The sequence below is a fragment of the Bifidobacterium primatium genome, from assembly GCF_002802875.1.
GTDB classification, from domain to species: Bacteria; Actinomycetota; Actinomycetes; order Actinomycetales; family Bifidobacteriaceae; genus Galliscardovia; species Galliscardovia primatium.
This window is the reverse complement of record NZ_PEBI01000002.1, coordinates 460974-518644: the sequence shown is the minus strand read 5'-3', so window position 1 is coordinate 518644 and position 57671 is coordinate 460974. Positions and strand designations below refer to the sequence as shown.

General features: G+C 63.2%; 33 protein-coding genes (1 of these 33 only partly in view). 13 read left to right on the top strand and 20 right to left on the bottom strand.

What is annotated here, in order from left to right; all coding sequences use genetic code 11:
* From pepN to CS006_RS05855, 8 genes are all read right to left on the bottom strand, one after another.
* Nucleotides 1-1534 carry the 5' portion of an aminopeptidase N gene (gene pepN, locus CS006_RS05890; RefSeq protein WP_100510851.1) on the bottom strand. 1064 nt of this gene lie to the left of the window's left edge, so the window shows 1534 of its 2598 coding nt (coding positions 1-1534); its start codon is at nt 1532-1534; its stop codon lies beyond the left edge, outside the window.
* Between the two features lie 87 nt (nt 1535-1621).
* Nucleotides 1622-3421, bottom strand: a complete 1800-nt coding sequence (locus tag CS006_RS05885) for a ribonuclease J (RefSeq protein WP_100510849.1) — start codon at nt 3419-3421, stop codon at nt 1622-1624.
* A 57-nt stretch (nt 3422-3478) separates the two neighbouring features.
* On the bottom strand, nt 3479-4384 hold the full coding sequence (gene dapA, locus CS006_RS05880) for a 4-hydroxy-tetrahydrodipicolinate synthase (RefSeq protein ID WP_100510847.1): 906 nt from the start codon (nt 4382-4384) through the stop codon (nt 3479-3481).
* Between the two features lie 203 nt (nt 4385-4587).
* Nucleotides 4588-5334 carry a 4-hydroxy-tetrahydrodipicolinate reductase gene (gene dapB, locus CS006_RS05875; protein WP_100510845.1) on the bottom strand — a complete coding sequence of 249 codons (747 nt, stop codon included), beginning with the start codon at nt 5332-5334 and terminating at the stop codon, nt 4588-4590.
* Between the two features lie 73 nt (nt 5335-5407).
* The gene (locus CS006_RS05870; RefSeq protein WP_165777269.1) at nt 5408-6742 is read right to left on the bottom strand and encodes an MFS transporter; all 1335 of its coding nucleotides are present in this window, start codon (nt 6740-6742) and stop codon (nt 5408-5410) included.
* A 182-nt stretch (nt 6743-6924) separates the two neighbouring features.
* Nucleotides 6925-8271 (bottom strand): MFS transporter, encoded by a 1347-nt coding sequence (locus CS006_RS05865; RefSeq protein WP_100510841.1) that lies wholly within the window; start codon nt 8269-8271, stop codon nt 6925-6927.
* Between the two features lie 139 nt (nt 8272-8410).
* Entirely contained in the window at nt 8411-12622 is a 4212-nt protein-coding gene (locus CS006_RS05860; RefSeq protein WP_100510840.1) for a UvrD-helicase domain-containing protein, read from the bottom strand.
* Nucleotides 12619-17298: a PD-(D/E)XK nuclease family protein gene (locus tag CS006_RS05855; protein ID WP_100510839.1), complete on the bottom strand. Its 4680-nt coding sequence runs from the start codon at nt 17296-17298 to the stop codon at nt 12619-12621. The genes CS006_RS05860 and CS006_RS05855 overlap by 4 nt, the downstream gene beginning before the upstream one ends.
* A gap of 145 nt (nt 17299-17443) precedes the next feature.
* Between CS006_RS05855 and CS006_RS10855 the strand changes: the two genes are divergently transcribed.
* Complete coding sequence (locus tag CS006_RS10855) at nt 17444-18490, top strand: Ltp family lipoprotein (protein WP_207760009.1); 1047 nt, start codon at nt 17444-17446, stop codon at nt 18488-18490.
* A gap of 553 nt (nt 18491-19043) precedes the next feature.
* Here CS006_RS10855 and CS006_RS10685 read toward each other — a convergent pair.
* The 3 genes from CS006_RS10685 to CS006_RS05840 all read right to left on the bottom strand — a co-directional run bounded on the left by CS006_RS10685 (nt 19044) and on the right by CS006_RS05840 (nt 22163).
* A complete protein-coding gene (locus CS006_RS10685; protein WP_133119538.1) occupies nt 19044-19295 on the bottom strand; it encodes a hypothetical protein in 252 nt (83 codons plus the stop codon).
* A 611-nt stretch (nt 19296-19906) separates the two neighbouring features.
* Nucleotides 19907-20926, bottom strand: a complete 1020-nt coding sequence (locus tag CS006_RS05845; RefSeq protein WP_100510837.1) for a serine hydrolase — start codon at nt 20924-20926, stop codon at nt 19907-19909.
* A 19-nt stretch (nt 20927-20945) separates the two neighbouring features.
* Nucleotides 20946-22163 carry a zinc ribbon domain-containing protein gene (locus CS006_RS05840; RefSeq protein WP_165777268.1) on the bottom strand — a complete coding sequence of 406 codons (1218 nt, stop codon included), beginning with the start codon at nt 22161-22163 and terminating at the stop codon, nt 20946-20948.
* Between the two features lie 188 nt (nt 22164-22351).
* Here CS006_RS05840 and CS006_RS05835 point away from each other — a divergent pair, with 188 nt between their 5' ends.
* Together CS006_RS05835 and CS006_RS05830 are read left to right on the top strand one after the other, a co-directional pair.
* Nucleotides 22352-22711: a type II toxin-antitoxin system RelE/ParE family toxin gene (locus CS006_RS05835; RefSeq protein ID WP_100510921.1), complete on the top strand. Its 360-nt coding sequence runs from the start codon at nt 22352-22354 to the stop codon at nt 22709-22711.
* Nucleotides 22708-22995, top strand: coding sequence for a helix-turn-helix domain-containing protein (locus CS006_RS05830; protein ID WP_243386778.1), 288 nt, complete (start codon nt 22708-22710; stop codon nt 22993-22995). Before CS006_RS05835 ends, CS006_RS05830 begins: the two co-directional genes overlap by 4 nt.
* A gap of 68 nt (nt 22996-23063) precedes the next feature.
* On the opposite strand, the gene CS006_RS10680 is transcribed toward CS006_RS05830, so the two are convergent.
* The 3 genes from CS006_RS10680 to CS006_RS05815 all read right to left on the bottom strand — a co-directional run bounded on the left by CS006_RS10680 (nt 23064) and on the right by CS006_RS05815 (nt 26967).
* On the bottom strand, nt 23064-24563 hold the full coding sequence (locus tag CS006_RS10680) for a zinc ribbon domain-containing protein (RefSeq protein ID WP_133119537.1): 1500 nt from the start codon (nt 24561-24563) through the stop codon (nt 23064-23066).
* A 99-nt stretch (nt 24564-24662) separates the two neighbouring features.
* Nucleotides 24663-25922, bottom strand: coding sequence for a zinc-ribbon domain-containing protein (locus CS006_RS05820; protein ID WP_100510834.1), 1260 nt, complete (start codon nt 25920-25922; stop codon nt 24663-24665).
* A gap of 28 nt (nt 25923-25950) precedes the next feature.
* Nucleotides 25951-26967, bottom strand: coding sequence for a zinc ribbon domain-containing protein (locus CS006_RS05815; protein ID WP_100510833.1), 1017 nt, complete (start codon nt 26965-26967; stop codon nt 25951-25953).
* Between the two features lie 150 nt (nt 26968-27117).
* Here CS006_RS05815 and CS006_RS05810 point away from each other — a divergent pair, with 150 nt between their 5' ends.
* The 7 genes from CS006_RS05810 (at nt 27118) to CS006_RS05780 (ending at nt 41482) form a co-directional block, all read left to right on the top strand.
* A complete protein-coding gene (locus CS006_RS05810; protein WP_100510832.1) occupies nt 27118-28524 on the top strand; it encodes a serine/threonine-protein kinase in 1407 nt (468 codons plus the stop codon).
* Nucleotides 28525-28748: 224 nt separating this feature from the next.
* Nucleotides 28749-34595, top strand: a complete 5847-nt coding sequence (locus tag CS006_RS05805; RefSeq protein ID WP_100510831.1) for an Ig-like domain-containing protein — start codon at nt 28749-28751, stop codon at nt 34593-34595.
* 27 nt (nt 34596-34622) lie between these two features.
* Nucleotides 34623-36044, top strand: coding sequence for an AAA family ATPase (locus CS006_RS05800; protein ID WP_100510830.1), 1422 nt, complete (start codon nt 34623-34625; stop codon nt 36042-36044).
* 34 nt (nt 36045-36078) lie between these two features.
* Nucleotides 36079-37329, top strand: a complete 1251-nt coding sequence (locus tag CS006_RS05795; protein ID WP_100510829.1) for a DUF58 domain-containing protein — start codon at nt 36079-36081, stop codon at nt 37327-37329.
* Entirely contained in the window at nt 37326-39926 is a 2601-nt protein-coding gene (locus CS006_RS05790; protein ID WP_100510828.1) for a transglutaminase-like domain-containing protein, read from the top strand. The genes CS006_RS05795 and CS006_RS05790 overlap by 4 nt, the downstream gene beginning before the upstream one ends.
* 1 nt (nt 39927) lies before the next feature.
* Nucleotides 39928-40905: a PP2C family protein-serine/threonine phosphatase gene (locus tag CS006_RS05785; protein ID WP_100510827.1), complete on the top strand. Its 978-nt coding sequence runs from the start codon at nt 39928-39930 to the stop codon at nt 40903-40905.
* Nucleotides 40906-40912: 7 nt separating this feature from the next.
* Nucleotides 40913-41482: a variant leucine-rich repeat-containing protein gene (locus CS006_RS05780; protein WP_100510826.1), complete on the top strand. Its 570-nt coding sequence runs from the start codon at nt 40913-40915 to the stop codon at nt 41480-41482.
* A 28-nt stretch (nt 41483-41510) separates the two neighbouring features.
* Here the strand turns inward: CS006_RS05780 and CS006_RS05775 are convergent, their stop codons facing one another.
* Complete coding sequence (locus CS006_RS05775; protein ID WP_100510824.1) at nt 41511-42080, bottom strand: FHA domain-containing protein; 570 nt, start codon at nt 42078-42080, stop codon at nt 41511-41513.
* Nucleotides 42081-42223: 143 nt separating this feature from the next.
* Here CS006_RS05775 and CS006_RS05770 point away from each other — a divergent pair, with 143 nt between their 5' ends.
* Nucleotides 42224-43534, top strand: a complete 1311-nt coding sequence (locus CS006_RS05770; protein WP_100510823.1) for a putative ABC transporter permease — start codon at nt 42224-42226, stop codon at nt 43532-43534.
* Nucleotides 43535-43679: 145 nt separating this feature from the next.
* Here the strand turns inward: CS006_RS05770 and CS006_RS05765 are convergent, their stop codons facing one another.
* The 3 genes from CS006_RS05765 to CS006_RS10675 all read right to left on the bottom strand — a co-directional run bounded on the left by CS006_RS05765 (nt 43680) and on the right by CS006_RS10675 (nt 52137).
* Nucleotides 43680-47813, bottom strand: coding sequence for a DNA-directed RNA polymerase subunit beta' (locus CS006_RS05765; RefSeq protein ID WP_100510822.1), 4134 nt, complete (start codon nt 47811-47813; stop codon nt 43680-43682).
* Nucleotides 47814-47955: 142 nt separating this feature from the next.
* Nucleotides 47956-51582, bottom strand: coding sequence for a DNA-directed RNA polymerase subunit beta (gene rpoB / locus CS006_RS05760; protein ID WP_100510821.1), 3627 nt, complete (start codon nt 51580-51582; stop codon nt 47956-47958).
* Nucleotides 51583-51918: 336 nt separating this feature from the next.
* On the bottom strand, nt 51919-52137 hold the full coding sequence (locus tag CS006_RS10675) for a hypothetical protein (protein ID WP_133119536.1): 219 nt from the start codon (nt 52135-52137) through the stop codon (nt 51919-51921).
* A gap of 45 nt (nt 52138-52182) precedes the next feature.
* Between CS006_RS10675 and CS006_RS05755 the strand changes: the two genes are divergently transcribed.
* Entirely contained in the window at nt 52183-53217 is a 1035-nt protein-coding gene (locus CS006_RS05755; protein WP_100510820.1) for an exonuclease domain-containing protein, read from the top strand.
* Nucleotides 53218-53312: 95 nt separating this feature from the next.
* Here CS006_RS05755 and CS006_RS05750 read toward each other — a convergent pair whose 3' ends face one another.
* The gene (locus CS006_RS05750; protein ID WP_100510819.1) at nt 53313-54158 is read right to left on the bottom strand and encodes an HAD family hydrolase; all 846 of its coding nucleotides are present in this window, start codon (nt 54156-54158) and stop codon (nt 53313-53315) included.
* A 799-nt stretch (nt 54159-54957) separates the two neighbouring features.
* On the opposite strand from CS006_RS05750, the gene CS006_RS05745 reads away from it, so the two are divergent.
* Nucleotides 54958-57231, top strand: a complete 2274-nt coding sequence (locus tag CS006_RS05745; protein WP_100510818.1) for a pentapeptide repeat-containing protein — start codon at nt 54958-54960, stop codon at nt 57229-57231.
* Between the two features lie 192 nt (nt 57232-57423).
* Here CS006_RS05745 and CS006_RS05740 read toward each other — a convergent pair.
* The coding region (locus CS006_RS05740; protein ID WP_279324823.1) for a phosphoribosylaminoimidazolesuccinocarboxamide synthase at nt 57424-57671 on the bottom strand (248 nt) is incomplete at its 5' end.

Sequence of the window (57671 nt, the reverse complement as noted above, 5' to 3'; positions counted from 1 at the left end):
CGGCGTCGTCGAGGTCGTAGAAGCCGACGGCGAGTCGGTGCACGCGCAGCACGGGGTATTCCTCCGGTGCGCTCTGGCGCAGTGCGAGACGTTCGATGGTGCCGTCGGCGGCGGTCTCCAGTTCGGTGGCGATGGTGTTGATGCCGGCGGATTCGAGCCACTGGCCGCTCCATGCCTTCAGGTCGCGGCCGCTGGTCTTCTCGAGTTCGCCGAGCAGGTCGGCGAGCGTGGCGTTGCCGTAGGAGTGGCCGGTCAGGTAGTTGTGGATGCCTTCGAAGAACCTCTCGCGACCCACGTAGAACACGAGCTGCTTGAGCACGGAGGCGCCCTTGGCATAGGTGATGCCATCGAAGTTCACGTAGGTGTCGTTGAGGTCGTTGATGGGCGCGACGATCGGATGCGTGGTGGGCAGCTGGTCCTGGCGCAGCGCCCAGCTCTTCTCGCCGGCGCAGAACGTGGCCCAGTCGTTGGACCAGTCGGTCGCCTCGGCGGTGGCGAGCGTGGACATGAATTCGGCGAACGACTCGTTGAGCCACAGGTCGTTCCACCACTTCATGGTCACGAGGTCGCCGAACCACATGTGGGCGAGCTCGTGCAGGATGGTCTCCACGCGGCGGTTGGCGAGCGCGTCGGTCACCTTGGATTCGAACACGTAGGAGTCGCGGATGGTGACGGTGCCGATGTTCTCCATGGCGCCTGCGTTGTATTCGGGCACGAACAGCTGGTCGTACTTGGCGTACGGGTAGGGCACCTTCCACTGATCGTTGTAGAAGGCGAAGCCCTTCTTGGTGATGTCGAACAGGTAGTCGACGTCCTTGGCCATGGCGTCCTTGAGGGCCTGGCGGCAGTAGATGCCCATGGGCACGGTGCGGCCGTCCTCGTTGGCGTATTCGGTGTGCCAGCTGGCGTAGGGGCCGGCGACGAGGGCGGTGAGGTAGGAGCTCATGACGGGCGTGGTGTCGAACGTCCAGCGGCGGGCGGTTTCGGCGGGCTTGTCGCCGAGCGTGCCCGGCTCGGTCGTCACGTCGACGTCCTCGACGTCCCCGACGGTGCCGATGGAGATGACGTCCCAGGACTTCGGTGCGGTGACGGCGAAGTCGAACGTGGCCTTGATGTCGGGCTGGTCGAAGACGGCGTAGACGCGGCGGGCGTCCGGCACCTCGAACTGCGTGTAGAGGTAGACGTTGCCGTCGGAGGGGTCGACGCTGCGGTGCAGGCCCTCGCCGGTGGTCGAATAGTCGCACAGGGCGGTCACGGAGACGGTGTTGTGCTCCTTGAGACCATCCAGCGCGATGCGCGAGTCGGCGTATGCGGCGGTGTCGACGGGTTCGCCGTTGACGACGATCGACGAGACGGAGTCGGCGATCAGGTCAAGGAACGTGGACGAACCGGCCTTGGCGTCGAATTCGACGGTCGTGACCGATCCGAAGGTCTTCGGCCCCTTCGTCAGATCGAGTTCGACGGTGTATTTCGCGTTCGAGACGACGCCGGCGCGTTCGGCGGCTTCGACCTTGGTGAGATTTGCTCCCGGCATGTGCTACCCCTTCCGTATTTGGCTATACACATAGGCTCCCCTCCGTGAGGGAGGGGAGCCTTCTTCAGACCTGTCGGCCTGTCGATTTCAGTTTTCGAGGTCCTGGGCGATGTCGGCCACGACGGGCACGATCATCGGACGACGATGCAGCTTGCGGGCGACCCAGCTGCCCAGCGTGCGGCGCATGATCTGCTGCAGCTGGTGCGTGTTCTTCGTGCCCTGCATCATGGCGTCCTCGAGGTTCTGCACGATCTGCGAGCGCACGTGCTCGAACTCGCTTTCGTCCTCGGCCACGGCGTTGAGATAGATCTTCGGGCCGCTGACGACCTCGCGGGCCTCGGTGTCGACCACCACGAAGCTGGAGACGAAGCCCTCGGTGCCGAGGATGCGACGCTTCTCGAGCTCCTCGTCGGTCAGCTCGCCGACGGAGTCGCCGTCCACGTACACGTAGTTACAGGGGACGGAGCCGACGATGGCGGCCTGACCGTGGTAGAGGTCGACCACGTCGCCGTCCTCGGCGAGGACCACGTTCTTCGGGTCGACGCCGGTCTTGACGGCCAGCAGGCCGTTGGCCACGAGATGGCGGTTCTCGCCGTGGATCGGCATGGCGCACTTGGGCTTGACGATGTTGTACATGTACAGCAGCTCGCCCTCGTTGCAGTGGCCGGAGACGTGCACGGCGGCGTTGTCGCGGTTGACGACGCGGGCGCCCATCTGCACGAGCTTGTTGATGACCTTGTACACGCCGTGCTCGTTGCCTGGAATCAGGGAGCTGGCGAGGATGACGGTGTCGAACTCGTTGACCTTGATGTACGGGTGGTTGCCGTCGGCGATGCGGCCGAGCGCGGCCATCGGCTCGCCCTGCGAACCGGTGCACATGAAGACGAGCTTGTCGTCCTGCACGTCGTTGGCCTGCTTGAGGTCGATGACGGTGTCCTCGGGGATGTGCAGGTAGCCGAGATCGGAGGCGATGCCCATGTTGCGCACCATCGAACGGCCGACGAACACGACCTTGCGGCCGTACTTGTGGGCGGCGTCGACGACCTGCTGCACGCGGTGCACGTGGCTGGAGAAGCTGGCGACGATGATCTTGCGGCTGGCTTCGGCGAACACGCGGTCGAGGGCCGGGCCGATGGACGTCTCCGGCTTGACGAAGCCGGGCACCTCGGCGTTGGTGGAGTCCATCATGAGCAGATCGATGCCCTGTTCGCCGAGCTTGCCGAATTCGACGAGGTCGGTGATGCGGTGGTCGAGCGGCAGCTGGTCGAGCTTGATGTCGCCCGTGTCGATGAGGCTGCCGGCCGGAGTCTTCACCATGACGGCGAGTGCGTCGGGGATGGAGTGGGTGACGGTCACGAACTCGAGGTTGAAGGGACCGACCTTGAGTCGGTCACGGCCTTCGACCTCCACCGTGGTGGGGTTCTGGTGATGCTCCTTGCACTTGGCTTCGACGAAGCCGAGCGTGAGCCTGGAGCCGATGAGCGGGATGTCGGGGCGCAGCTTGAGCAGGTAGGGCACGCCGCCGATGTGGTCCTCGTGGCCGTGGGTGAGTACCAGGGCCTCGACCTTGTCGAGACGGTCCTTGATGTAGCTGAAATCGGGGAGGATGAGGTCGACGCCCGGCTGCTCCTCCTCGGGGAAGAGCACGCCGCAGTCGATGAGCAGAAGGTGACCGTTGTATTCGATCACGTTCATGTTGCGTCCGATTTCACCGAGGCCGCCGAGCGGGGTGATGCGCATCGAGCCCTTGCGGTACTTCGGCGGGGCTACGAGCTTCTTCTCCTGCGGCTGGCTGTTCTGGGACGCGCCGCGGCGACCGCCGCGGCGGGAGCCTCCCCTGCGGGAGGAGCGAGAGCTGGAATTCTTTTTCTTGGTTTCGTTTGCCATTCTCTTTGTTTTCTTGTTTTCTTGCCTTCGCCTCTGCGAAGACGACGCTGATTGGGTCTAGAGCAGACCCGCGGCGCGAATGCCGGCCTCGGCCTTGGCCAGTTGGTCGGCGTTCGGCCCGATGTTGGGCAGGCGCATCGTGGTGTCGGGGATGTATCCCTTGATCTTGCATGCGGCCTTGGCCATGACGGCCTGGTAGCCGTCGCCGTTCAGGGAGTGCACGAGCGGTGCCAGCTGGTTGGCGAGACGACGCGCGGTGGCGATGTCGCCGGAGTCGAACGCTTCGACGAGCCGGCGCATCGGGTTGGCGGCGGCATGCGCGATGACGGAGATGATGCCGACGGCGCCGATGGACAGGAAGGGGAGGAACAGACCGTCGTCGCCGGAATACCAGGCGAGGCCGGTGCGCTGCTGCTTCTCCACGGCGGCGGCGAGGTCGCCGGTGGCGTCCTTGACGGCCTTGACGTGGTCGAGTTCGGCCAGACGGTCGTAGGTTTCGATGGAGACCTTGAGTCCGGTGCGGCCGGGCACGTCGTAGACGATGATCGGCTTCTCGGCCACCTCGTTCACGGCCTTGTAGTGGCCGACGATGCCTTCCTGGCTCGGACGCGAGTAGTACGGCATGACGACGAGCACCGCGTCGGCGCCCGCCTCCTGGGTCTGCTCCACCATGCGGACGGTGTGGGCGGTGTCGTTGGAGCCCGCGCCGGAGATCACCGGCACGTCCACGACCTCCTTGACGGCCTTGACCAGGGCGACCTTCTCGTCCATGTGGGTCACGGGGGATTCGCCCGTGGTGCCGTTGACCACAAGGCCATCGGCACCGTCGGCGACCAGATGCCTGGCCAGGGCCTGCGCGGCCTCGTAGTCCACGCTGCCATCGGCGGTCATCGGGGTGACCATTGCGGGAAGGATGCGCCCGAACGGGGCCGGATCAAGGAGATGCATAGTACCGTCACTCATACTGCTCAACTTAGCTACCGCCGAAGACGAGAGGAAGCCCTTCCGCCGATTCCTTCCGAATGGCGAACACGTGCGGACGACGCTCCCAAAGCTCCCAAAGCCCGGTCGGGGAATAACGCGTGCGACGTCAAGGCGCAGGAAACGAAGGCGCATGCAATACGTCGAGTTTCCTGCAACGCAGACAACGCTCCGTTATTCCCCGACTACAGGGAGAGGAAGTTGTCGAGTCCGATGGTCAGTCCCGGGTGGCTGCTCACGTTGCGGACGGCAAGCAGGACGCCGGGCATGAAGGAGCCGCGGTCGAAGCAGTCGGAGCGGATGACGAGCTGTTCGCCGGGGTTGCCGAGCAGCACCTCCTCGTGGGCGTTGAGGCCGCGCAGGCGCACGGCGTGCACGTGGATGCCGTCGACGACCTGGCCTCGGGAGCCGCCGTCGGTTTCGGTGGCGTCGGGCACGGGGGCGAGGCCGGCGGCCTTGCGTGCCTCGGCGATGGTGTGGGCGGTGTGGATGGCGGTGCCGCTGGGGGCGTCGACCTTGTTCGGATGGTGCATCTCGACGACTTCGGCGGATTCGAAGTACTTGGCGGCGATGCCGGCGAAGTAGTCGGTGAGCACGGCGGAGATGGCGAAGTTCGGGGCGATGAACACGGCCTGGTCTTCGCGCGGGGCTGAGGCGAGGGCGGTGCGCACCTGGTCGAGTTTCTCGTCGGTCCAGCCGGTGGTGCCGACGACCACGTCGACGCCCTGGCCGATCAGCGTGAGCACGTTGTCGAGCGAGACGGACGGGACGGTGAACTCGACGACGACGTCGGTGTTCTCCGGGGTGATGCGTGTCAGGTCGTCGCCGGCGTCGAGGGCGAGCGCGAGTTCGGTGTCTGCGGCGTCGTTGACGGCGCCCACGACGTTGCCTCCCATGCGGCCCTTCGCGCCGACCACGGAAACCTTGATCATGGTTGCTCCTTTATATAGGGTTCTGTTTTTCGTTCTGGATACAAGTATGGACGAAGACCGCGATCAACCACGATCAGTCGCGGTGGAAGCGTTGGCGTAGGACGCTCATGGTACGCGGCAGCATGATGCTGAAGGCGATGAGTCCCAGCGCCCACAGCGGGTATTGGATGAGCACGGCGATACGCATCACATGGTCGGTGTACAGGCTCGGGTCGGTGGCGCCCTGTGCGTCGAGCATGAGTCCGACGCCGAGGAACACGATGGCGGATGAGAGGAAGCCGCCGGTGTTGGCGAATCCGGTGGCGGCGCCGAGGTTCTCCGGCCGGTTGGTGTCGCGCGCGAAGTCGAAGGCGATGTTCGAGGCGGGGCCGCCGCTGGAGATGGCGAGCAGCAGCATCCACATGAACCATGCGGGATGCGGTCCGGGGGTGAGCAGCAGTATGGTCCAGCAGACGATCTGCGCGCCGACGGTGACGTAGACGATGGCGGCGCGGCCGTGGATGGGGTGGAGTCCGGCGACACGGCCCATGATGAGCGCCCATGCCACGTTGATGACCATGCCGATGGCGAGATAGGCGCTGGCCTGCGCCTTGGACCAGTGTTCCACGGCGAGGAGGAACGGGAATCCCCACAGCTGGTTCATCATGTTGATGGAGAACCATGTGGTGGCGTGCACCCAGAATCCGCAGAACGTGCCGGGGGTCTTCAGCGCGGCCTTCAGGCCGTCGAACGCCGCCTTCATGCCGCCTTCGGGACGTTCGTGCCGGTGACCGCGTTGCCGAGGGTCGTCGCGCACGCCGAGCAGGACGCATGAGGCGATGCAGACGCCCACGCCGGTCAGGGAGAGGAACGAGACCTGCCAGTCCGTCAGGTCCAGCAGCCAGACGAACGGGTAGATGGAGATGATCTGGCCGATGCCGCCGAGCATGGAGGTCAGCTGATTCATCAGCGGTATTCGCGAGAACGGGAACCATGCGGAGACGAGCCGTATGACGGAGATGAACGTCATGGCGTCACCCATGCCGACGATGCCGCGACCTACGATGGCCATCGAGGTGACGGGCGCGACGGCCATCAGCATCTGTCCGGCCGCCATGAGGAATCCTCCCGTGGCGATGAGCTTGCGCGCGCCGAACCGGTCGAGTAGCACGCCGGCCGGTATCTGCATGATCGCGTAGACGAACAGCTGCAGGTAGAGGAACATCGACAGCGCCGTGCTTGTGGTGTGGAAATGTTCGGCCGCGACGATGCCCGTCGCCGACATCGACGAGCGGCAGGTGACGGCGAACACATAGCCGGCCATGGCCACCGCCCACGTGGCGTACGCCTTCGCCCCTCCCCTGCGTTTCTCGGGCCGTTCCGAAATCCCGCGCGCAACGACGCGTTCCTCTCCCCTACGCTGATCCATACCGCCCATCGTACGCACGCCGGCATATCGACTCCCACGATTACTCACCGAATCCGACGCGAGCATGGTCGCTCACCGATTCCCGCCACGACACGCCGGCGAAACCGTCCGTTTGCGGCGGGAAACAGTGAGCGACCGGACAAACGGCGGAATCGGTGAGCAACGTGGCAGGAGGCTCCGCGTCACCGGCGGCGACGACGGGCGAGGAGCCAGGCGAGGGCGGCGAGGGGGACGGAGCAGGCGGTGGCGGCGAACGGAATCCACATGCCGGCGTGGGTTCCGTAGGCGTCGAGCACGATGCCGGCGACCGATGAGCCGAGCGAGACGCCGACCGAGTTGCCGGTGGCGAGCCAGGAGAGTCCCTCCGTGAGCGATTCGTCGGGCACGATGTCCTTGACGATGAGGTTGCCGGTGGCGAACGTGGGCGCCACGAACAGGCCGGCGAACACCTCGAGGATGCCGAGCACGACGAGGCTGTCGGCGCTCATGCGGAAGCCCACGTACCATACGGAGAGCGCGGCGAGCAACACGACCATGTGGCTCCAGTGGGAGCCTTTGAGCTTGAGCGAGCCGAACACGAGTGCGCCGACGAGCGATCCGACGGCGAACAGGGCGAGCTGCAGGCCGACGATCTTCTCGATTCCCATGGATTTGGTGATGGCCGTTACCGACACGTCGAATGCGGAGAAGCTCATGTTGAACGCCACGAACACGACGACCAGCAGGGCGATGCCCGGATAGACCAGCGCACTGCGTACATGGCCGCGTGCACGTATCCTACGGGTGCCGGCGCCTTCACGCACGTTGCCGTCTCCGCCGACCACGCTGCCGGATCCGTCGGATGCGACGTCTGCGACGGTGGCGATCACCGGCGGCTGCGTGGATTTCAGCGAGAAGAACACCATGCCGCCTCCGAGCGCGCACAGCGCCGGCATGACCAGCTGAGAGACGGGATGCACGGAGGTGGCGAGGAACGCGGCGAGGATCGGTCCAAGCACGAAGACCGTCTCGTCGACGGCGGATTCGAACGCGTAGGCGGCGTTGAGCAGCGTATCGTCCCTTTCCCCGCGCAGCGCCCATGCCCAGCGGGTTCGTACGAGCGCACCGAATGCGAACTGGGTGATGCCCATGAGCACCGCCAGCACGAACAACGCGGGGATGGGTATGCGAAGCAGGGCGCCGAGCGCGAACGACAGCATGGCGACGACCTGCAGCACCAGTGCCACGCGACCGACCCTGCGCTGGCCGAACCGGTCGAACAGACGCGCGTAGAACGGCGTGACCACGGCGGCGGACAGCACGTAGACGGCGCTCATCACGCCCGCCGTGGTCCAGTTGTCGTAGATGTGGTTGAGGGCCAGCACGATGCCCAGGCCCATCATCGAGATGGGCAGTCGCGCCACGGCGGCCGCAGCGGAGAAGGCCTTGGCTCCGGGTGTTCGGAAGATGGTCCTGTATGGGGATTCGCGACGTCTGCCCGGTGTTCGGCGGATGGTCTGGCGCGATGCGTTCGGATGCGAATTCGACATTCGGTATCGTTTCCTCGGACTCGATAATACGGGTGGGGCGCCATCGAACCAGCCGCCCCGCGTCCAATCCGATGGGCAGGGATTCCGCCACGCCCACGTCGTTCCGTGGCCGCGGCGGGCGGCCTGGCTTCCGCTCGCGTTAATCGTTATCCGACTGCGGGGGCAAACCGCCGTCAAGCTCACTGATGATCTCGGCCTCGCTTCTGGGCAGGGCATGCAGTTCGCGTTCCGCTTCGTCGTCAACGCTCAGGTAGTACAGCGTGGCGTCGATGCTTGCCAACGGTACCCCTTCGATTCGCGACAACAGTAGCCGATACAGGTCGAGCTGGGCAAGTTTGCCGTTGATGTCCTGCGTGTCGTGCGGCTTGCGTCCGGTCTTCCAGTCGACGACCGTGAAACGCTTGCCCGGATCGTCGGGGTCGAGGCCTCCGCGGAACACGGCGTCGAGCTTGCCGTCGACGATCCGCGTCGTGCCTGAGCCGTCCTTCACGGCGACGACGATGGAGCGTTCCGCCCAGACCGCACGGCGGGCGGCCCATCGCGAATCGGCGAGGCGGCGCTGCCATGTCAGCAGCCGCTTGTCGACGGACGGGGCCGTAACGCCGCCGTCAGGCCCGGCGGGCGTCCCGTCGTCGGATGCCGCATCTTGCACAAGCCCGCGTTCCCGGCGTCGAAGATCGTCCACCATGGCCGCGCGCGATCCGACGGCCATGTCGCCGGATGCCGTCATGGCGTCGCCGCCGTTCGGGCAGATGAAGCGCGCCGCCCAGTCATGGAATACCGTGCCGGCCTGCGCACTCGGCGAGGCGACGCGCGGAATCGGCCGGACGATGCCGGCCCACAGCCGGCGCTCGGTCTCCGAACCGCCGTCGTCCAGCGCGGAGGCACGCGTCTGGATGGCCGTGACGTTCTGACGTCCGGCCATCAGGATGCGCTCGCCTTTGGCGCGCAGCGCGGCGACGTCGTCCGGACGGGCCGACGCATCGTCTTCGCCGGCGCCTGCGGACGACGACAGCAGTCCGGCCTCCGCCAGTCTTCTGGCGTAATCGAACAGCGTCGGACCATCCGTGGAGCCGGACACGACGCCGTCAGGCCCCTCGGCCGCGGACCGGCCGCCGTGGCCATCGTCGGCCATACGCCGCCGGACGGCCTGCGCGCTGCGGCGCATCGCATCGGCCACCGTGGATTCCAGCGGACGAGGCCAGGGATGCTCCGGCTCGCCGTCGATGCCGTCGCGGGGGTCGAGCCATGCACCGCCGACGACGACGTTCTCATACTCCTGTGCGCGCTCGCCGACGAACAGTCCGGCGACGGACTGCGTCAGCGCCGACGGAACCGACGTCCCGCCCTCGGCCGCGGAACCGACGTTCATGGGCTTGTGGACGGCCTGACCGTGTGCGGCGAACGCCTCGTGCACCTCCATCCAGAAGTTCGATGCGGCACGTTCGACGTCCAGCGGCTTGGCGTCGTCGGCCGGCAGCGGCGACGTGTCGCCGTCGGCACTGAACGTGAGCATGGCATCGTACCGGGCGCGGGTCAATGCCACATACATCAGACGACGTTCATCGGCATGGAGACGCCGGCCGTACTCCTCCTCCTGGCTGAGGAAGCGTCCTTCGGCATCGGACGGCGCGGCATCCGCCGATCCGGCTGCCGCCGCCGAAGCGATCGCCTCGCCATCGGCGACGAACGCCTCGGCGGCGATGGCCTCCGCCGTGGCCAGACCGTCAAGCCCCGCGACCGGATCGGATTCCACGTCGGCGTCGTGGGGGAAGCGCGGCAGGATGCCGGAATCCACACGGATCGGCACCGGGACGGCGGTCGGGTTCACCAGCCATGTGCGTGCGGTCTCGCGGTATTCCGGCGGCTCCCAGACACCGTCCCTCACTCCCCCGATATGCTCGTCGTCGGGTTTGACGCTCAGGTGATCGCCCTGCGAGCTGGGGAATCCGCGCTTCTTCAGCCCGACCACGGCGACGGCGTCCCATTCGAGACCCTTCGACTGGTGGATGGTCATCAGCGTGACGTCGGCCTTGCCCGAGCTGACGCCCTGCGAGGCCTCGGGCACCGAGCCCAGCGCGTCGACCCAGGAGACGAAGCCTCGCAGCGACGGCGACGTGCCGTCGGGCAGCTCCTGCAGATACGTGTTGGCCAGGTCGATGACGGCGTCGATGGAGACACGCGCATCGGTGGGCGTTCGCCGGTCGGACGCGTCGGCCATGGATTGCGCGACCACGCAGTCGATGTCGAGCCCCAACGCCTCGACGGCCACGCGGATGACGTCGACGAGAGGGCGATGCGCCGCCGCCTCCACGGCCCGCAGCATATGGGAGACCCCGGCCAGCAGCCGCACTCCCCCATCGGATATCGACCGTCCGGGCTGCGCCCCCGATACCGCGGAATCCACAGCAGACCGCAGCATGCGCTCCACATGCTCGCCCATCAGCACGTCGGCCAGGAATACGCCGTTGGGCACGACGTCACGGTGGGCGGCGACGATGCCGCCCCACTCGCGGCGAGGCTCATCGCCCGACGCCAGACCGGCCTCGACGAGCGCACGATACCGGTACTCCAGATTCCGCTGGTCGGCCATGGCCGCGACGGCCTTCAGATCGTCGGCGCTGAGGCCGAAACGCGGCGTGGCCATGAGCCGCATGAGCGCACCGGTGTCGGTGTGATCGGCGACCGCATGCAGCAACGCCAGCAGATCGCGCACCTCCGGACGCTCCAGCAACGCCGAATATCCCACGACCTCGCAGGTGAGGCCGGCGTCCTCCAAGGCGTCGCGATATGCGGGCAGCGCGGTCTTGGACCGGAACAGCACCGCCACATGCGTGCCGCCACGGCGCTCGCCGGTTTCGGCGTCGACGCCGTACAACGCGATGGCCTTCCTGGCGAACCGCACCACGGCGTCGATCTCCTGACCGAGGTTCGTGTACCCCTGCACACCGAGCGTACCCTGTGGCGCCTGCTCCATGGGATTCAGCGCGGCGACGTCCACCTCGCGCATCAGCGAGCTGCCGGGACGTCGTGGAATCCGGCGCAGCGGTATGGTCAGGTCGTTGGCGGCCTCGAGCACGATGCGCGAATTGCGTCGGGTCTGCGACAACGCATACGGACGATCATGCGCGTCCATGCCGAAATCATGCTGGAACATGCGGAAGGCGCCGGGACTGGCTCCTCGCCACGCATAGATGGACTGGAACGGATCGCCCACGGCGTTGACCGCGGTATGCGCCGAAGCCCCACGATTCCGGGCCTCGCCAGGTTCCACGTGGAACAACGCGGCCAGCAGCGTGGCCTGCGTGGTGGAGGTGTCCTGGTACTCGTCCAGGAACACATGCGAGTATCGACGACGGTATTCCTCGCCGATCGACGGGAACCGTCGCACCAGCTGGAACGCGGCGATGGTGAAGTCGCTGAACTCGGCCATGTTGGCGCGACGCTTCGCCTCGTGGAACTCCTCGGCGAGCGTGAGCAGCAGTTCACGACGCCGCGTCGACGACAGCAGCCTGCCGCAGGAGAAGACCGCATGACGATGAATCTCCTCGCGCCGCTTCGCCTCGAACGCCGCAAGTTTCTCCGCATAAGAGTCGTCCGTGTCCTTCTTCAGGCGTTTCGGCGGCTTGCTGAACTTCGGCTCCGTCGTCGCGACGGTCTCGTCGCCCATGGCCGCCGTCAGCCGTTCGATGAACGCGGCATCCCATCGGCGTACACGTTCCACGGCGTCGTGGAACGTCATGACGTCGCCGCCGATCATCGCATCGGATATCGCGTGGGACAACGCCATCAGCTGGCCGGTCAGCGTGGAGAAGGCGCCGAGGTCGGACTCGCCGTCGTCCGGCGTCGGCGCGGAATCCCCGTCGGCACCGGCATCATCGTCGTTGCCGTCAGCGAACAGCAGCGTCATGTGCCGGCCGACCACGTCGCCGGCCAGCTGGAACGCGCCGGCGTCGCTCAACGGCTGCGTGTTCTGGTCCATGCCGACAAGCAGGCCGTATTGACGCACGATGGATTGGAAGAACGCGTCGTAGGTGAAGATGTCGGGCTTCAGGAACGCACGGTCGGGATCGACGGCGGCCGCAGCATCGACGTTCCCGTCGGCGTCTCCGTCGGACGACGCCGACAATACGGCGGCCGACACTCGCGACAGCAGTTCGGACGCCGCCTTGCGGGTGAACGTCAGACCGAGTATGCGTTCGGCCGGCACACCCCGTTCGATCAATGAAATGATGCGCCGGGTCATGGTATAGGTCTTGCCGGAGCCGGCGCCGGCCACCACCAGCACATTGTCGCGCGCGGGCGCGTTGATGACCGCGGCCTGTTCCGCGGTGTCGGTGAACGTCGTCATGAGCGGACCTCCAGTACGGATGTGATGTCGTCGGCGCAGGCCGGGCAGCTGTCCTTATGCCAGCAGCCGTCGACGTGCGCGGGATCGGGATGCGCCACCAGCCGCTGCGATTCGACGGCTCCGGCGGCATAGAACACGCGGGCAATCATGGTCAGCGCCCACAGCGTCTGCGTGCCGCGCTCGCCGAGCAGACGCCTCCATGCGGCCTCGCCGACGTCGTCGGGCCGCATGGCCGGCAGTTCGGGGTCGTCGAACAATCGGGACAGCATGCCGACGCGATTGCGCGGCAGGAATCCGTCGGCATTGAGATGGCCGTCGCGGAACAGCGCGGGCTGATGGCAGCCCTCCGGACCGTAGAAATTCGACGGCGAGGCATTGTCCGCCACAAAGAACAGCCCGGATTGGGCGATGTCCACGTCCGCGACGCCGGATCCCGTGCCGCCGCCCCGTCGCGCCTGTTCGTCGAACAGCAGGCCGAGCTGATAGCACACGAGCTGCAGGTCGCTGAACCCCTGCTTGGCGGTTCGGGTGCGGCCGGTCTTGTAGTCGATGAGGCGAATCTGCCTGTGGCCATCCTCGGTCCGACGTACTTCCATACGGTCCATGCGGCCGGAGATGCGGATGCCGATGTCCGGCCGCATGCCCTGCGGCCATTCGCCGACGAGTGCGCCCATGATGGCGTAGAGTTCGTCGGCATCGACCGGCTCGCGGTCGGGGACGGCGTTGTATGCGCGGACGATGTCGTCGAGTCCGAACCGGGCGACGAACGGTTTCTCGCATTCGGCGGCCACAAGCGTGCCGACCGGTATGGCGGTCTTCTTCGTCGCCGCATAGACGGAGTCGTTGCTGTCGACGAAGTATTCGGCGATATGACGCAGCAGTCCGGTGGCGGAACGGTCCTTGCGCAGGGCGGCGTAGCGTTCGGCCACGCTTGCGGCGTCGTCGGGGTCGACGCGCAGCTCCTGGTAGATCTCGACCATGCGGTCGGTTATGCGTTGCACCGCGTCGTCGCGCATCATGCCGTCCCATTGTTCGGGCAGGTCGAGATGTTCGGCGCTGGCCCGTTCGGCGACCGCGTGGATGATGGTGCCGAATCCGGAGGCCACGCCGGAGGGGCGGGGGCCGGCGAACCGGTTGTCCATAAGCCAGCAGACGGGGCAGTTCCAGATGCCGTCCACGGCGGACGGCGACAGCGTGACCACGGTGGTCTTCCCGTCGTCGTCGGAGAACCGTTCCCGCTCCTTCGCCGGCACGCCGGTCGGCAGGGACTCCATGGCGAATACGGCGGCGTTCGGGGAGCCGACGGACGCGGCGTCCGCATCGTTCGTCGCGGCATCATCCGATATGTAATCGTTCTCGGACGGAACGCCCTGCGACGCCGTGTGCAGGAACGGCCAGTGCGCGGGATCGGCCTCGCTCTCGCCGTGTTCGGCGAGATAGGCCAGCGTGCGTGCGGCATCTGCGGCATCGGTACTGTCGGCGGCATCAAAACCGTCGGCTTCGGCGTTCCGATAGTATCGGGCCAGCGTCGCGCGCGCCGCGGCGACGATGCCGCGCGCACTGAATTCAAGCCCGGAGAACGCGCCCTCTTGGCCGACCTCGACGTATTCGGGCTCTTCGGTGCGGCGGAACCGTTCCGGCATGAATCCGTAGAGGAAATCCGACGGCGTATGGTCATCGTCCGCGACCGCGCTGACGTATGCTCGCCCGTCCGCGCGGGTCAGCGCGACGAGCAGGCTCTTCTTCTCCGTATACAGCACGGAGGCCAGACGCTCCGAACGGCCGGAGGCGATGTCGCCTCCGCCGATGGTGCCGATGCGTCCGTGCAGCATGACGTCGGCGAGGTCCTCGGTGCCGAACATGGTGTTTCGCGCGGCGAGATTCGGCCAGACGCCCTGTTGGATGGCCGGCAGCCAGACCAGCCTCCAATGCCGGCCGATGGCTCCGGCCGGCGTGGTCAGGGTCACCGCCTGCTCGACCGGTCCGACATGCGCCAGGGAGTCGGCCTCGATCTCCAGATTGCGCACCTGGTCGATGAACGCCATGATGTCCCGCTTGGCGCCGGACGATTCGCTGAATTGGAAGAGCCTCATGGCTGCGTCGAGCCTGTCGTTGGCGGCACGGCCGTTTTCGGTGTTCTCCAATGCCTCGCGCTGCCAGCGTTCGGCCACTGCGCTGGTCTGCCACGCCTGCCACAGCACGTATTGCGACTCTCTCACCGGCATCGTGCGCATGGATTCGGCCAGTTCGCCTATCATCCCCCATGCGCGGGCGAATGCCGCGGCCTCCGGATCGGTGTGGCCGCCGCGGCCGCCGAGCACGGCATGCACCGACCGCAGTACCTGGTCCGCGCCGACGCCACCCTGCGCAAGCAGCAACAGCATGGCGTCGGCGTTGAACTGCATGGCGTCGGTTGGAGTGTCGTCGTTGAACACGGAGTCATCGACCACGATGCCGGTGTCGTTCCGCTCATCGGAACGCGCCGACGATAATGCGTCGGACAGCGCACGCCACTGCGTCATCATGGAAAGCAGCGCAGCGTTCCCGTCGGATGCCATATCGTCGGATGCCTTATCGTCGGCCGCAGAAGTGGCGGCAGCGGATGCGGGAGCGTCGGTCGCAGGGCCGACAACGCGCGACAGCGATTCCAGCGAGCGCAGGGCCGAGGCTATGGCGTCCACGCGCATCGGCCGGCTGCCGTTCCCCCGCTGCACGGCGATCAATGGACTGGTGAGCAGCGTGCGCATGCGGGAGCGTACCAGCGCCGCCAGCACGCGCGGACCGGACATCCCGCCGGCGACCATCCGGCCGGCGAGACCTTCGTTGCGCAGTCGCGCCAGTTCGATCATGGAGAACAGGCCCTGCACGAACGGCTCCTCCTTGAGGGGACGCGTGACCGTGGAGTATCGCACGGGCACGCCTTCGCGCCGCAGCCGTTCGCCGAACACACGTACGGTGGCGTTGTCGTGGGCGATGACCGCCATGTCGTTCCACGAACGGCCTTCGACCATGTGGGCGCGTTTCACATGCCATACGACGTCGTCGAGTTCCTCGCCGGCGCTGCGGTACAACGAGCCATGGATGGTGCCGTCTTTCGAAAGCTCCCGGGTCTCGTCGCTTGCGACGACCGGCATCGCGCCGCGATACTGCGGCGTCTTGCCGAGTCGGCGTGCGACGGGCCGCGGATTCGCCTCCACGGAGAGAATGCCCAATGATATGCGCGAGGCCACCAGGTCGAGATACGAGGGTGCGGCGGGGATGGTCGTTGCGTCGGTTTGACGCACGGCATCGTCATGCCCGTTGACTGCGATGTTTCCCCGCATATGCGGGGATTCGCCGACATCATAGACTTGCCTGTCTTCGGCTTGGTTCCGCAGTGTGACGGCGAGCGCGCCGAGTCGGCCGAGATTACGGTCGTCGATGGTGCCGGCGGCATCGTCATCGCCGGCAGCCATGGCGTGCGGGGCCGGTTGTACCGCGCGGAGGAACAGGAATTCCGGATACGAGCCGCGGAATCCCTGCACGGCTTCGTCGGGGTTGCCGACGAGCACGAGCTTGCAGCCGCGTCGTTCCAGCGTTTGCAGGAACGCCATGGCGGCGAGGGTCATGTCCTGTGCGTCGTCGACGATGACGGCACGCGGCAGGTCCGCAGCATCGGTGTCGGCAGCCGCCCTTGCTCCGGCGGCGAGCAGTTGCGAGGCGTCGAGACGGTATTCGTCAGGGTAGGCGTCCAGAACAGCGGCCTGGTATTCGCGACGCAGCGCGAAGGCGAGACGCCATTGCGCGGCGAGGCGTTCGCCGGCCACGCCGGCCTCGCCCTGTTCGTCGGCGAGGGTCTCGATGATGGCGTCCTCCCTGTCGGGGGTCACGCCGAGTTCGTTCATGCGGGCCAGCATGTCGCGCAGCTGATTGACGAACGCATCGCTGATGCCGCGAATCAGCAGGGCGTCGGTCGTGTCGGTGCGCTGCGGGCCGTCAGTCTGTCCGTCCGCCAGTGCTCGTCCGTTCGGCGTCGTCTTCCCGTTCATCGACGATTGTCCGCTCGATATTGACCTCGATATTGACGGCATTGACTGCCTGTCCGATGCCGGCCTTGTATCGGCGTCCGCGGCGACGAGGCCGGCCCAGTGCGATTCGGCGAAGTATGCGCCGAGCAGCCGGCATGTGGCGCATTGGTCGCCGGCCTGCACATGCGCCACATGCACGGCGAGCACGGAACGCAGCAGCGAATCCTGTTCGGCGCCGTTGAGCAGTCGCGGCGCGGATTCGTCGGCATGCGAACGGGCCGCCGAAATCATGCGGAACGCGAGCGCGGACAGGGTGGTGACGGGTCGTGCCTGCGAGGTCGCGCCGATGTGCTCGATCACCTTGTTGCCCAGATCGTCGGCGGCGACTCGTCCCGAAACGGTCATCACCGCGGCATCATCGCCGTATTCGTCCAGCGCGGCCAGCAATGCGACGAATGCGAAATCGGTCTTGCCGCTGCGCGGTGCGCCGGCGACCAGCAGCGTATTGGTGATCTGTGCGGCGTCGTCATCGCGGAACGTTCGCTGTCCATCGTCGGAGGGCGTCCCGCCTCCATCGGCCCCGATGCCGTCGGCCGGACGCCCGAGCATGCCGATATACAGGCGCTTCGCCAGTTGCAGCGCCTCATCCCTGGTGCATTCCATCGTCATACCCACCACGATACCGTTCGTATGACAATAACCGTCGAAGAGCTTAAACAAGAACCATGCATTTCGATATCATTGAGGCCAGGTGCATCGTGTCGCCTCATAGTTGAGTCGACAGTAGGCATCTTGGAAGAAAGAGGAAAGAAGCATGTCACGACCAATCGCCGCGCAAGGCAATAATGCATCGATCATTTTCGATGGTAGAGAGTTCACCATTCTCCGCGGTTCCGCAGTGTCAAAAGTATCTATCGGCACTGTTCAGAACGCCGAAATCATTCCTTCTCGACCAGACCACGATGGCGCGCTCATCATCAAGGTCGCCGGGCAGAAGATTCCGACAAATATTGAAGAAGCAGTTTCCGACCCCCACTGCATCTTGTTCCGACATGAGCAGAGCGGCGATATACAACGTTTTGTCAACGAAGTAGAACCGTCAATCATTCCCGCGAAGCAGACATCCAATGCCAACGCATCATTATCCAACGCGAAAAAATACATCGTACCTATCGTCATTATCACCGTTATGGTCTTCGGCATTCTCTCCATTGTGTACGGAGCCGTAAGCGGCGGAGACGATACGGAATCCGCATCAAGCAGCCAAGAATCCTCCCCTCTATACAGTGAGACGCCCACGGTCACCGACACACCAACTCACGAGAGGACGGCAACCGGCATTACCGCCACCTACCTAGGCCCTCTAATCAACGGAACCGAAATCAACAGCCAAAACACCGGAATCGAAGTAAAAGTTCAATACGACGACGGAACCGATGAGACCGTCAGCGGATGGACGGTCGTGAATCCCGGTAAAGTCACCTATCAAAAGGAGACCACCTTCACCATCGACTATCAGGGACAGCGCACACAGCTCAAACTTACCGGGGAACCACCATACGAATATCAGAATGCACTGACCCAGGCACAGCAGTATTCGGACAATATGTATATGTCAAAAGCCGGTATCTACCAACAGCTCACCAGCGAATACGGCGGCAAATTCGATAATGATGCCGCACAATACGCCATCGACCACGTCAAGGCCGATTGGAATAAGAACGCCCTCAAAACAGCGGAAAACTACCAAAAGCAGATGTCACTCTCTCGAGAGGAAATTCGCAGCCAGCTTACTTCCCCATATGGCGAGCAGTTCACTCAGTCGGAAGCCGATTACGCAGTAGCACATCTTCCACAGTGAGATTCCTGACTCAGACATATGACTTTGCAGAGTTTTGCAACTTGACGATTGCAGCCGTCGGAACAAAATCTTCTTTGCAGTTACCGTAATTACTCTTTGTCTCGCTACCAATAGTGGTCGTCACGCCCAGCCGGAACACGACGGCCACTATTCATTAATTCTCGGATACCACTAGATGGACATAACCATTACTGGTAATCGTCCACTCATATGTCGTTTTCCCCTGAGTGACCTTACCGGTGTCCTGATCAGCGTCGGGTCCTCCATTCGGATAGTGCTCCAATATGCATTGCCCCTTTTTGTTTTTCAAATCCGAGTCCCATACCGAATATGCGAAATCAATATCACCTTCATGATTCACACTGATTTCGCAATCATCTGCTATCTGCTGAACAGAAGCACCTCGGTTCAGAATAAAAGAGACAGCAAGTGCGACGACCACAATTATCGCAAGCACTGACGCCACTGCAGAGATTGCAAGGACCCTCGTTTTCCTTGATAAGAGAGCCCATCGATATTTAAGAGAAATCCCCTTCATAATGCGCCACCAATCTCACTGTCCGGCATCCGGCACCAGAGATGTCCGAAAAGCGGAACTTCCGTTGGATTGAATCCTTTGATTGCTTTCCTCCCACGGAGGCAAGGACGGATCTTTTGCACGAGCATCCTCATAACGTTGTCTTTCCGAGAACAGCAACGACTCGTTGATGCCATTTTTAATCGCATTTTTCAGAACAAAATAGCTAATACAAATGCCCAGAGCTGCAATCAGGACGTAAAGCAACACCACAATAACCGAACCCACAGGCCCCTCTCCTTACGGTCTTACATATACTTCGCAACTACGCGAAGTACCGAACATGTCAAACGTACCAATAGGGGGGGGGCAAATCGATATGACGGACCGTGGTTCCACTCCATAAAAACATCTATGCCTCTATTCCAGAAGTCGGCCCCGCTGAAACCAGCGATTCCTAAATCAGGCCATGTAAACCGCGACGTTTTACCTACGGGGGACAGTAATGCTCAGTGACGGCAATCACCCCGCCCAAACGACAGTCACATCAAGGCCTCTTAAATACCATAACAACGATGGAGTGCGGCGCATTTTAAGGAATTTGCGGCGTAGTCCATCGAAAATCAGAAAGCGCGTTTTCAAGAACGTTGGAATCACGCGGTTCTTGAATTGCCTTCGCTTGAAACGCGATGGATTGCGCCGCATTCACAGCGAAAAGCAACGCAGTCCATCAAATCACGGCAGAAATTGATGGACTGCGTTGCATATGGCGTTGAAATGCGTTGTGGTCCTTCGAATCCCGATTGATTCGATGGACCACAAGGTAAATATGGCGATTATGCGCCCGCGTCCAGAACCATGGGGTCATGCAACCCGTCGGACGCCGCCTGTCACGCGAACTAGTGCAGCGTGTCCCAGACGGTGGTGGAGATGGCGGCGATCTGCGTCTGGGCGGTGCCGTTCTCCACGTTCTGGGTCATCACGGTGAGCACGTAGTCGCCGCTGTGATCGTCGGCCGTGCCGTACACGATCGCGGAATCGTTCTCGGTGCCGATGATCTCGCCGGTCTTGTTGGCGACCTTCGTGCCCTGCGGCAGGCCGGCGGGAATCTTCGCGCGACGCTGCTGTTGCAGCAGCAGGTTCAGCATCTTCTCGCTCGTCTGCTTCGAGACCAGCTGGCCGCGATACACCTTGGCCATGAACTTGCCGGAGTCGGATACGGACGTCTGTTTGAGGCTGGAATCGTGGGTGCCGGAATCGTAGAGCAGGTCCTTCATCCGCGTTTCGTTGAAGCCGTTGGCCTTCGCCACCTGATTGACCACGTCGAGTCCGGCGTTGGTATCGCCGTTGCCGAGCAGGTTGACCAGCGTGTTGGTGGCCTGGTTCGAGCTGACGGTGATCATCTGCGTGAGCAGATCGTTGGTGGCCATGTCCTCCTGCATCCTGCCCTCGTCGATTCTCGTGTAGACGGCGAGCATCACGTACAGTTTGATGACCGATGCGGACGGCTGCACATGATTGTCGATGGAGGTCGAGGCGCCGGTTTTCAGGTCCTCCACATACACCGACCAGGTGCCGGGATAGCCGGCGATCTGCGAGGTCAGTTTCGTATTGAGCGAGTCAAGCTGGTTCTGCTTCGACCGCTTGGCCGCCTCGCCGGGGTCGACGGTGGGAACGGCCTTCTTCGTGGCGCCCGCGGACGCCGCAGATGACTTCGATGACGATGCGACCGACGAGGATGCCGACGACGCATTCGTGACCGCGTTATGCCTTCGCACCGAGATCACGGCGACGCAGGCCAGCAGGGCCATGACGACAACGACGATGACGATCGCCGCCAGTCCGCCGCGGCGCGGCGAGCCGGCGTGGGCGCCGTGCCCGCCGCTGTGCTGCGGCGTATCGGAACCATTCACTGCCATATTCGTGTTTTCGCTCCGACTACTTGAGCAGTTCGGCGTTGACTTCGGCGAGGATGTCGTTGGCCATCTGCACGGCGACGCTGCGGCCCTGGTTCTGGGTCATCACGGCCACGCCGACGGCGCCCTTCGACGACTTCATGACGATGAAGAAGTTGTAGGCGTTCTTGATGCCCTGTCCGCGGTGGCCGTTGATGGATGTGCCGGCCGGCGCCGAGACGCCCTCGGAGGCGAGGCTGTATGCCATGAGGCCGGTGCCGCCGGCCTGTTCGGTGGCGACGAGCATCTTGGCGGCGTCGGCGGCGGAGGTGTAGTTCTCATAGCCGGCCGACGAGGCGGAGACGTCGCCGAAGTCGCGCTCGAAGTCGGTGTTGGTGTAGCCCTGGCTGGACAGCCAGCTGTTGAGCGACGAACGGCCGCCCATGGCGCTGATGGCGCTGTTGCCGTATTCGTTGCTCATGGTCTTCATCATGGCGTCGGCGTAGCTGGCGGCCGTGGAGTTGCCGGTGCCGTGCGCTTCGAGATACACCGGCAGATAGAGGCCGGAGGCCACGTACTTGCTGTTCGCCTGCTGCGAGTAGTAGGCCTGCGCGCCGTTGACCGGTACGACGGCGACGGCCGAGTTCGAGGCGGAGTACTTGTTGACGATGGCGTCGAGCTTGGCGGAATCCAGAGCGGGGGCGGCCTTGGTGGTGGCGGTCTGGCTCGGCGTCGGGCTGGACGAGGATTTCGTCGGCGTGGGCGTCGCGGTCTTGGTGACGGTGGCGGTGGCCGTCGGCTCGTTGCCCTGGTCGCCGTCGTTGGAGAATGCGCCCGCGTTGTAGGCGTAGACGATGCCGCCGCAGATGAGCAGCGCCGCGACGATGACGGCGGCGATGATGATCAGCGGCAGGTTTTTCTTCTTCGGACCGTTGCCGCCGTCAGCTCCCGGCGCGGCCGGCTGACCGGGCTGAGGCTGGGACTGGGGAGCGACGGAACCGGCTGCGGGCACGGTCTGTCGGGGCTGCGGCGCGACCGGCGTCATGCTGACGGTCGGCGCCGCCTGCGCGGGCGCCTCTTCGGGCATGTCGATGGCCGGCAGTGACTGCGGGTCGTCGCTGCCGCGGATGATGGTCTCCCCCAGCGCCGGGTCACCGGCAAGGGCGTCGCCCGGTTCGGTGTCGTCGACCGGCTGGCCGCAGTTCGTGCAGAAACTGGCCTCCTCGTCGAGTTGCTCGCCGCAGTTCGTGCAGAATTTCATCGTCGTCCTCTTCTTTATCCTCATAACGATTTCACGTCGTATCAGTTCTCCATAAGGAGAATCAACCATTCATCAGACTACCCAATAGACTGTCCCGAACCGCTAACATTCCAATACTCAACCGCCAATATGCAAATAAAGCATATGCCCAGACTGGGTTTGTAGCATATATGATACAATCCAGATGTATGAGCTGTCTGTCATTTGAAATATACGAGTCCCCCGATGGCGACTGCCCCTTTGAGGACTGGTATGCAACGCTGCCGACAAAAGACGCTCATAAACTCGACGCCATCATCGATCGGGTGCAGGAATATGGAATTCCCATCGCTCTGAAGATGCAATGGGTCAAAAAGCTTGACGACGAAATATGGGAGATCCGATCGAAATTTTCCAGCAATATTCAACGCGCCTGTTATTTCCGAATTCAGGGAACCAGCTATCTCATAACCCATGGGTTCACCAAGAAAACCCAAAAGACCCCGAAATCGGAAATCGAACGAGCCCACGCCATCAAAGACCTTTATGACAAAGAACCGAAAGGATGACCACCATGCCGACCCGCAGTTTTAACAACCATCTTGCACATGTACGACTGGAATCGGAGGCCGCCAAGGAAATCGACGAGGAGACCCGACGCCTTGACGCCGCCGTCGCACTTATGCAGGCGCGAGAGAACGCCGGCCTGACGCAGGACGAGCTGGCCGAAAAGAGCCATATTTCCCGCACGACCATCAATCGTATTGAAAACGGGCGAATCAGCCCGTCTTTCCGTACCCTGGAGGCTCTTGCCCAGGCAATGGGCAAGAAACTCACAATCGCCTTCAGCTGACGAAACCATAAATGCAACCGCAAGCTAAATGCACCGAGCACAGCATCACGAAGCATTCTCCGTAATTTTTATGAGAGATTTCTTTCCCCTGATTTCAAAGGATGCACATCCATATCAACGGATATGACTACTGATGACGGTCCCACAATATTCATTACTTTCCCTTCCTTTGGCTTTTCATCATTACTATTTAACGGTTGTATGCACACTCGGGCAGCAGCAGACAACCTTCGCCAATAGTATGACCGAGCAGTCTGCACAACCACCGTACAGACGATTACAATAATTACTAGCCCTAGAGCTTCCCAGAAGCGTGTTGCCTGATTATTCAGTTGCTGCTCCACTTTGTCGACCGCATCCTCGATAACCTTTCGGGTATTCAAATTCAGCCCACTCTTATCGACTTGTTCCAGCACCATTTTAGTAAGCGAATCCTTTACAAATCCGCTGTCATCCATGCCAGTAAAATCTTTTGCTGTGCTCCACGTTGCCGCAAGAGTGCCAACTCCTGCGATAATAGACGGAATTTTATAATCCTGATAATCAGCGACCTTTTTTATCAGGAAAAGTTTGATATCTTCAGACCACTGATTTGCTTTCTCAAAACCACTTGTGTCGCCTATTTCCTGAATATGTTCATTGGGAAAATGATTCTTCACTAATGTTCTGCGCCACCATAACATGCACCAATAATCAAGTTGCTTTTCCACCCACGGAAAAGTATCCAAATCACTAAAAATAAGAAAAATAGAAATCCACAAAACAGCAAGAATCGCGAAAGATAAAAGATAAGTAGCGGCATTGCCAACTTTAGATGAATCAGGGAAAAGAACAATTACTCCTATCACCAATAAAAATAACGACATACCCAAATGAAAGCAAAGTCTTCTCGCAGCTCTTATGTTTGCTTGAGTGTAGAGGAAAAACAGAAAAGCACCAATAATAACGATTATGCCGCTAGAAATAGTTTTCTGATGTTCAATATCCGCATTTTGAGAGTTAGAGGGCCAAAGCATCCCCAGCAATATATTAGATAGCATGAGACCCATGAAAATCGCACCAAAGAAAGTAATTCCTTTGCCCCAACGGCAACGTTCAGTGTGCCAAATATTCGTTATACTTTTTTCATCCCCTTCTTTAAAACCATGATGATTCTTGTCTTTAAGTGCTTTCTCTACGGCTTCCCGAATTTTGCTCGTATCTTGAAAAAAGGGAACCAGAGCAGCTGCTAAGAGACTAGCCACAATAATTTCTACTATCAGTAGAACCGGAAAAATCCATTGACTTCCCGTAACGATAGGTGTTTCCCCCGAAATAAAGCTTTTGTAAAACGACTCAGCGAATGAGCAAAGCAGCACTAACACTATGATGAAAAACATCCACCATAAACACTTCGTTTCTTTGCCAACCCAAAAAACTTGTTTTCCTAATGATGCTAATGACTTAGTAGTATTCCGCAAAGCACAAAAAACGTTCGGCATCTTCAGCCGCCGACGAATCGGATAGCAATAATCGCAAAACTTACTTTCGCCCGTTATTGAAACGCCGCAGTTCGTACAGAATTTCATCGTCGCCCTCTTCTCGTCCTCATTCGGTTGTTCGTCGTGGTTGTTTGCGGGGCATGCGAAGGTCGCCGGCCTCGCCGGCGACCCCGCCTATGGCGCCGATCACCAACCGCCGTCGGAATCCTCGTCTGTGTTGGGGATGTCGACCGTCAGCTTCTCGTTGCTGAGGCTGATGGTGCCGGAGATGGTGCCGGAGTCGTTTTCGGAGTCGTTCTCCCACGGCTGGTCGGAATAGTAACGCTCCTGGTAGGTGATGGTCGTCTGGATCGTGGTGGTGGTGAAGCTGCCGCTCATCAGGTCGAGTTCGGCGATCTCGGGGGTGTTCGTGGCGGTCCGCTTGATGTTCGTGTACGCCATGGAGGAGCTCGAGGAGAAGCTGCCGTTGGAGAACGAGCAGCCGTCCTTGCTCAGCGCGCTCGACGCCGTGCAGTCGTCGATGCGCTTCTGCACCTGTGAGAGGATCTCGCTCTTGAGCTTGTCGGTGGCCTCGGGCACGAGATACGCGGCCTTGGCGGCGTCGTTGATCTTCACCTCGTTGCCGGTCACGTACTGGGAGTCGGCGAATCCGACGTTGTAGACGCCGGGGTATGCGGGCACGGAGTATTCCGTCATTTCGGAATAGTCGACGTCGGAGGAGGGGTCGTCGGGCTCGGAGGCGTCGCTTTTGTCGGTAGCGGCCTTCGACAGGTCAATGTCGACGCCGTTGACGGAGACGTTGGTCATGGTCTTCGGCACGGCGATCTTCAACGTGGTGAGCATCGGCGAGGCGACCTTCCACGAGTCGAAGAACAGGAGCTTCTTGCCTGCGGACTCCATGGTGACCTGGCTTGACTTCTGCACGCCGTCGACGGAGTAGGAGACGGTCGCCTCCCATTTGCCGGTCACGCGGTTCTGATTGATGGACGAGATCTCGACGTTCTTGATGCGGCGGCTTTCGTTCTCGCCGGCCTTGTTGACCATGAGGGCACGGGCGTCGTTCTCCACGCCCGGGTCCACAAGCTTCGACGCCTTCTCGTAGTCGCCTTCGGCGATCGCCGAAACGTAGGAGTTCAGCGGTCCCTGCGGCGAGAACACGGTGCTTCTGAGCGTGAGGAACACGGCGGCGAGCACGATGATCAGCGCGCCGATGGCGCATAGGATGATCATCATGCGACGGCTCATCTTCTGCGGGGCCGTGGGCGCGGCCGCGTCGGTGGCGTCCGTGGCGTCGGCGACGTCGGCCAGCGAGCGCACGCCGGGCATGGGCACGGCCGTGGGCAGTGGTGCGGTGACGTTGTTCTGGGTCTGGAGGGCATGACCGCAGCTGATGCAGAACCTGGTTCCGTCATCATTGCGGGCCCCGCAGCTTGTGCAGAAAATCATGATGCCGTTCCCCGTTACAGCCTTCCCGTTACAGCAGCGACTGCACGGTGGAGACGGCGGAGGCGACGCCTGCGACGGCGATGATCATGAAGAACACGAACAGGATCAGTCCGCCGAGCATCATGATGAAGATCCACATCCACGTCTTGTCGAGCTTGCGGGCGTTGACTCCCTGGGCCACGATCGCGCCGGGGATGGCCATGATGAAGGTCAGGCCGATCATGAACAGCAGGGAGGAGAGGAACAGCATGCCGGAGCCGATGAGCGCGCACAGGAAGGCGACGAGGTTCAGGGCGACCATGGGCATGGTCTTCTGCGCAAGCTCGACATGAATGGTGGAGAACGTGGTCTGCGCCTCGCCGAGCATCTTGCGGCCCATGAAGCAGATCAGCACGATGATGTACAGCAGGGCGGCGAAGATGACCCAGAACTTGAACAGTTCGGAGATGGAGACGCCGGGCGACGCGATCTGCGGCGCATACGACGAGCTGCCGGTGAAGTCACGGCTCAGGCCGCCGAGGATGCCGTTGCCCACGTTGGTGGCGGCGCTCACGGCCTTGCTCTCCCACATGTAGACGGTCAGCGCCATGAGGAACGCGTTGAACACGAGCGGGATGATGGCCCACCACGCCTGCGTGGCGTAGCGCTTCGACGGGTGCTTGAACGATTCCCACAGCCACACGAAGAAGGCGTTGGCCGCGCCGGGCTGGGCGACGGCCGGAGCCCCCTGCACGGGGGGCTGCTGAGGCATGGCGATCGGCTGGGTCGGCTGCTGCTGCGCCTGGTACTGCGGCTGGGGCACGGCCGCCGGCTGAGGTGCGGCGTACACCGGCTGCGGAGCGGGCTGGGAGGCCGGCTGGGGTGCGGCGGCCTGCGGCTGAGGGGTGGAGGGGGTAGGTACCGCAGACGGCGCGGGGACGGACGCGCGCTCGGAAAGCAGGGTCTCCTCGGAGACCGGCTCATTGGCGGGGAACGGGTGGCCGCATCCGCGGCAGAACTTCGCTTCAGTGGGATTCTGCAGTCCGCACTGCTCACAGATCTTCATATGCTTCGCTTCTCCTTGATATACGGGGGCTCTTCTCTATCGCGACCCATTGTAAGCCGATGCCGGTTACAACGGAAGGATTCGGGCGATATCCCGCTCCCCCCGCTAGGATGCAAGACAGCAGGACAATCCAAAGCCGAGGAGAGCATCATGACCGGCAACCCGCCCCTTCTGGAAGGCTACGACTTCATCCGAACCCTGGGTTCGGGCGGCACGGCCACGGTGTTCCTGTACCATCAGCGGACGCCGAACCGCCTGGTCGCCATCAAGGTGAACAACGCCGCCACCGCACGGCGCGAGGACCGCAACCGGTTCCGTTCCGAGACCAACTTCATGGCCCAGCTCTCCGAGCACCCCTACATCCTCTCCATCTACGACGCCGGCATCACGGCGGACGGCCGCGGCTACATGGTGCTCGAATACGCGCGCGGCGGCAGCTACAAGGAGCTGTCGCGCTCCAGCCAGCTGACCGTGGACCAGGTGCTCGCCATCGGCATCGACGTGGCGAGTGCACTGTTCACGGCGCACAAACGCGGCATCATCCACAGGGACCTCAAGCCCAGCAACATCCTCATCTCGGCGCAGGGGCTGCCCGTGCTGGCCGATTTCGGCATCTCCACGACCATCTACACCACGCGCGGGGCGCGCGGCTTCTCCATCCCGTGGGCGCCGCCGGAGATCCTCACCGGACGGTCCGGCGGTTCGGAGGCCAGCGACATCTATTCGCTCGGCGCCACGCTCTACGCTTTGCTGGTCGGCCATTCGCCGTTCGAATACGGGTACAAGGTCGCCGATTCGAAGGAGCTGGCGCAGGTCATCGTCGACGAGGACCTGCCGCGCATTCGCCGCGCCGACGTGCCGAAGTCGTTGGAGAAGGTGCTGCGCCGGGCCATGAACAAGAATCCCGACGCACGATACTATTCCGCGCTGGAATTCGCCCGCGACCTGCAGCGCGTGCAGCAGGAGTGCTACGGGCATCAGACCCCGGTCATGGTCGAGGGCGTGCCGCAGTATCTGCCCGAGGAGCGCCGGCGCAGGCGCCAGACGGCCGCCGCCGGCGCATCCGAGGTCGTCGGCCGGTCCGGCGGGTCATGGAGAAGGCCGGTCGTCATCGCCGTCGCGGCGATCGCCGCGCTGGCGGTCGTCATCGGACTGTTCGTCGGCGTCGTGCTGCCGAACGTCGATTCACGGCGAGACGGCGACGCCTCGCAGGTCGTTGGCGACGACGCGAGCGCCCTGAACAAGGGCGGCGACTCGTCGGATGACGGCGTCTCCACCCAGGACGTACCGTCGCCGACCGGCCTGACGGGCAGCTATTCGGGCTCCACGGTGACGTTCACGTGGACGAATCCCGACCCGCAGGACGGCGACAGGTATGCCTGGAGCCGGGTGAGCGGCGACGCGGCGCAGCAGGACGCCGACACCGCGCTCGTCGATTCGCCCACCGTGACCATCGACGACGTCACCGACGCGCAGACCTGCATCCAGGTGAGCATCGTGCGCGCCGACCGCCAGATGTCCCAGACTCCGGCGACGGCCTGCGCCGTACGACAGTGACGCAATGGCCTTGAGTCGAGCCGGCGGCTGCGATCGCGGGCATCGCCATTGCCCCGGTTACACCGGCCGCGTACCATGAGTTGCAGTATCGAGAGACCGAGGGCACAAGCCAGTAGAGCAAGTAGGGGGAAGCCGTGAACGGCAGCGAGGAAGCACACCCGTCAGTACGCGCGCGTCTGGCGCGCATCCGCAACGTTCTGCCCACGAGACGCAACCGTTGGGTCATGCCCGTCGTCACGCTGCTGCTGGTGCTCGGCGTGGTCGCCGGCGCCATCATCATCAGTTCCATCACGCGGCAGCATGTGCAGCTCGACAACGGCACCGTGTGGATCACGTCGTTGAAGAACCAGAAGGCCGCGCGATTCAACGTCCGTCTGCAGGACGCCGACGCGGCCGTCTCCTCGTCGGCGCAGCAGTTCGACGTGTCGCAGGCCAGCGAGAACACGGTGCTCACCGAAGGCAGCCGCGCGATGGCGGTCAAGTCGTCGACCATCGGCATCGCCGGCCAGACGGACCTCAAGGGCGAGACCACATCGTTCATCGGCGGCGACACCGTGGCGTTCATCAACACGAAGAACGGCAACGTATGGGTGGGCAAGGCCGATTCCGTCGACTCCGTGACCCCCACGACGTCCAAGCCGTCGATGAGGCTCGGCGACGGCGGCAGAATCGTCGTCGACAGCCACGGCGTCGTCTACGGGTACCGGCCGTCGGACGCCATGGTGCTGTCGTTGGAGAACCCGCAGAGCACGAACCCCCGCGAGCTCGGCTCGCTCAACGGGGGCCGGCAGCTGGTCGCCGACGACTTCACCGTGGTCGGCGGCAGGCCGGTCGTGGTCTCGAACTCCACGCTGACGTTCGACAAGGGCTCCATCGAACTGCCGGCCACCGGACGCGTGACCCTCCAGCAGGCGCCGGTCGACGACGCACAGGACTCCTCGTGGGTGGCCGCCTCCACCACCGGCGGTCTGATGCTGGCGAACCTCGACCATCCGAAGGACAGGCCGGTGCAGCTGAAGTCCGGCGGCACCGGCGACGTGGCGCAGCCGGTCTCCTCGTCCGGCTGCATCTATGCGGCGTGGAGCCAGCAGGCCAACAACTTCATCAAGGCGTGCGGTGCGCCGAACAACGGATCGCTGAAATCCGACCCGCAGTTCCAGACGCTGAAGGAGGTCACGCAGACCTCGCAGCTGAAGTTCCGCACCAACCACCGTCTGGTGGTGCTCAACGACGTGACGAACGGCAACGTGTGGAATCCCGACTCCTCCACCGACGTCATCAAGATCCAGTGGAACAAGATAGAGACCGAGAAGACCGAGAAGACGGCGGAAAGCCAGGACACGGCCACCAACCACCAGAACTTCGCGGAGAAATGCTCGGCCACGTCCGGATCCATCAAGGCGGTGGACGACTCGTTCGGCGTGCGCGCCGGCAGCGAGGAGATCCTCGACGTGCTGCGCAACGACGAGCAGACCGACTGCTCGGTGCTGCGCATCGAGAAGGTGGAGTCCGTCGGCGACGGCATGGGCGTCGCGCCGGTGTATGACGGCCGGTACCTGCAGCTCGATGCCACACACGCCTCCGCCGGCACCGTGAAGTTCTCGTATTCGATCTCCGACGGCCGCGAGCAGACCTCGTCGGCCACGGTGACGCTCACCATCGCCGACGGCGGCAACAAGGCGCCGCGTCAGACCGACACCCCGCCGGAATACCAAGTGGAGCAGGGCGCCTCGTACACGGCGAACGCGCTGGCGAGCTTCACCGACGCGGACGGCGACCCGATGACGCTCGTCTCCGCAGTGCCGACCAATTCCGACCAGGTGATGGTCTCCACGCGAGCCGACGGCCAGCTCGTGTTCAACACCGGCTCGCAGTCCAGCGGCCGCGTGGGCGTGGAGGTGACCGTCTCCGACGGCGAATCGACCGGCAAGGGCATGGTGTACTTCTCGGTGAGGCCGGCGAACACGCTGATCGCCGTCATCGACCCGGTGGTTCGCCAGGCGCAGCCGAACAAGAGCATCACCGTGGACCTCAAGCCCTACGTGCACGGCACGTCGGTGCAGCCGGCGCAGCTTTCGGCGGTGAACCAGCCGAAGAACGCCTCGACCACGGCCAACAACGAGGACATGACGTTCGCGTTCAAGGCCGCAAATCCCGGCACCTACTACGTGTCGTACACCATCGCCCAGGGCACGCAGCCGGCCACGGGCCTCGCCCGCATCGAGGTGCAGCCGGTCGGCAGCGGCGCGGCCAAGCCGATCGCCGCCAACGACGTGGCCCTGCTCGGCGCCGACAACACCGCCATCGTCGAGCCGTTGAAGAACGACGTGGACCCGCTGGGCGGCGTGCTGGCCATCAGCTCGGTGAGCGTGGACGGCGACTCGGGCGTCAAGACCGGCATCGTGAGCCATAAGCGCGTGTATCTGACCGCGCGGCAGGTGCCGACGAAGCCGGTGACCGTCACCTACACGGTCGCCAACGCCCAGGGTTCGTCCGAAGGCCGCATCGTGCTGCAGCCTCCGGCCCTCTCCACGCAGAACTCCGCCCCGAAGGCGGGCAACATCAACGCGCAGGTGCGCGCCGACGGCATCGTCACCGTGCCGGTGCTCGACCATGTGAGCTATGCCGACGGCACCACCGTGAAGCTGCGCGACCATCTGCAGTACGACAAGAAGACGTTCAAGGGGCTGGTGTTCGTCTCCGAGAACACGGTGCGCTACCAGGCCACCGATGCCGAAGGCGTGTTCCCCGTCACCTATACGGTGGAGGACAACCTCGGCAACACGGCCTCGGGCACCATCACCATCACCGTGCACAAGAAGGACGCGGCGAACAAGCCCGCGCCCACGCCGGCCGACGTGGAGGCGCAGGTGGCGGCCGGACAGAAGGTGAAGATCCCCATCACGCTCACCGGCATCGACGTGGACGGCGACGGCGACACACTCAACGGCCTGGGCAACGCGGCGCCGAAGCTGGGCCGCATCACCGAGACCGGCGCCGACTATCTGGTGTATGAGGCGTACGCCGACTCCTCGGGCACCGACACCTTCTCGTATGCCGTGGAGGACTGGACCGGCCAGCGCGCGCAGGCGCAGATCCGCGTGGGCGTGTTCAAGAGCGAATCCGACTCGGGCGTGTACGCACGCGACGATTCCATATCCATCCGGCCGAACACCGCGGTCGACGTGCCGGTGCTGCTCAACGACATCTCCGGCGACAGCGAGAACCTCACGCTCGACGGCAGGCTCGAGCTGCAGGGCATCAAGAACGCCAAGGCCCGCAACAACATGGTGGAGCTCACCGCGCCGGGCAGCTCCGGCACCGCATACATCATCTACACGGTGAAGACGAAGGCCGGGCTGTCCGACACGGGCACGCTGACGGTGAACGTCTCCGACAAGGCGCCGATCTCGCCTCCCACGGCCTACGACTACAAGGTCCCGGCCGCGGCGACCATCGACAAGAAGACCGTGGACGTGGACGTGAAGGACTGGATCGCCAATCCTTCGGGCAAGATGGACGAGCTCAAGGTCGCCGTGCACCCCAGCGCATCGGCCCATGCCCGCATGAAGGGCGGCGACAAGTCGACCGTCATCTCCGTGGACCTGACCGACGAGGCCCGCGCAGTGCCGTACACGGTGACGAACACCAAGTACAACGTCACGTCGACGGCGTTCATCCAGGTGCCGGCATACGGCGTGTTCCCGCCGACGCTGCGTCCGAAGGCGCCGAAGCTCGAAGTGCGTGCGCGCGAGACCATCGAGATCAACATCGCCGACTACGTGCGCGTCGGCGCCGGCAAGACCGCGACCATCGAGTCGAAGGACTCGGTGAGCGCCACGAAGTCCGACGGCGGCGACCTGTACGTGAGCGACACGAAGCTCAGGTTCACGGCGGCCAAGGACTACGCCGGCCCCGCGTCCATCACGTTCACCGCAGTCGACGGCAAGAAGGGCAAGGACAGGAACGCCATCATCAATTCGGCCGTAATCACGCTGCCGATCACCGTGATCGGCCGCCAGGTGCCGCCACCCACATTCTCCGCGCCGACCATCGACGTGGTTCCCGGCGAGGGGCGGAAGACCGTCTCGCTGCGCGAGCTCACGCACGCGCCGGAAGGCACCTACGAGGACGAGCGCGCCTACACGTATTCGACATCGGGAGGCACCTCCCCCATCGAGTCCAGCCTGTCCTCGGACGGCAGCCTGACGGTGAGCGCGCCGAAGGACGCGAAGCCGGGGACCATCGTGAACATGCCGGTGAGCATCAAATACTCCGACAGCGGCTCCGTCAACGCGGGAGTGACGCTGCGGGTCACGCAGACGAACCAGCCGCTGGCGCGCGTCTCCGGCGCGAGCATCAAGGCGAAGGCCGGAACCGCGGAGCACATCAACATCCTGCAGGGCGCCTACAATCCGTTCCCCGATACGCCGCTGACGGTGATCGGCGCGACGACCGACAACGCGGCGAAGCTCAGCGTGAGCTATACGGCGAACGGCGACCTGACCATCACGCCGGGCAATGACATCGGCGCCTCGACGAACAAGGTGATCGTGACCGTCCAGGACGGCACGAAGGACGCCTCGCGCAACGTGACCGCCACGGTGACCGTCTCCATCGTCGACAAGCCCAACGCCCCGCTGCTCTCCCCCGTCGCCGGCACGCCGGCCGACGGCGCGGTGAACCTCGCATGGACGCCCGGATCGTCGAACGGCAGCCCGGTCACCCGGTACGAGGTCGACTATGACGGCAGGACCAAGGACTGCGGCGCCAACACCACCTGCCAGATCACCGGCCTGACCAACGGCAAGGAATACTCGTTCACCGTCAGGGCGATGAACGAGGTCGGCTGGTCGGCGCCGTCGAACACGGTGAAGGGCATGCCCGACAAGGTGCCCGACGCCCCCGGCGGCATCGAGGTGACCGGCGGATACCACGCGGTCTCGGTGCAGTGGAACGCACCCGACTATGTGGGCAGCGCGCCCGACAAGTACACGGTGACGATATCGTCCGCGGCGGGCAGCCAGTCGCAGACGGTGAACTCCACGTCGGCCACATTCGAGGTGCCGGGCAGCGCCGGAGGCCAGACGTTCTCCGCCAAGGTGCGGGCGCACAACCGCGCCGGCGACGGCGTGGAGGGCACGAGCACGAAGAACGACGCGCCGTGGGGCGACGTCGACAAGCCGAGCGTGAGCATCGCGCAGTCCGAAAACGACCCGTACACGATTCGCGTGGAGGTGAAGGTCGGCGACCTGCACGGCGCCGGATGCTCGAGTGTGGAGGTCTCCCGCGGCGGCAGCGTCCCATGCGGAGGCGGAGGCACCAGCTTCACCATCGGCAAGGACGAGCTGTTCAAGCCGCTGCAGGTGACGGCCACGGTGAACCCGGAGAAGACCGGCCCCGCGCCGGCGACCGCCTCCTCGAACACCATCACGCCCACGTACGCCATCAAGAAGCCGACGCTCCGTACATCCCATGGCGAGGGCTCGTGCTCGGTCAGCTGGTCCAGCGTCGGCGACGTCGATGCCGTGATCGTCTCATTCGGAGGCAAGACCTACAGCGAGAAAAGCGGCGACGAAAGCATCCCCATCGGCGAATGGTCCAGCTGCCCGAAGGCGACCGCCTACCAGACGCTGCAGGGGCAGAAAGGCGAGGCCGTCTCCTCGCAGGACAACTACACCTACAAGGTCAGGCCGAAGGTCGACGCCAGCGTCATGAAGCTGACGTGGGACTCCGCCGACCACGACAAGATCACCGTGACCGGAGCCTCGCAGGCCATCAACCGCTATGGCCAGAACGCCACCTACCAGCTGGTCGTCGACGGGCAGACCATCGACGGATGGACCCCCGACCGCACGACCATCGACGCGAAGAACATCGCCAGCGACACACCCACCTGGTCGCTCACCGTCACGCTGAACAGCGACTCGAACTACTCCACCAGGGTGGAGGACCAGACGGTGAACGGCACCCGCAAGGTGGTGACGCCCGAGCCATCGGTGGAATCCAAATATGTGGAGCGGCAGCCATCGCCGTTCGTCAGACCGGCAGCGCTACGGCAGCTGTACTAGAGAACAGGGAACAAAGGAGAAACAACCATGACCGAATCCAACGCCGGAGCCAACGCCAAGCCGAACACGCCCAAGCAGACGGCCCCCAAGCAGGCGAACAGGCCGCAGAACGAAAGCGATGACTCCACGGTGCTGTCCGACTCCACCGTACTGTCGGATTCCACGGTGCTGTCCGACAAGACCAGGCTGTCCGACGAGACCGTGCTCTCCGATGCCACGCAGCTGGGCTCCCGGCCCCATGCGGCGCCGAAGAAGGCCGAGACCGACCACAGGACCGGCAAGCCGGCGCTGCCGCAGCGTCCGAAGCCGGCCGCCAAGAAGGTGGCGATCCCCTCGAAGACGAAGACCACGCCGTCACAGCCCCAGCCCAAGCAGTCTCCGGCCGTGGCATCCGCTGCCAAACCGGCCGCCACGCCGGCCCGGCAGACCAAGGACCAGGCCAGGCCGAAGTCCGTCAGCCACGCCACCGCCAACGCGGCCGTGCTGCCGACCCCCGACGCCGACGTGGCGCATTTCGACCAGGTGTTCAACACCATCGTCTCGAACATCTCGCAGGTGATCATCGGCAAGGAGACCACGATCCGCCAGTGCGTCGCGGCCCTCGTCGCCGGCGGCCACGTGCTGCTGGAGGACAATCCGGGCACCGGCAAGACCCAGCTGGCGCGAGGCCTCGCCAATTCCATCGAGACGCCGTTCAAGCGCATCCAGTTCACCCCCGACCTGCTGCCGAGCGACGTGGTCGGCGTCACGTTCTACGACCAGAAGAGCGGCGAGTTCACGTTCCGCCAGGGCCCGATCTTCGCGGCGACCGTGCTGGCCGACGAGATCAACCGAGCATCGCCGAAGACGCAGTCGGCCCTGCTCGAGGTGATGGAGGAGCAGAAGGTCACCGTCGACGGCGTGACGTATCCGGTGCCGCAGCCGTTCATCGTCATCGCCACGCAGAACCCCATCGAGCAGCTCGGCACCTACAAGCTGCCGGAGGCCCAGCTCGACCGATTCCTCATCAAGACCTCGCTGGGCGACCCCGGCCATGAAGCGAGCCTGAAAATCCTGCACGAAGCCAACGTCCGCGACCGCGCGGACACCGTGGAGGCCGTGGCCGACGCCGATGACGTGCTGCGTCTGCGCGAGATCGCGCAGACGGTGCGCGCCGACGAGGCCATCGAGGAGTACGTCGTGCGTCTGGTGGAGGCCACCCGCCACAACGACCAGGTGATGGTCGGTGCCTCGATGCGAGGCGCCCTGGCGCTCATCCGACTCGCCCGCGTGTGGGCGGCCGCCGACGGCCGCGGCTACGTGGTGCCCGATGATGTGAAGGACCTCGCCACGGTGGTGCTTGCGCACCGCATCATCCTCACCGCCGAGGCCACCTTCGCCGGTCAGACCGCGAAGAGCGTCATCGAATCCATTCTCGACGACGTGGTCGCCCCGACCATCGGCGCCTGACAGAGCCTGACGAGACCGTAAGGAACGAACAATCATGGCTCATCCCGCTTTGCATCAGCATGTCCGGCACCGGGGACGCTCCGCTCCCCCGCGCCGAGGCAGGCGCAGCGACTGGCGCAACAAAGGCAAACGCCCGCTGCGCTTCCTCAGATCGTATGTATCGCCGCTCGGCTGGACGGTGCTCGGCTTCGCCGTCGTCTGCGGCGTCGCGTTCTCGTTCGTCCGCTGGCATGAACTACTGGCGATGTGCGTGGTCGCCTCGGTCATGATGGTCATCGCCATCGGACTGTCGCTGGGCAACACCGGCTTCTCCGCGGCATTGTCGGTGCCGAGCCGTCACCTGACCGTGGGCGACGTGGTGCCGGTCGACGTCTCCATCAAGAACCCCGGCAAGACCCCGACCACGCATGCGCGTGGCGACCTGTCGCTGGGCGCGATGCATGAGAGCTTCTCCATCCCCGCGCTGGCGCCGAAGCAGGAGAAGCACACGAGCGTGGAGTTCACGACGATCTCGCGCGCCGTGCTGCCGGTCGGCCCGCTGCGCATCCGCAAGGGCGACCCGTTCGGTCTGATTCGTCATGAGAAGACGCTGGCCAGCCGCATCAACGTGTACATCCATCCCAAGATCGCGCGCCTGCAGTCATTGGACGCCGGCATCCAGCGCGATCTCGAGGGCCAGCCCAGCGGAGACATCGTCGATGACGATCTTGACTTCTATGGTCTGCGCGAATACCAGCCGGGCGACGACATGCGCAACGTACACTGGCTATCCACGGCGAAGTCGGGCAAGCTCATGATCCGCCAGTACGAGGCCACGCGCAAGACCACGACGGCGCTGAGCATCGGGGTGAACCCGCACGACTACGTCGACGCCGCCGAGTTCGAGCTCGCCGTGTCCGTCTACGCATCCATCGGCGTGCAGTGCGTGCTGCAGGAACGCCAGCTCCATGTGCTCGTCGACGACGAGCATGATTCGCCGAAGAACGCGATGGGGTTCCTCGATTCGTGCAGCGCGATCCTGCCGGACGCCGAAGAGGATCCGAACCTGTCGGTGGCGGCGCTCAGGCATTGTCCCGACGCCTCGCTCTACTGCTTCGTCGTGGGCGGCATGAAGAACGTGGAGGTCATCAAACGTATGGTGATGCCGCTGCCGAAAAGCGCGACATGTCTGGTGCTGTGCACCGACATGGGCGCGCAGCGTTCGATCCGTCGATTCGATGATTTCGTGCTCGCCACCATCGGCGAGCTTGACGACCTGCCCATGGTGATGGGGGTGCTCGCATGACGCAATTCGCTCCTCTTCAGGACGGCACCGTGACCGGCACCGGCACGGCGACCGGCACATGGGCCGAGTCCACGCATTCGGCCATCTGGATCACGCGCGGCCTCAGGGGCGCAGACCGGGGTCGCGGCGCCGCGTTGCTGGACGCCCAGTCGATGCCGTCGCATCTCATCAGCCTGGCGGTGATGCTGGTGGCGAACCTTCTCGCGGCGGCCAACCTCATCGACGTCTACGGCTCGGCCGGCATGTGGACGCTGTGTGCGCTGCCGGCCGCCCTGATCGGCGTCGCCGTCGCATTCGCGGGACTGAGGACCGCGCTGCGCCTGTGGTGGCAGCTGGTGTTCCTGCTGGTCGCGCAGTTCGTCGTCGGACCGGTCATCGCATTGCAGAATACAACTATCGCGCACGTCATCCCGTCCGTGGAGACCCTGGCGAAGGGCGCTTCGGCGACGTTCGGCGCATACAAGTACCTCATCTCCATCGATCCGGCGGTCGGCACCGGCGAAGGCGACCTCATGGCGCTATGGACCATCGTCCTGTGGATGAGCTTCCTCGCCGGCGTGTTCGCCCTTGCCCGCAAGCAGCTGGTGTCCGTATTGTCGCTGGTGGCCGTGGCCGTGAACTTCGCCGTATGTGCGGCGCTGGGCACGAGCAGTGGCGTGCAGCCGGTGGCCATCGGCGTCATACTGGCGCTGCTGCTCATCGTATGGCTGAGCTGGCGCATGCGACTGCTGGAGTTCAACCGTTTCGTCTCGGCCATCCTCATCGTCGTCATCGCGGCGGGGGCCGCCGTCGGAGCGTCCTTCGCCGTCGGCCAGGACCGTCAGATCCTGCGCGACAAGTACGAACCGCCGCTGAGCCCCTACAACTATGCGAGCCCGATGAGCGGCATGCGCGCCTTCGTGAAGAACCACAAGACCGACAAGCTGCTGACGGTGAGGAATCTGCCTGCCGGCACGCCCGTCCGTCTGGCGGTCATGGACCGCTTCGACGGCACGGTGTGGAACCTTTCCGACTCGTCCGAATCGTCCGACTCCTCGGACTACCGCCGCATGGGAGACACCATCGGCGGCGAGGAGCGTGCGAACACGAAGGGCGAGCGCTTCACCGCCACGTTCACCGTGCACGATGGACTCGACGACGTGTGGTTCCCCACCGCCGGCGTGGCCACGTCGGTGAGGTTCGGCTCCGGTTCGGCATCCGGCGACGCCGAGTCCTTCTACTACAACACCGATACGAACTCCGGTCTGCTCACCAGCAAGGTGCGTGGCGACCTGACGTACACCGAGCATGGCGTCGTGCCGACGAAGCCGACCGACAAGCAGGTCGAGAACGCGCAGGCGGACTCGGTCTCCCAGCCCGAGACGCAGGACGCGCCCGATTCTGTGGGCAAGCTCGCCACGTCGTTCGCCGGCGGCAGCACCGACGGCGGAGCCGCCGCCCAGCGCCTCGCCGACAAGCTCAAGGACAACGGCTGGTTCTCCCACGGCCTCAAGGGCGACTACCCGTCACTACCGGGCCATGGCGCCTACCGCATCGACAAGCTGCTGGCCGGCAGTTCCATGGTCGGAGACAGCGAGCAGTACGCCTCCGCCATGGCGCTGATGGCGCGCGAGCTGGGCCTGCCATCGCGCGTGGTGCTCGGCTTCATCCCGAAGAACAAGGACGGCGAAATCACCGACGCGCGTACGAAGACCGCCAGGGACGGCACGACGAGCATCGACTTCACCGGCAACGACATCGAGGCCTGGGTGGAGATCAAGCTCGACGGCTACGGATGGACGGCGTTCTATCCGACGCCGAAGGAGACGAAGGTCCCCAACGAGAACCAGAACCTCACTCCCCCGAAGCCGCAGAATCTCGTCCGCCAGCCCCCGGTGCCGCTGCAGGACCCGCTGCGCGACGAAAACCAGACCAAGGGCCAGTCGAATCTCGGCGGCAGCGACGCGGACGACGAATCCTCGTCGCTATGGCTGCGCAAGATGCTGCGCGTCGTGGGCATGGTGGCGTTGTATGGCAGTCCGCTGTGGCTGCTGCTCATCGTCGTCGGCACGATTCTCGGCATCAAGGCGGTCATGCTCTCCAGGGCCCGCAAACGCGGCGACCCCGACATGCGCATCGCCGAGGGATGGCGCCAGATCTGCATATTGGCGCGGCAGAGCGGCGTCCATGCAACCGGCACACGCCGGGAGCAGAGCCGCGAACTCGCCCGACAGCTGGCGCTGCCGCAGTCCACGCTGGACGCGTTGAGCAAGCAGGCGGACTATGCCGCGTTCTCCGGCATCACGCTCAACGACAAGTCGGCCGCCACCTATTGGAACACGGTCGACCAGGTGCGGGCGGCGATGCTGCGCGGCCTGCCGCGCAATCGTCGAATCCGTACGAAACTTTCGCTCAAGGGCGTGTTCGCCGACCCGATATCCGCCAATCCGACGCACAATGGTGACGGAACGACGGCATCGTGGCGTGCCTCGGCATGGTCCACGATACGATCGCTGATGGCAAAACCGTTCGCCGGACGCTCACGACGGGGCTCCGGCAACGGAACCGCCGCCAACACGGCCGATGCCGACGCCAACGGCACGACAAGGAAAGGATGACATGACCGATCTGCATATCGATGCCGCCCTGCTGAGCGACGTGGGACGCAAACGCAGCATGAACCAGGACTGCGGTCTCATCGGTCACGGCCTGTTCCTCGTATGCGACGGCATGGGCGGCGGCGTGGCCGGACAGGAGGCCAGCAGCCGCACGCTGCAGCGCTTCGACGCGCTCGCGCAGCAGCCCACGCGATCCAAGGAGATGATCGGCGCCACGTTCGAGACCGCGCAGCAGGAGACGCTGCGGCTCGGCGCTGAATACGGCGGCGTGGCCGGCACCACGGCCACGGGCCTGATTCTCGCCGACGCCTCCGCGCTCGCCGACGCCGCGGACGATGACGACGGTTTCGGATTCCATCAGCGGCTGGGCCATGAGGCGGGTGACGGCAATGTCTGGTACGTCGTCAACGTCGGTGATTCGCGAACCTATCATCTCGACCGTACGCCCGACGGCTCGGCGTGGGAGGCCTCGTCACTGGTGCAGATCACGAGGGACCATTCACGACGTCAGGAGGTCATCGACACCGGCGCCATGCTTCCCGAGCTCGCCGAGCAGCTGGTGCCGCGCAACATCATCACGCAGTGCGTGGGCGCGCCCGAAGGCATCGAGCCAGACTTCTTCCGCGCCGACCTGACCGGACGGTTCATCGTCTGCTCCGACGGCCTGCATTCGGAGATCGACAACGCCTCCATCGCGGCTATCGCCGCCGCGCACGAGACGCCGCAGGACGCCGTGAACGCGCTGGTCGCCGCCGCGCTCGACGCCGGAGGCCGAGATAACGTGACGGTGATCGTCGTGGACGTCACCGGGTCCGATGGCCACGGCGAGGTCACGGCTGACGATGGTATCGCAGGCGACGATTCATGGTCGTATGTGAAAATCGCCCACAATGAGGACATCTTCGACGTCGACGACTCGACGTTGGACACACTGAGAACTGTAACCGCCCGGAGCAATGCCGGACAGAATGGAAAGTGAGCACACCATGGTTGATTATGACTCCGCAGTCGCCGCCGTGCAGGATCCGGATGCCGATCCGGTCTTTCTCGCGAAGATCGCCTATGAGAACCCGGAGTTCGGCGCCAACGTGGCCGCCCATGAACGCGCGTATCCCGGACTGCTGAGGTGGATCGCCGAATTCGGCGACGAAAGGGCGAAGGAGACGGCCCGTGAACGCGGCTTCGTCGCCACGAACCCGTACGGTCAGGCCGCTTCCGCCGAACCGGTGCAGGATGAACCGCAGCAGGCCCAGCCCGCATACGAGGAACCGGCGGTCGCCGCCGAGCCGCAGCAGACCGCGGCGCAGCCTCAGACGCAGCGTCAGCCCGTGCAGCAGGTGGCCGAGCAGCCGGTCGCCACGAACCAGTACGGGTTCACGGTGGCGCAGGCGCTCGACCCGAACACCGACCTGATGACCATCGCGCAGATCGCCCAGTATGCGCCCGAGCTGCGCGTGTACATCGCGCAGAATCCGAGCACCTACCCCGAACTGCTCAACTGGCTGGCCTCCCTGGGCGATCCGGCGATCAACGCCGCGCTCGCCCAGCGCGGCTGACTTCCGTGTCTCCGATGATTCGGCCGGCCTAGGCCTCTTCGAGGGAGAAGAACTGGTCGCCGATGCGTACGGTGCAGGGCACGCTCACCTTCACGGGCGTGCCTTTCACCACCTGCGACTCCTCGCCGTTGACGATGAGGAACGTGCCGTTCAGCGAGCCGTAGTCCTCGATCCACAGCGCGCCGTCCTTGTCGAAGCTTACGGCGGCGTGGTTGCGTGATATCGTGCGGGTGGGGTCCGCCAGCGTCACCGACGTGGCGCCTTCGGGAATGCTCTGGCTCGGCTTGCGTCCCAGCAGCGTGCTTTTCTCCAGCACCACCGTCTGACCGGTGTTTTCGTTGTGCAGACGGTACCTGTGCTCGGGTTCCTTCATGGTGAAGGACGGCGAAAGCACGGTGCTGTCCCAGTCCTGGCTGGCATCGTCGACTGGCTCGGATCCGGGCTGCCGCTGCACGGCGACGGGCGCGGTGGACGGAATGTCAGCGGAGGCATCGGCATGCGCATCGTCGGCGATGACCGGAATCTGGCCGATCACGGTGCTGTCGTCGTCGTACCAGCCCGGTTCGGGCGGCGGCGGATAAGGAATATGAGAGGTCATGGTTTCATTCCTACCACACATCACGTAAAAGCGTCGTCTTTCTTTCGCCGGCCATCCGCGTCGCATCCACGGGCGTCGCAGTTGCGTCATCGCATCGGTTAGGATGGCACACGTCGTTACTCATTCACATCCGGGGAGATGACATGGCATTACCGCTTCGTCCACAGCATGACGCACGAACGGCAGGACATGGCGTGCCCGCCGTTCCGTCTCCCGATGTCGACGACCTCGCGCGAGACACCACGCTGGCCGCCACGCAGGCGGCGCTCGACAACGAGACGGCCGTCGGCGAGCGTGCGCTCGAGGGCCGTCGTCTGCCCCTGATCGCCAAGATCTACGGCGCCCTGTGCCTGATCAACGGCCTTGTCACGCTGCCGGTGCTGGTGTATGCCATCATCGTCGCGGTTCGGTCGCTGAACCCGTCGAACGTCGATACATCGCTGACGTTCATCCTCTCCTGCATTCATGCGGTCGTACTGGTCGTGAACAGCGCCGGCCTCATCGTGTTCGGCTTCCTGCTGGTGCGCAACCGCCGACGTCACGCCGCCCGTTGGGCGTATGCGCTCATTCCCGTCACCCTCGTCGAAGGATTGTCGGATCTGGCGCTGTATGGTCTGGATGTCGAACTGCTGCTGCCGTTCATCCAGTTGATCCTGCTGGTGACGATCTCCGTCACCGCCGACCCGTGGCTGCGCCGGGAGCGTGAGCTGCAACGCATGATTCGTCGGCTCAGGGAGCGTGACCAGCTCGAGCAGGCCGCGAAGATCGGCATGGTCGGGCGCGATCTGACCGGCAAAGGATATATCGCGCTGGACTTCTTCAATCTGTTCTGGGTGTTCGTCGTGGCCTGCGTCGTTGGCCTCGGCATCGAGACCGTCTACCATTTCGCCATGTACAACGGCGAATGGCAGGATCGCGCCGGCCTGCTGTATGGCCCCTTCTCCCCCATCTATGGGTTCGGCGCGGTGCTGCTCACCGTGTTCCTCAACCGTCTGTGGGACAGCCGTCCGCTGCTCATCTTCATCGCCAGCGCCATCATCGGCGGCGCGTTCGAATATGCGACCAGCCTGTTCATGCAGGTGGCGTTCGGCGTGACGGCATGGGACTACACCGGCCAGTGGCTGTCGATCGGCGGACGCACGAGCGGCAAGTACATGATCATGTGGGGCTGCCTCGGCCTGCTGTGGATACGCTGGTGCCTGCCGCATCTGCTGCGGCTCATCAACCGCATCCCGTGGGCGTGGCGCTATTCGGTCACAGTTGCGGCGTTCGTGCTCATGTTCGTCGATGGCACGATGACGCTGATGGCTTTGGACTGCTGGTATACGAGGGTCGCGGGATTCGAGCCGGGCTCGCCGATCGAGGTGTTCTTCGCGAACCATTTCGATGACGCCTACATGCAGCATCGTTTCCAGACGATGACGATCGATCCGGCATTGAGCGGCCGCGTATGATGGCGTGAATCAGGTATCGGCATCGAATCAGGTGCCGGGGTTCATCGTCGCTATCGCCGATGTGCCCCGGCACCAGCCGATATGACAAAGGAGCCGCAGCCCCGGAGCGGGGGCTGCGGCTCCTTTCAGGTCAGCCTGTTATCGACTACTTGATGTCGCCGGGCAGGGAGGTGTCGTCGGAACCATCGGCCGGCAGGTTGCCGAGGTCGATGCCCTTGTCACCGTTGCCGGAGGCGTTGTCGTCGCCGAGATCGGACTCGCCACCGAGATCGTTGAGGAAATCGTCGGGGTTGAAGTCGTCGCCCAGGCTCAGGTCGCCGAAGTCGATGTTGGAAAAGTCCACATCGCTCAGATCGGCGTCGGAGAGGTCGTTCAGGTTGGTACCGTCGTCCTCGCTGAGGCCGAAGCTCGGGTAGATCGTGTCGCGAATCGCCTTGTCGGGGACGACCTTGGCGTTGCGGTAGCGGGCCAGGCCGGTGCCGGCCGGGATCAGCTTACCGATGATCACGTTCTCCTTGAGGCCCTTGAGGTCGTCGACCTTCTGGTTCAGGGCGGCTTCGGTGAGCACGCGGGTGGTCTCCTGGAAGGAGGCGGCGGACAGCCACGAATCAGTGGCCAGCGAGGCCTTCGTGATGCCCATCAGCTCCGGACGACCGGTCGCGGGCTTCTTGCCGGCCTTGACGGCGGCCTTGTTGATCTCCTTGAAGCGGGCCTTGTCCACGAGCTCGCCCGGCAGCAGTTCGGTGTCGCCGGAGTCGAGCACGGTGTAGCGGCGCAGCATCTGGTGGACGATGACCTCGATGTGCTTGTCGTGGATGTCCACACCCTGCGAGCGGTACACGGTGTGCACTTCCTCGACGATGTTGGTCTGCGCGGCGCGGGCGCCCATGATGCGCAGGATCTGCTTCGGGTCGACGGAGCCTTCGTACAGCTTGGTGCCGCGCTTGATGTGCTCGCCGTCCTTCACCAGCAGCGGCACGCGGCGGGTCACCTTGTAGGTGAACTGCTCGACCTTGTCGCCGTCGGAGTTGCGGGCCTCCTTGTCGTCGGGGGTGAGCGTCACGGTGCGACCGGTCTCGTTGTCCTCGACCTTCACCGTGCCGTCGTACTCGGCGATCATGGCCTCGCCCTTAGGCGTACGGGCTTCGAAAAGCTCGGTGACACGGGGAAGACCCTGGGTGATATCGGATGCGGCGGCCACACCACCGGAGTGGAAGGAACGCAGCGTCAGCTGGGTACCGGGCTCGCCGATGGACTGGGCGGCGACGATGCCGACGGCCTCGCCGACGTCGACCAGCTTGTTGGTGGCCATGGACCAGCCGTAGCACTTGGCGCACACGCCGCGCTTGGATTCGCAGGTGAGCACGGAGCGGGCCTTGACCTCTTCCACGCCGTGGGCGACGAGGTCGTTGAGCACGTCCATGGACAGTGCGTCGTTACGCTTGTACAGCACGGTCTCGCCGTCGGCCGGATCGATGACGTCGGCCGCGAGCAGACGGGAGTAGGGGCCACCGTCGGCGGCGGAGACGAGCACGAGGTTGCCGTCGTCGTCGCGTTCGGCGACCTTCATCTTCAGGCCCTGCTTGGTGCCGCAGTCCTCCTCGCGCACGATGACGTCCTGAGAGACGTCGACCAGACGACGGGTGAGGTAACCCGACTCCGCGGTCTTCAGTGCGGTATCGGCCAGACCCTTACGCGCACCGTGCTGGGAGATGAAGTACTCCAGCACGGACAGGCCGTCGCGGTAGTTGGACTTCACCGGTCGGGGGATGATCTCGCCCTTCGGGTTTGCCACGAGGCCACGGATGCCGGCGATCTGGTTGATCTGCATCATGTTTCCTCGTGCACCGGACTTCACGATGATCGACAGGTTGTTCTGCGGGTCGAAGTGTTCCTCGACGGCCTTGGAGACCTTGTCGGTGCATTCGTTCCACAGGTCGATGAGCTCCTGGCGGCGCTCCTCTTCCGTAAGCAGACCGATGTTGTAGTTGTTGTTGATCTTGTGGGCTTCCTCTTCGGAATTGTTCACGAGATCGTCGAGTTCCGGCGGCTCGATGACGTCGGAGAAGGCGAAGGTCACGCCCGACCACGGTGCGCGCGTGAAGCCCATGTCCTTCAGGGCGTCGAGGGAGGCGGCCACCTGCTGGGTGGAGTAGCGCGAGGCGATGTCGTCGACGATGCCGGCGAGCTGCTTCTTGGCCACCTGGTGGTTCACGAACGGGTAGTCCACCGGCAGGGTGCTGTTGAACTGGATGCGGCCGTAGCTGGTCGCGAACAGCACGGAGCCGTCGGCGAAGCGCTCCTCCTTGACGGTGTCGGGCTCGCCGTCGCGCGGGTCGACGACCTTGACCTCGCCCGGCTCCCAGTTCTTCGGCAGCACGAAGTCGGAGGGCACGCGGATGAGGACCTTGGCCTGCAGGTCGATCTCGTGCAGGTCGAGGGCCATGCGGCACTCGTCGAGCGAGGAGAAGATGCGGCCCTGGCCCTTGGCTCCCTCGATCACGGTGGAGAGGTAGTACAGACCGAGGATCATATCCTGCGAAGGCATGGTCACGGTGTGGCCGTCGGCGGGCTTGAGGATGTTGTCGGACGCCATCATCAGCGAGCGGGCCTCGGCCTGGGCCTCGGCGCTCAGCGGCAGGTGGACGGCCATCTGGTCGCCGTCGAAGTCGGCGTTGAAGGCGGCGCAGGCGAGCGGCGGCAGGTGGATGGCCTTGCCCTCCACGAGGATCGGCTCGAACGCCTGGATGCCCAGACGGTGCAGCGTAGGTGCACGGTTGAGCAGCACCGGATGCTCGGCGATGACCTCTTCGAGCACGCCCCACACCTCGGAGTCGCCGCGGTCGACGAGACGCTTGGCGCTCTTCATGTTCTGCGCGTAGTTGAGGTCGACGAGGCGCTTGATGACGAACGGCTTGAACAGCTCGAGGGCCATCGGCTTCGGCAGACCGCACTGGTGCATGCGCAGGGACGGGCCGACGACGATCACGGAACGGCCGGAGTAGTCGACTCGCTTACCGAGCAGGTTCTGACGGAAGCGGCCCTGCTTGCCCTTGAGCATGTCGGAGAGCGACTTGAGCGGGCGGTTGGAGGCGCCGGTGACCGGACGGCCGCGGCGGCCGTTGTCGAACAGGGAGTCGACGGCCTCCTGCAGCATGCGCTTCTCGTTGTTGAGCATGATCTCCGGGGCGCCGAGCTCGAGCAGTCGCTTGAGTCGGTTGTTGCGGTTGATCACACGACGGTAGAGGTCGTTGAGGTCGGAGGTCGCGAAGCGGCCGCCGTCGAGCTGCACCATCGGGCGCAGGTCCGGCGGGATGACCGGGATCACGTCGAGCACCATGGCCTCGGGGCTGTTGCCCGTGGAGATGAAGGCGTTGATGACCTTCAGGCGCTTGAGGGCGCGGGCCTTACGCTGGCCCTGCTTGGTCGTGGCGATGACGTTGCGCAGGTTCTCGGCTTCGGCCTTGAGGTCGAAGTCGTGAAGGCGCTGCTTGATGGCCTCGGCACCCATGCAGCCTTCGAAGTAGTCGCCGTAGTCGTCGACCATCTCGCGCCACAGGTCCACGTCGCCTTCCATGTCGCCGGGCTTGAGGCTCTGGAAGCGGTCCCACACGGCGGTGTGACGGGCGATCTCGTCGTTGTAGCGCTTGCGGATGGCCTTGAGGTCGCGCTCGGCGCCGTTCTTGAGCTTGGTCTTGGCGGCGGAGGAGGATTCGCCGGTGGACTCGAGGTCGGAAAGGTCCTCCTCGAGCTTGACGGCGCGCTTGTGGATCTCATTGTCGCGGGCCTTCTCCAGGTTCTGGATGCGCAGATCGAACTCGTCCTGCAGGTCCGGCATGTCCTTGTGGCGCTGCTCCTCGTCCACGCTCGTCACCATGTAGGCGGCGAAGTAGATGACCTTCTCGAGGTACTTCGGCGGGATGTCGAGCAGGTAGCCGAGACGGCTCGGCACGCCCTTGAAGAACCAGATGTGGGTGACGGGGGCGGCCAGCTCGATGTGGCCCATGCGCTCACGACGCACGCGGGACTTGGTCACCTCGACGCCGCATCGCTCGCACACGATGCCCTTGAAGCGCACGCGCTTGTACTTGCCGCAGGCGCATTCCCAGTCGCGGGTCGGTCCGAAGATCTGCTCGCCGAACAGACCGTCCTTCTCCGGCTTGAGGGTACGGTAGTTGATGGTCTCGGGCTTCTTGACCTCGCCGTAGCTCCAGTTGCGGATGTCCTCGGCGGTGGCCAGACCGATCCTCAGTTTGTCAAATGCATTAACGTCCAGCACTCTATGTCCTGTCTGTTGAAAATTTACTGCTTCACGTGGGTGGGGCCCGACCGGCATGCGGCCGGCCGGGCGTTGCTAGACAGTGCCGTGGCGGCGCCGCCGACCGTCATCGCGGTCGGTGCGGCGTCGTGTCGGCCTGGCGTCAGCGGTACTGCGGCTCCTCGGAGTCGGCGGGGGCGTTGGAGCCGGCCTCGGGGCGGGCACCGATGTTGAAGCCCAGGTCGTCCGCGGCGGAGACGGGGTCGTCGTCCTCTTCCTTCATGTCGATGGCGACGCCTTCGGCGTTGAGCACCTCGACGTTCAGCGACAGGGACTGCATTTCCTTGAGCAGCACCTTGAAGGACTCGGGGATGCCTGCCGGCGGCAGGTTGTCGCCCTTGACGATGGCACCGTAGACGCGCACGCGGCCGTCGACGTCATCGGACTTGATGGTCATCATCTCGTGCAGCGTGTAGGCGGCGCCGTAGGCCTCGAGGGCCCACACCTCCATCTCGCCGAAGCGCTGGCCACCGAACTGGGCCTTGCCGCCCAGCGGCTGCTGCGTGATCATCGAGTACGGACCGGTGGAACGGGCGTGAATCTTGTCGTCGACCAGGTGGTGCAGCTTCAGCATGTACATGTAGCCCACGGAGATCGGACGACCGAAGGGCTCGCCGGTACGGCCGTCGAACAGCACGGCCTTGCCGTCGTCGCCGACGAGCTTGTCGCCGTCGCGGTTCGGCAGCGTGGTGCGCAGCAGGCCGCTGAGGGCGTCCTGGTGCACGCCGTCGAACACCGGGGTGGCGACCGGGGTGTTCGGCTCGGCCTTCTCGGCGCCTTCGGGGATGTGCTTCTTCCACTCGGCCTCGAGGTTCGGGTCGATGTTGATGTCCCAGCCGGAATGCGCGATCCAGCCGAGGTGCAGCTCGAGCACCTGGCCGAGGTTCATTCGGGAAGGCACGCCCAGCGGGTTGAGCATGATGTCGACCGGCGTACCGTCGGCGAGGAACGGCATGTCCTCCTCCGGCAGGATACGGGAGATGCAGCCCTTGTTGCCGTGACGGCCGGCCATCTTGTCGCCCACGGTGATCTTGCGGTGCTGTGCAATGTACACGCGGATCATGTGGTTCACACCGGTGGGCAGCTCGTCGCCGTCCTCCTCGGCGTCCTCCTTGGTGATCTCCTTGACGGCGATGACCGTACCGGTCTCGCCGTGGGGCACACGCAGGGAGGTGTCGCGCACCTCGCGGGACTTCTCGCCGAAGATGGCGCGCAGCAGACGCTCCTCCGGGGTCAGCTCGGTCTCGCCCTTCGGCGTGACCTTGCCGACGAGGATGTCGCCGGCCTCGACCTCGGCGCCGATGCGGATGATGCCGCGCTCGTCGAGGTTGCTCACCGCGTCCTCGCTCACGTTCGGCAGGTCGCGCGTGATCTCCTCGGCGCCCAGCTTGGTCTCGCGGGCGTCGATCTCGTACTCCTCGATGTGGATGGAGCTGAGGGTGTCGTCCTGCACGAGGCGCTGGGAGATGATGATGGCGTCCTCGTAGTTGTAGCCGTTCCACGGCATGAAGGCGACCAGCAGGTTCTTGCCCAGGGCCATCTCGCCCTTCTGGGTGGCGGGGCCGTCGGCCAGCACGGAGCCCTTCTCCACACGCTCGCCCTCGTGGATGAGCGGCACCTGGTTGTAGCAGGTGGTCTGGTTGGAGCGCTGGAACTTGGCCAGCTTGTAGGAGCTGGTGGTGCCGTCGTCGTTCATCACGCGGATCATGTCGGCGGAGCAGTAGGTCACCACGCCGTCCTTCTCGGCGAGCACGACGTCGCCGGAATCGACGGCGGCGCGCCATTCGCCGCCGGTACCGACCAGCGGACGCTCGGACTGGATCAGCGGCACGGCCTGACGCTGCATGTTGGCGCCCATCAGTGCTCGGTGGCCCTCGTCATGCTCAAGGAACGGGATCAGCGAGGCGCCGACGGAGACCATCTGTCGAGGCGAGACGTCCATGTAGTCGACGGAGCTCACCGGCACATCGACGGCCTCTTCCTCGTTGGCTCGAGCAAGGGCGTCCTCGTGCACGAAGCGGCCGTTGTCGTCGAGCTCCTGGTTGGCCTGGGCGATGATGTGGTCGTTCTCCTGGTCGGCCGTCATGTACACGACGTCGTTGGTCACCTGACCATCGACGACCTTGCGGTACGGCGTCTCGATGAAGCCGAACGGGTTCACGCGGCCGAAGGTCGCGAGGGAGCCGATCAGACCGATGTTCGGGCCTTCAGGGGACTCGATCGGGCACATACGTCCGAAGTGGGACGGGTGCACGTCTCGCACCTCCATGGAGGCGCGGTCGCGGGACAGACCGCCGGGGCCCAGGGCCGAAAGGCGGCGCTTGTTGGTGATGCCGGCCAACGGGTTGTTCTGGTCCATGAACTGCGAGAGCTGGGAGGTTCCGAAGAACTCCTTGATGGTCGCGGCCACGGGGCGGATGTTCAGCAGGGACTGCGGCGTGATGGCCTCGGCGTCCTGCGTGGTCATGCGCTCGCGCACCACGCGCTCCATGCGGGAAAGACCGGTGCGCAGCTGGTTCTGGATCAGCTCGCCGACCTGGCGGATGCGGCGGTTGCCGAAGTGGTCGATATCGTCCACGTCGACGCGCAGCTCGATGTCCTCACCGTTGCGCTTGCCCGGGAACTTGTCCTCGCCGGCGTGCAGCGTGACCAGATACTTCAGCGTGGCGACGATGTCGTCAAGCTTGAGGCTGCGGTCGTTCACATCGCCTTCGAGGCCGAGCTTGCGGTTGATCTTGTAGCGGCCGACGCGGGCCAGATCGTAGCGCTTGGTGTTGAAGTAGAAGGAGTCGAGCAGGTTGCGGCCGGCCTCCGGGGTGGCGGTGTCGCCCGGACGGATGCGGCGGTAGAGCTCGGTGAGGGCGTGGTTCTGGATCTCCTCGTCGTTCGGACGCTGGTCGATCAGCGGACGGCCGTTGGAGTCCTTCGGCGTGATGGCGTCCATCTCCTTGGCGAGGGCGTCGAGCACCAGCGGGTAGCCCTGGAAGGAGTCGTGGATCTCGCGCTCGGTCATGCCGATGGCCTCGAGGAAGATGATGGCGGACTGCTTACGCTTGCGGTCCACGCGCACGCCGAGGACGTCGCGCTTGTCGATCTCGAACTCAAGCCAAGCGCCGCGGCTCGGGATGATCTTCGCACCGAAGACCTCCTTGTCGCTCGTCCTGTCGCGGGAGCGGTCGAAGTACACGCCCGGGGAACGCACGAGCTGGGAGACGATGACACGCTCGGTGCCGCCGATGATGAAGGTGCCGTGCGGGGTCTGCAGCGGGAAATCGCCCATGAACACGGTCTGGGACTTGATCTCGCCGGTGTCGTTGTTGCAGAACTCGGCGTTCACGTACAGCGGGGCGGAGTAGGTGTAGTCCTTCTCCTTGCACTCCTGCACGGTGTGGCGCGGCTCTTCGAAGTAGGGGTTGGAGAACGTCAGGCTCATGGTCTGGGCGAAGTTCTCGATCGGGGAGATCTCGCTGAAGACCTCCTCCAGACCGGAGGTGTGGGGAACGGTGTTCGTGCCCTTGGCCTCGTCCTCCTCGACGCGCTTCTTCCAGCGCTCGTTGCCGATGAGCCAGTCGAAGCTATCGGTCTGGACGCCCAGCAGGTAGGGGACGTCGATGGGTTCCTTGATGGAACCGAAGTTCACGCGGTTGGAGGCCTTGTGCAGCTTGATGTCATGCTCGTCGGCGCGAGCGTAGACCTTGGTGGTACTGTTTTGTGTGCTTTCGGCAGCCAAGATGGGATAGTCCTTCTCGTTCGCTGTTATTCCATACGCCAGGGAACGGCGGCCGCAATGATACAACCTTCGCGGGCAGTTCCCCCAGTTGATGCATGCCCGCTATATGACACACGTCGCTAATCGTCAAAAGGATACCATATTCTCGCGTGTCGCGCAACCAAGCGTGTATGCTTCTCGGACTCATCGATTCTGCGTTCTTCCTCGGAAGGAGAAGCCCGTCGGCGCGACCGACCACACCCCAGCCCACAGGCTCTCCTCCGAGAGGGGAGCCGTCGGCGAACGCAGACTGAGGGGAGAAAGGAAACGACACGGAGACACATCGGTCCGACTTTCCTACCCCTGCCTGCTGATGCCGCCTTTATGGCCCGTCGCCTTGAACGGAGTTCCCCCATGACGGCCGGCGACAAAGCCGCGTCCCTTGCCGCGGATCTTGCCGTTGCCCCATCCGGCGTTCCAACCGGGCTTGTTCCGGCCGATGTCTTTCCAACCGGATTTCGAGGTCCCAGCGTCATTCGCGCCATCGCGGTTTTCATTCGTTCCGTTCGTTGTCATACCATCAGTATGGTCCGACCGCCGGAACCGTAGAAGGGAGTCCCCATGCCATCGCCGACACAGCCGTCGACACAGCCGTCGGGAACCCGAGGATTCGCGGTGGTGGATTTCGAAACCACGGGACTGGTGCCGGAGCGAGGCGACCGAGCCATCGAAATCGGCGTTGTCCTGCTTGATTCCGACGGCAGCATCGAGCATGAGGACGAAACGCTGATCCATGTACGTCGAGACCTCGGCATGCAGAGCCTGCATCGCATCCGAGCCGGCGACCTCAAGCATGCCCCCGATTTCGAGGGCATCGCCCGCCAGTTGCGCGGATACCTGGCCGGCCGCGTGTTCGTGGCGCATAACGCGGCCTTCGATTCGCGCGTGCTGCGCTGCGAATACGCCCGTCTCGGCTACGACGTCCCCGTTCATGACGGCGCCTCCACCCGCCGCAACCGCGAGACCGCATCCCATGACGATGCAGTGACACTCCGCGACAGCTCCTCCACGATGCTGTGCACGATGAGACTCGGCAGCCGTCTGCTCGGCGTCCGCTCGCTCGCCGACTGCTGCCGACGGTTCGGCATCGGCAATCCGGACGCGCACAGTGCATTGAGCGACGCGCACGCCACGGCATTGCTGCTGCGCGAATACATGCGCATGGTTCCCGACTGGCCGGGATGGGATGCGCGCCTCGACGCCGCCGAACGGGCGCCATGGCCGCGAATCGACGGCGACATCGCCCGTTGGATGCCGCGGCCCTCCCATATGACCGGCCGCGAACGGATGTCCGACGACGGAACCGTCATCAGATCCGACGTCGATTCGCGCACGCCCGCTCCCCCGGTGCGCCTGCGCGAAGGCGACCGCATCGTGCTCACCGGCGCGATGTCGCAGCGCCGTGCGGACTGGGTGGACGATCTCGCGGCCGTGGGCATCACGGTCTGGCCGTCGGTCACCAAAAAGGTGCGTCTCGTGGTCGCCGCCGATGTGGACACGGAATCGACCAAAGCCCGTAAGGCGCGCGCCTACGACATCCCCATCGTGAGCGAGCAATGGCTCAAAGCCGCCCTCGCCAACGGCGTCGACGTCTGAGATGGAGTGTCATCCGCGTTGCGGACGGCTCGACGTACCTTTGTACGCCTTCGCCGTCCGCGCCTTGATGACAAACGCATCTCAGTAATACCCCATCACACCAGTCCGAGTGTGACGAAGGCGTTGGCGAGGCCGTCGTCATGGATGTCGGTGGTCACGATATCCACGAAATCCTTGATGCCGTGGATCGCATTGCCCATGGCCACGCTTGTTCCGGCCATCTTCAGCATGGCGGTGTCGTTGTCGCTGTCTCCGATGGCGATGGTGTCTGCGATGTCGCATCCGAGGGCCGCGGCCACGTCGCGCACGGCCGTACCCTTGTCCACGCCGTTGATAAGCAGCTCGCCGTTGTTCGGCGAGATGCGGTCATACGACGCATGCACGGTGGTGAACCACGGGGAGAGGTCGCGCTGCACGTCCTCGAAGCTCACGTCCGGGTCGGGCTTGGAGAAGTACGAGCCCTTGCTGGCGCGGATCACGTGACCGAGCGTGGAGCCCTCGGGAATCTCCACGTCGTCGATCACATGCCAGTATCTGGAGAACTCGCCGCTGTTCCACGCCGACTTCTTCGCCTGAAGATGCCGCAGATACCCCTGCGAGATGTACATGCCGTCGGCGCCCTGCCACTGGTAGCTTTCGATGTCGTGACGTTTGAAGTATGCGGTCGCCGCGTCGATGGCCTCGGGTGTGATGAAATGCTGGAAAAGCACGCGGTCGCCGAGATTCGCCTGTGCACCGGCGACGGAGACCACGCCGTCGAATCCGAGGTCGAGGATGCTGCGCTCGATCTTGGGCAGCGAGCGCCCGGTGCAGATGAACAGCCGATGCCCGTTGGCCTGCGCCTCGCGGCACGCCTTCTTCGCCGATTCGGGGACGATGTGGTCGTCGTCCGCCAGCGTGCCGTCGATATCGATGAACACCAGTTTGCCGTTGGAAGCCATGATTCCTCCTCGCGTACGTTCCTGTTTCTCTATTGCACCCGACAGTAACGACCGCGGCGCAATCCGCCATCCCGCTTCGTCCCCGATACGCCCCTGCTGCACCCCCGTAAGCGACGCTGCCCACAATGCATCCCCGCCTCGTCCCCAATAAACGGAATCCTCCACCCCGGTTCCCATTGATCACGCAATCCACAACCGATGGGAACCAAAGCATCCCCACGATTCCCGCCCGCCGGACCATGCGCAACGAACAGGAGCCGGAAGCGGCGCACGATTCCCATCCGTTGCGCACGAATCAACGCAGAGGAGCTCAGATTCGCGACGTTAACCATCACTCGTCTCAATCTTGATGGACGACATTGCATTTCGATGATTTTGCAACGCAATCTATCGCATATCGCCTCACTCCCATGGATTGGGTCGCAGATTTGCAAAAATGCGGCGCAATCCATGATATTTCAATATCTCAAATTTCAAAAACCGCATGATTCCAACATTCTTTCCATACCGTTTCACGAATTACGATGGACTACGCCGCAAAAATTCCGTTTTGCAACGCAATCCATCGATTTCGGCTTAAATCCGATGGACAACATCACAAATTCCCCAAAAAAAGTTGCAATCCATCCCCATCACTCGATTCCGATGAACAAATGCGGTGCCTCACAATTTTCCCGATTCTCTAGACCATGCACAATCCTCACCATCCACGTAAACCTCTTACCCATATAACACCGAGCTATCATCAAAGAGCATTGCTTCGCTCACCATACAATGCGACGAAAGTAAGGACGATTCCATGACGGATTCCGAGCAACAGCCGACAACCGACACGGCGACTGGTTCAATTCCTCCGCAAACCGCATCAACGACTCCGTCACCTCAGAAATCTTGGCTAAAGGCAATCGGGCTGACAATCTTGCCGGTTGTCTTTGCGATCTTGCTGGTTACCCTTGGATGTGTTCTTTCGTGGATGATTATTCAGATGGTGCGAATCTGCGATTTCGTCTTTCATCCGGCCACACCGTGGACGGGATTTGGCGTACGGTTCTATTTTGTCCCACTACTCGCTGCGCTCATCATCGTCGTTCTGATAATGGTCATTGCAATAATCGCGCGATACTTCCTCATACAGGTCGCACGCATCGCGTCAGCGACTATGCAACATAGAACGAACACCCGAGGTACACGCCCCATCCGTCGTTTTCTCGTTTTCTATATCGGTTTCGTGCTATTGGCTTGCTCAATCACGGCAGTAGCTGTCGGCATATATGGACTTTTCAATCTCGGCCTCGGCAAATTGCAGAATCTCAACACTTATTGGGATTTCTTCGCCATAGGCGATTTCCTCTCACATTGGGGACTGTTTCTTGCTTGTGCCGCACTGCTATGGTCAGGGCTTATTATCACAGTTGCGATTCTGTTCGCCCCTCTGCTCAGGCTGACTTCAGCCCAATCAGTAATCTCCAAAGACGAATCATGGAGTCAGTGGCTCAAGAACGACTGGCCCAATGCACCTTTGAACACTCACATTGCGAGTATCCACCGCTATTTTTTCGGTTCCAGCTCCGCCGACACCGATACCAAGTCGATTCACGCGCCGCTGTTCCGCGCAATCCTATTCTGGACCGTAACCGCGCTCCTGCTGTTCACAGCCCTTGGATCGCTATGGAGCGGACGATTTATATGGGCGCCTATGACCGTCAATGGAACACTTCCGAACAATCTGACCATACTCGACATCGTCAAAGTCGCCCTCACCACCATCGGCGGCCTCGGCGCCATCAGCTATGTGGTCCTGAAATACAAGGAGGGTAAGGAAGGCATCCGCGCCAACGACCTCGCCGACGCCAAACTACGGCAGGACCATGAACAGGCCGAGATGAAACGCATTGACGACCAGTTGCAGACGGCCATCAACCAGCTTGGTCACGATAAGGCCGCCGTCCGCATCGCGGGCGTCAACGCGCTCGTCGACATCGCCGACCATTACGCCGGTTATCGGCAGCGCGTGGTCGACATCCTGTGCGGATACCTCCGCAGCGACCGCAGCGACTACAAGGACGACACCGGCATTCAGAATGACAAGGCCGTGGAATCCACCATCTTCGCCACCATGCGCGAACACCTGCAAAAGCCGGAAAACGTCGAAAACTCCGTCATGCGCAAACGTCTTTGGAACGATTACACCTTCGACTTCCACGGCATGCATGTGACGGAAGATGTGGACCTATCAAATATAGAGCTACGTCATCGCGTCGATTTTCACGAGGCTTATTTTCATAACGAATTCCAATGCAAAACAACACTTTTTCTCGAAGTTGCAGATTTTACCAAGACGATTTTTGAAAACGATGCAGTATTTTTCAACACAATATTCAATAAGGAAGCACTCTTTACAAAATCTCGTTTTAAAAGGCCAGCTCTACTTACAGGAACGACGTTCGTCGGAATAGCTGACTTTGATGAAGTCCAGTTTGAGGATTTCGCTACTTTTGGCATGGGATATCCTCTATCAGCAGAGGTTTGTAGCAGCAGCCTTTTCCTCAATCATGCCTCCTTCCAAAATGCACAATTCGTAAAATCTGCATATTTTGCTCAAGTTGTTTTTGATGAATATGCAGACTTCAACCATGCCACCTTTATTTCAAACACGACTTTCCGTGACGCACATTTCAATGGAAACTTTTTCAATAGAAGCGTAAACTTCGCAGATACCGTGTTTAATTCTGAAGTTGTCTTTTCAGAGATTAAAGTACGCGGAAGCGCATGTTTCATCGGCGCGATTTTCAAAGATCATGTCACTTTTGAAAAAGCGCTCTTCCAAGGCTTTACTGCACCGGCTCAAGTCAGTAACGAACTGCATGATTTATTCTGCGAGCAAGGCAAAGAAACCGAATTCAGTAATGCGGTCTTTAAAAAAAGCGCTACTTTCGATGACGCATTCTTCTCACAAGATGTATATTTCGACACAGTCGAAATGCATTCGTTTTCTTTACTTACATTCAGATATGCGAGTCAGGCTTTTATCGAGTTAAAAAATTGTTTTTATACACGAGCAATCGGCAGATAACTCTAATCCTCTAATCGAGGATAGACTTTTGCCACAAGATATTTCTCGAAGTAAGCATCAAACGCCGACATTCGGCATTTCATCTGTTTTGCAACAAATCTCATTTCATAGATTCACTGACAATGGCGGTGATGCATTGATACATATAGTCACATACATCACCGCCGAACAAATCATATAAATGCAACTGTCCTACTCGGCACGCTCCACACCCTCGGCTTCGGCCAGGGCGGTGAGGCGGGCGTAGATCTCCTCGTAGGCGGGGATGATGCTGCCGAGTCCGCGACGGAAGAGGTCCTTGTCGAGGTGTTCGATGGCGCCGTCGTCGTCCTTGCCGCCGTTGCCGTCCTTGAGATCCCATAGTCGGCAGGTGTCGGGGGTGATCTCGTCGGCCAGAAGAATGGCGCCGTCGGAGGTTCTTCCCTCCTCGATCTTGAAGT

Coding starts and splice junctions, on each gene's coding strand:
- CS006_RS05885 (WP_100510849.1), bottom strand. CDS start 3,421: ATGGCAAACGAAACCAAGAAAAAGAATTCCAGCTCTCGCTCCTCCCGC.
- dapA (WP_100510847.1), bottom strand. CDS start 4,384: ATGAGTGACGGTACTATGCATCTCCTTGATCCGGCCCCGTTCGGGCGC.
- dapB (WP_100510845.1), bottom strand. CDS start 5,334: ATGATCAAGGTTTCCGTGGTCGGCGCGAAGGGCCGCATGGGAGGCAAC.
- CS006_RS05870 (WP_165777269.1), bottom strand. CDS start 6,742: ATGGATCAGCGTAGGGGAGAGGAACGCGTCGTTGCGCGCGGGATTTCG.
- CS006_RS05865 (WP_100510841.1), bottom strand. CDS start 8,271: ATGTCGAATTCGCATCCGAACGCATCGCGCCAGACCATCCGCCGAACA.
- CS006_RS05860 (WP_100510840.1), bottom strand. CDS start 12,622: ATGACGACGTTCACCGACACCGCGGAACAGGCCGCGGTCATCAACGCG.
- CS006_RS05855 (WP_100510839.1), bottom strand. CDS start 17,298: ATGACGATGGAATGCACCAGGGATGAGGCGCTGCAACTGGCGAAGCGC.
- CS006_RS10855 (WP_207760009.1), top strand. CDS start 17,444: ATGTCACGACCAATCGCCGCGCAAGGCAATAATGCATCGATCATTTTC.
- CS006_RS05845 (WP_100510837.1), bottom strand. CDS start 20,926: ATGGCAGTGAATGGTTCCGATACGCCGCAGCACAGCGGCGGGCACGGC.
- CS006_RS05840 (WP_165777268.1), bottom strand. CDS start 22,163: ATGAAATTCTGCACGAACTGCGGCGAGCAACTCGACGAGGAGGCCAGT.
- CS006_RS05835 (WP_100510921.1), top strand. CDS start 22,352: ATGAGCTGTCTGTCATTTGAAATATACGAGTCCCCCGATGGCGACTGC.
- CS006_RS05830 (WP_243386778.1), top strand. CDS start 22,708: ATGACCACCATGCCGACCCGCAGTTTTAACAACCATCTTGCACATGTA.
- CS006_RS10680 (WP_133119537.1), bottom strand. CDS start 24,563: ATGAAATTCTGTACGAACTGCGGCGTTTCAATAACGGGCGAAAGTAAG.
- CS006_RS05820 (WP_100510834.1), bottom strand. CDS start 25,922: ATGATTTTCTGCACAAGCTGCGGGGCCCGCAATGATGACGGAACCAGG.
- CS006_RS05815 (WP_100510833.1), bottom strand. CDS start 26,967: ATGAAGATCTGTGAGCAGTGCGGACTGCAGAATCCCACTGAAGCGAAG.
- CS006_RS05810 (WP_100510832.1), top strand. CDS start 27,118: ATGACCGGCAACCCGCCCCTTCTGGAAGGCTACGACTTCATCCGAACC.
- CS006_RS05805 (WP_100510831.1), top strand. CDS start 28,749: ATGCCCGTCGTCACGCTGCTGCTGGTGCTCGGCGTGGTCGCCGGCGCC.
- CS006_RS05800 (WP_100510830.1), top strand. CDS start 34,623: ATGACCGAATCCAACGCCGGAGCCAACGCCAAGCCGAACACGCCCAAG.
- CS006_RS05795 (WP_100510829.1), top strand. CDS start 36,079: ATGGCTCATCCCGCTTTGCATCAGCATGTCCGGCACCGGGGACGCTCC.
- CS006_RS05790 (WP_100510828.1), top strand. CDS start 37,326: ATGACGCAATTCGCTCCTCTTCAGGACGGCACCGTGACCGGCACCGGC.
- CS006_RS05785 (WP_100510827.1), top strand. CDS start 39,928: ATGACCGATCTGCATATCGATGCCGCCCTGCTGAGCGACGTGGGACGC.
- CS006_RS05780 (WP_100510826.1), top strand. CDS start 40,913: ATGGTTGATTATGACTCCGCAGTCGCCGCCGTGCAGGATCCGGATGCC.
- CS006_RS05775 (WP_100510824.1), bottom strand. CDS start 42,080: ATGACCTCTCATATTCCTTATCCGCCGCCGCCCGAACCGGGCTGGTAC.
- CS006_RS05770 (WP_100510823.1), top strand. CDS start 42,224: ATGGCATTACCGCTTCGTCCACAGCATGACGCACGAACGGCAGGACAT.
- CS006_RS10675 (WP_133119536.1), bottom strand. CDS start 52,137: ATGACAACGAACGGAACGAATGAAAACCGCGATGGCGCGAATGACGCT.
- CS006_RS05755 (WP_100510820.1), top strand. CDS start 52,183: ATGCCATCGCCGACACAGCCGTCGACACAGCCGTCGGGAACCCGAGGA.
- CS006_RS05750 (WP_100510819.1), bottom strand. CDS start 54,158: ATGGCTTCCAACGGCAAACTGGTGTTCATCGATATCGACGGCACGCTG.
- CS006_RS05745 (WP_100510818.1), top strand. CDS start 54,958: ATGACGGATTCCGAGCAACAGCCGACAACCGACACGGCGACTGGTTCA.